The 56,980-nt window shown below is 70.9% G+C and carries 48 protein-coding genes, 4 tRNA genes and 3 pseudogenes (2 of these 55 running past the window's edge); 37 read left to right on the top strand and 18 right to left on the bottom strand.

What is annotated here, in order from left to right; all coding sequences use genetic code 11:
- On the bottom strand, nucleotides 1-365 hold the 5' portion of the coding sequence (locus PV419_RS12820; protein WP_319688082.1) for a sensor histidine kinase. The gene continues 976 nt to the left of window position 1, outside the view; 365 of the gene's 1,341 nt are visible here — the first part of the coding sequence; the start codon lies at nucleotides 363-365; its stop codon lies off the left edge, out of view.
- Nucleotides 366-654: 289 nt separating this feature from the next.
- Complete coding sequence (locus tag PV419_RS12815; protein WP_319688081.1) at nucleotides 655-1,821, bottom strand: sensor histidine kinase; 1,167 nt, start codon at nucleotides 1,819-1,821, stop codon at nucleotides 655-657.
- Nucleotides 1,822-2,021: 200 nt separating this feature from the next.
- Here PV419_RS12815 and PV419_RS12810 point away from each other — a divergent pair, with 200 nt between their 5' ends.
- From PV419_RS12810 to PV419_RS12755, 12 genes are all read left to right on the top strand, one after another.
- Nucleotides 2,022-2,435 (top strand): NADH-quinone oxidoreductase subunit A, encoded by a 414-nt coding sequence (locus tag PV419_RS12810; RefSeq protein ID WP_319688080.1) that lies wholly within the window; start codon nucleotides 2,022-2,024, stop codon nucleotides 2,433-2,435.
- The gene (locus PV419_RS12805; RefSeq protein WP_319688079.1) at nucleotides 2,426-3,100 is read left to right on the top strand and encodes an NADH-quinone oxidoreductase subunit B family protein; all 675 of its coding nucleotides are present in this window, start codon (nucleotides 2,426-2,428) and stop codon (nucleotides 3,098-3,100) included. The genes PV419_RS12810 and PV419_RS12805 overlap by 10 nt, the downstream gene beginning before the upstream one ends.
- Nucleotides 3,097-4,635: an NADH-quinone oxidoreductase subunit C gene (locus tag PV419_RS12800; RefSeq protein WP_319688078.1), complete on the top strand. Its 1,539-nt coding sequence runs from the start codon at nucleotides 3,097-3,099 to the stop codon at nucleotides 4,633-4,635. Before PV419_RS12805 ends, PV419_RS12800 begins: the two co-directional genes overlap by 4 nt.
- Nucleotides 4,632-5,591, top strand: a complete 960-nt coding sequence (locus tag PV419_RS12795) for a complex I subunit 1 family protein (protein WP_319688077.1) — start codon at nucleotides 4,632-4,634, stop codon at nucleotides 5,589-5,591. Before PV419_RS12800 ends, PV419_RS12795 begins: the two co-directional genes overlap by 4 nt.
- The gene (locus tag PV419_RS12790) at nucleotides 5,591-6,205 is read left to right on the top strand and encodes an NADH-quinone oxidoreductase subunit I (RefSeq protein WP_319688076.1); all 615 of its coding nucleotides are present in this window, start codon (nucleotides 5,591-5,593) and stop codon (nucleotides 6,203-6,205) included. Before PV419_RS12795 ends, PV419_RS12790 begins: the two co-directional genes overlap by 1 nt.
- Complete coding sequence (locus PV419_RS12785) at nucleotides 6,202-6,858, top strand: NADH-quinone oxidoreductase subunit J (RefSeq protein ID WP_319688075.1); 657 nt, start codon at nucleotides 6,202-6,204, stop codon at nucleotides 6,856-6,858. The genes PV419_RS12790 and PV419_RS12785 overlap by 4 nt, the downstream gene beginning before the upstream one ends.
- The gene (gene nuoK / locus PV419_RS12780) at nucleotides 6,858-7,256 is read left to right on the top strand and encodes an NADH-quinone oxidoreductase subunit NuoK (protein WP_319688074.1); all 399 of its coding nucleotides are present in this window, start codon (nucleotides 6,858-6,860) and stop codon (nucleotides 7,254-7,256) included. Before PV419_RS12785 ends, nuoK begins: the two co-directional genes overlap by 1 nt.
- Nucleotides 7,253-9,268, top strand: coding sequence for an NADH-quinone oxidoreductase subunit L (locus tag PV419_RS12775; protein ID WP_319688073.1), 2,016 nt, complete (start codon nucleotides 7,253-7,255; stop codon nucleotides 9,266-9,268). Before nuoK ends, PV419_RS12775 begins: the two co-directional genes overlap by 4 nt.
- Before the next feature lie 3 nt (nucleotides 9,269-9,271).
- A complete protein-coding gene (locus PV419_RS12770; RefSeq protein ID WP_319688072.1) occupies nucleotides 9,272-10,930 on the top strand; it encodes an NADH-quinone oxidoreductase subunit M in 1,659 nt (552 codons plus the stop codon).
- Nucleotides 10,930-12,519, top strand: coding sequence for an NADH-quinone oxidoreductase subunit N (locus PV419_RS12765; RefSeq protein WP_319688071.1), 1,590 nt, complete (start codon nucleotides 10,930-10,932; stop codon nucleotides 12,517-12,519). Before PV419_RS12770 ends, PV419_RS12765 begins: the two co-directional genes overlap by 1 nt.
- Nucleotides 12,520-12,679: 160 nt before the next feature.
- Nucleotides 12,680-13,543: a zinc metalloprotease HtpX gene (gene htpX / locus PV419_RS12760; protein WP_319688070.1), complete on the top strand. Its 864-nt coding sequence runs from the start codon at nucleotides 12,680-12,682 to the stop codon at nucleotides 13,541-13,543.
- On the top strand, nucleotides 13,540-13,938 hold the full coding sequence (locus PV419_RS12755; protein WP_319688069.1) for a YccF domain-containing protein: 399 nt from the start codon (nucleotides 13,540-13,542) through the stop codon (nucleotides 13,936-13,938). Before htpX ends, PV419_RS12755 begins: the two co-directional genes overlap by 4 nt.
- Before the next feature lie 127 nt (nucleotides 13,939-14,065).
- Here PV419_RS12755 and PV419_RS12750 read toward each other — a convergent pair whose 3' ends face one another.
- Nucleotides 14,066-14,554 carry a YajQ family cyclic di-GMP-binding protein gene (locus PV419_RS12750; protein WP_319688068.1) on the bottom strand — a complete coding sequence of 163 codons (489 nt, stop codon included), beginning with the start codon at nucleotides 14,552-14,554 and terminating at the stop codon, nucleotides 14,066-14,068.
- Nucleotides 14,555-14,745: 191 nt separating this feature from the next.
- Between PV419_RS12750 and PV419_RS12745 the strand changes: the two genes are divergently transcribed.
- Together PV419_RS12745 and PV419_RS12740 are read left to right on the top strand one after the other, a co-directional pair.
- A tRNA-Tyr gene (locus PV419_RS12745) sits at nucleotides 14,746-14,827 on the top strand.
- 125 nt (nucleotides 14,828-14,952) lie between these two features.
- The gene (locus PV419_RS12740) at nucleotides 14,953-15,567 is read left to right on the top strand and encodes a UTRA domain-containing protein (protein WP_319688067.1); all 615 of its coding nucleotides are present in this window, start codon (nucleotides 14,953-14,955) and stop codon (nucleotides 15,565-15,567) included.
- 26 nt (nucleotides 15,568-15,593) lie between these two features.
- On the opposite strand, the gene PV419_RS12735 is transcribed toward PV419_RS12740, so the two are convergent.
- Nucleotides 15,594-18,407, bottom strand: coding sequence for an AfsR/SARP family transcriptional regulator (locus PV419_RS12735; protein WP_319688066.1), 2,814 nt, complete (start codon nucleotides 18,405-18,407; stop codon nucleotides 15,594-15,596).
- 338 nt (nucleotides 18,408-18,745) lie between these two features.
- On the opposite strand from PV419_RS12735, the gene PV419_RS12730 reads away from it, so the two are divergent.
- Nucleotides 18,746-21,862 carry a type 2 lanthipeptide synthetase LanM family protein gene (locus tag PV419_RS12730; protein WP_319688065.1) on the top strand — a complete coding sequence of 1,039 codons (3,117 nt, stop codon included), beginning with the start codon at nucleotides 18,746-18,748 and terminating at the stop codon, nucleotides 21,860-21,862.
- A gap of 137 nt (nucleotides 21,863-21,999) precedes the next feature.
- Here PV419_RS12730 and PV419_RS12725 read toward each other — a convergent pair.
- The 3 genes and pseudogenes from PV419_RS12725 to PV419_RS12715 form a co-directional block, all read right to left on the bottom strand.
- Nucleotides 22,000-22,530: pseudogene (locus tag PV419_RS12725) on the bottom strand (IS5/IS1182 family transposase); the annotation flags it as partial.
- A 79-nt stretch (nucleotides 22,531-22,609) separates the two neighbouring features.
- A complete protein-coding gene (locus PV419_RS12720) occupies nucleotides 22,610-23,491 on the bottom strand; it encodes a TIGR03620 family F420-dependent LLM class oxidoreductase (protein WP_319688064.1) in 882 nt (293 codons plus the stop codon).
- Nucleotides 23,488-24,414, bottom strand: a complete 927-nt coding sequence (locus PV419_RS12715) for an NmrA/HSCARG family protein (protein ID WP_319688063.1) — start codon at nucleotides 24,412-24,414, stop codon at nucleotides 23,488-23,490. The genes PV419_RS12720 and PV419_RS12715 overlap by 4 nt, the downstream gene beginning before the upstream one ends.
- 162 nt (nucleotides 24,415-24,576) lie before the next feature.
- On the opposite strand from PV419_RS12715, the gene PV419_RS12710 reads away from it, so the two are divergent.
- From PV419_RS12710 to PV419_RS53250, 3 genes and pseudogenes are all read left to right on the top strand, one after another.
- Nucleotides 24,577-25,122, top strand: a complete 546-nt coding sequence (locus PV419_RS12710; RefSeq protein ID WP_319688062.1) for a helix-turn-helix domain-containing protein — start codon at nucleotides 24,577-24,579, stop codon at nucleotides 25,120-25,122.
- Nucleotides 25,123-25,283: 161 nt separating this feature from the next.
- A complete protein-coding gene (locus PV419_RS12705) occupies nucleotides 25,284-25,802 on the top strand; it encodes a metallophosphoesterase (protein ID WP_319688061.1) in 519 nt (172 codons plus the stop codon).
- A 161-nt stretch (nucleotides 25,803-25,963) separates the two neighbouring features.
- Nucleotides 25,964-26,143: pseudogene (locus PV419_RS53250) on the top strand (ISKra4 family transposase); the annotation flags it as partial.
- Here the strand turns inward: PV419_RS53250 and PV419_RS12700 are convergent.
- Nucleotides 26,140-26,709 carry a hypothetical protein gene (locus PV419_RS12700; RefSeq protein ID WP_319688194.1) on the bottom strand — a complete coding sequence of 190 codons (570 nt, stop codon included), beginning with the start codon at nucleotides 26,707-26,709 and terminating at the stop codon, nucleotides 26,140-26,142. The pseudogene PV419_RS53250 and the gene PV419_RS12700 sit on opposite strands and share 4 nt — an antisense overlap.
- 412 nt (nucleotides 26,710-27,121) lie before the next feature.
- On the opposite strand from PV419_RS12700, the pseudogene PV419_RS12695 reads away from it, so the two are divergent.
- Together PV419_RS12695 and PV419_RS12690 are read left to right on the top strand one after the other, a co-directional pair.
- Nucleotides 27,122-27,886: pseudogene (locus PV419_RS12695) on the top strand (cytochrome P450); the annotation flags it as partial.
- Nucleotides 27,887-28,213: 327 nt separating this feature from the next.
- Nucleotides 28,214-28,693 carry a DUF3574 domain-containing protein gene (locus PV419_RS12690; protein WP_319688182.1) on the top strand — a complete coding sequence of 160 codons (480 nt, stop codon included), beginning with the start codon at nucleotides 28,214-28,216 and terminating at the stop codon, nucleotides 28,691-28,693.
- 31 nt (nucleotides 28,694-28,724) lie between these two features.
- Here PV419_RS12690 and PV419_RS12685 read toward each other — a convergent pair whose 3' ends face one another.
- Entirely contained in the window at nucleotides 28,725-29,384 is a 660-nt protein-coding gene (locus PV419_RS12685) for an NAD(P)H-binding protein (RefSeq protein WP_319688060.1), read from the bottom strand.
- Between the two features lie 105 nt (nucleotides 29,385-29,489).
- On the opposite strand from PV419_RS12685, the gene PV419_RS12680 reads away from it, so the two are divergent.
- Nucleotides 29,490-30,677, top strand: a complete 1,188-nt coding sequence (locus tag PV419_RS12680) for a hypothetical protein (RefSeq protein ID WP_319688059.1) — start codon at nucleotides 29,490-29,492, stop codon at nucleotides 30,675-30,677.
- 51 nt (nucleotides 30,678-30,728) lie between these two features.
- Here PV419_RS12680 and PV419_RS12675 read toward each other — a convergent pair whose 3' ends face one another.
- On the bottom strand, nucleotides 30,729-32,027 hold the full coding sequence (locus PV419_RS12675; RefSeq protein WP_319688058.1) for an amidohydrolase family protein: 1,299 nt from the start codon (nucleotides 32,025-32,027) through the stop codon (nucleotides 30,729-30,731).
- Nucleotides 32,028-32,247: 220 nt separating this feature from the next.
- Here PV419_RS12675 and PV419_RS12670 point away from each other — a divergent pair.
- From PV419_RS12670 to PV419_RS12645, 6 genes are all read left to right on the top strand, one after another.
- Nucleotides 32,248-32,320: transfer RNA gene (locus PV419_RS12670), tRNA-Thr, on the top strand.
- 55 nt (nucleotides 32,321-32,375) lie between these two features.
- Nucleotides 32,376-32,448, top strand: a tRNA-Met gene (locus PV419_RS12665).
- A gap of 83 nt (nucleotides 32,449-32,531) precedes the next feature.
- Entirely contained in the window at nucleotides 32,532-32,696 is a 165-nt protein-coding gene (gene rpmG, locus PV419_RS12660) for a 50S ribosomal protein L33 (protein ID WP_065962933.1), read from the top strand.
- Nucleotides 32,697-32,806: 110 nt separating this feature from the next.
- Complete coding sequence (locus PV419_RS12655) at nucleotides 32,807-33,313, top strand: MaoC family dehydratase N-terminal domain-containing protein (RefSeq protein ID WP_319688057.1); 507 nt, start codon at nucleotides 32,807-32,809, stop codon at nucleotides 33,311-33,313.
- On the top strand, nucleotides 33,310-33,744 hold the full coding sequence (locus PV419_RS12650; RefSeq protein ID WP_319688056.1) for a MaoC family dehydratase: 435 nt from the start codon (nucleotides 33,310-33,312) through the stop codon (nucleotides 33,742-33,744). The genes PV419_RS12655 and PV419_RS12650 overlap by 4 nt, the downstream gene beginning before the upstream one ends.
- An 85-nt stretch (nucleotides 33,745-33,829) precedes the next feature.
- Nucleotides 33,830-34,885, top strand: coding sequence for a UDP-N-acetylmuramate dehydrogenase (locus PV419_RS12645; protein WP_319688055.1), 1,056 nt, complete (start codon nucleotides 33,830-33,832; stop codon nucleotides 34,883-34,885).
- Nucleotides 34,886-34,902: 17 nt separating this feature from the next.
- Here the strand turns inward: PV419_RS12645 and PV419_RS12640 are convergent, their stop codons facing one another.
- Entirely contained in the window at nucleotides 34,903-35,922 is a 1,020-nt protein-coding gene (locus PV419_RS12640; protein WP_319688054.1) for an adenosine deaminase, read from the bottom strand.
- A 180-nt stretch (nucleotides 35,923-36,102) separates the two neighbouring features.
- Nucleotides 36,103-37,341: a pyridoxal phosphate-dependent aminotransferase gene (locus PV419_RS12635; RefSeq protein WP_319688053.1), complete on the bottom strand. Its 1,239-nt coding sequence runs from the start codon at nucleotides 37,339-37,341 to the stop codon at nucleotides 36,103-36,105.
- A gap of 241 nt (nucleotides 37,342-37,582) precedes the next feature.
- On the opposite strand from PV419_RS12635, the gene PV419_RS12630 reads away from it, so the two are divergent.
- From PV419_RS12630 to PV419_RS12585, 10 genes are all read left to right on the top strand, one after another.
- Nucleotides 37,583-37,655 (top strand) — tRNA-Trp (locus PV419_RS12630).
- Between the two features lie 20 nt (nucleotides 37,656-37,675).
- Nucleotides 37,676-38,050 carry a preprotein translocase subunit SecE gene (secE, locus tag PV419_RS12625; RefSeq protein WP_319688052.1) on the top strand — a complete coding sequence of 125 codons (375 nt, stop codon included), beginning with the start codon at nucleotides 37,676-37,678 and terminating at the stop codon, nucleotides 38,048-38,050.
- A gap of 76 nt (nucleotides 38,051-38,126) precedes the next feature.
- Complete coding sequence (gene nusG, locus PV419_RS12620) at nucleotides 38,127-38,975, top strand: transcription termination/antitermination protein NusG (protein ID WP_319688051.1); 849 nt, start codon at nucleotides 38,127-38,129, stop codon at nucleotides 38,973-38,975.
- 160 nt (nucleotides 38,976-39,135) lie between these two features.
- Nucleotides 39,136-39,570: a 50S ribosomal protein L11 gene (gene rplK / locus PV419_RS12615; protein ID WP_030412999.1), complete on the top strand. Its 435-nt coding sequence runs from the start codon at nucleotides 39,136-39,138 to the stop codon at nucleotides 39,568-39,570.
- Between the two features lie 76 nt (nucleotides 39,571-39,646).
- Nucleotides 39,647-40,363, top strand: coding sequence for a 50S ribosomal protein L1 (gene rplA, locus PV419_RS12610; protein WP_319688050.1), 717 nt, complete (start codon nucleotides 39,647-39,649; stop codon nucleotides 40,361-40,363).
- Nucleotides 40,364-40,585: 222 nt separating this feature from the next.
- On the top strand, nucleotides 40,586-41,434 hold the full coding sequence (locus PV419_RS12605) for a hypothetical protein (RefSeq protein WP_319688049.1): 849 nt from the start codon (nucleotides 40,586-40,588) through the stop codon (nucleotides 41,432-41,434).
- Nucleotides 41,435-41,720: 286 nt separating this feature from the next.
- Nucleotides 41,721-42,278, top strand: coding sequence for a 50S ribosomal protein L10 (gene rplJ, locus PV419_RS12600; RefSeq protein ID WP_319688048.1), 558 nt, complete (start codon nucleotides 41,721-41,723; stop codon nucleotides 42,276-42,278).
- 78 nt (nucleotides 42,279-42,356) lie between these two features.
- Nucleotides 42,357-42,743, top strand: a complete 387-nt coding sequence (gene rplL, locus PV419_RS12595; RefSeq protein WP_319688047.1) for a 50S ribosomal protein L7/L12 — start codon at nucleotides 42,357-42,359, stop codon at nucleotides 42,741-42,743.
- Between the two features lie 587 nt (nucleotides 42,744-43,330).
- The gene (gene rpoB / locus PV419_RS12590; RefSeq protein WP_319688046.1) at nucleotides 43,331-46,813 is read left to right on the top strand and encodes a DNA-directed RNA polymerase subunit beta; all 3,483 of its coding nucleotides are present in this window, start codon (nucleotides 43,331-43,333) and stop codon (nucleotides 46,811-46,813) included.
- 101 nt (nucleotides 46,814-46,914) lie between these two features.
- Complete coding sequence (locus tag PV419_RS12585; protein ID WP_319688045.1) at nucleotides 46,915-50,829, top strand: DNA-directed RNA polymerase subunit beta'; 3,915 nt, start codon at nucleotides 46,915-46,917, stop codon at nucleotides 50,827-50,829.
- A 68-nt stretch (nucleotides 50,830-50,897) separates the two neighbouring features.
- Here PV419_RS12585 and PV419_RS12580 read toward each other — a convergent pair whose 3' ends face one another.
- The 6 genes from PV419_RS12580 to PV419_RS12555 form a co-directional block, all read right to left on the bottom strand.
- Nucleotides 50,898-52,043: a M48 family metalloprotease gene (locus PV419_RS12580; RefSeq protein WP_319688044.1), complete on the bottom strand. Its 1,146-nt coding sequence runs from the start codon at nucleotides 52,041-52,043 to the stop codon at nucleotides 50,898-50,900.
- A gap of 24 nt (nucleotides 52,044-52,067) precedes the next feature.
- Nucleotides 52,068-52,589, bottom strand: coding sequence for a Pycsar system effector family protein (locus PV419_RS12575; RefSeq protein WP_319688043.1), 522 nt, complete (start codon nucleotides 52,587-52,589; stop codon nucleotides 52,068-52,070).
- The gene (locus tag PV419_RS12570) at nucleotides 52,586-53,785 is read right to left on the bottom strand and encodes a PE-PGRS family protein (protein WP_319688042.1); all 1,200 of its coding nucleotides are present in this window, start codon (nucleotides 53,783-53,785) and stop codon (nucleotides 52,586-52,588) included. The genes PV419_RS12575 and PV419_RS12570 overlap by 4 nt, the downstream gene beginning before the upstream one ends.
- 31 nt (nucleotides 53,786-53,816) lie before the next feature.
- A complete protein-coding gene (locus PV419_RS12565; protein ID WP_319688041.1) occupies nucleotides 53,817-55,937 on the bottom strand; it encodes a hypothetical protein in 2,121 nt (706 codons plus the stop codon).
- A complete protein-coding gene (locus PV419_RS12560) occupies nucleotides 55,934-56,764 on the bottom strand; it encodes a hypothetical protein (protein WP_319688040.1) in 831 nt (276 codons plus the stop codon). Before PV419_RS12560 ends, PV419_RS12565 begins: the two co-directional genes overlap by 4 nt.
- 169 nt (nucleotides 56,765-56,933) lie before the next feature.
- Nucleotides 56,934-56,980, bottom strand: the final stretch of a protein-coding gene (locus tag PV419_RS12555; protein ID WP_319688039.1) for a Crp/Fnr family transcriptional regulator. Its footprint extends 670 nt past the window's final position; the window shows 47 of its 717 coding nt (coding positions 671-717); its start codon lies beyond the right edge, outside the window; the stop codon is at nucleotides 56,934-56,936.

Raw genomic sequence — 56,980 nt, 5'->3', positions numbered from 1 at the left:
GCGCCCACCCACGCGAACGGACCGAACTTGCGCGAGCCGCGGGTCACCGCCCGCACCGGCTCGGGATCGGCGACCTCCAGGCGCAGCAGCGCGCGCGCCCTGGCCCGCTCCACGGCCCCGAGCGCCCGGCAGCCCGCCAGGGCGACACCGAGCACCGGTATGCCGAGGAAGGTGACCAGGAGCCCGACGCCGAGCGCGAGCATCGTGATCGCGTAGCAGAAGGCGAGCAAGGCCATCGGGAGGCTGAGCATCAGATACAGGAACTCGCGCCAGACACGGGCCTTGAAGGGCGCACGCAGCGCCGCGGGCACCAGGGAGCCGCGGGGCTCGGCCCCCGGCCCGTACGGTTCGTATGCGGTGGCCATCTTTCGTCCGTCCTCCGAAGGGTGGGGCGTGGTGCCCGGTGCTGCGTTGCGTACATCCAGGCTCCCGGAGCGCGCCCGGCCGGGCCATGGAGCAAGTAGGCGTCTTGACCGTGGGGCTAGCCCTACCGTCGGGGTAGCCCTGGGCATAACACCGGACGCGCACCCGCGCCTGACACCGGACGCGCGGCGCGCTTGAACACCGGGCCCGCGGCGCCTGGCACCCCGGTCTGGCGACGCCTGACACCCCGGCCCCGCGCGGCTACCGCGCGGCCCGGCAGGCCCGCGCGGCTCAGCGGTCGCGCCACGGCAGCTCGGCGATCACCGCCGTCGGGCCGCCCACCGGCGAATCCACCGTGAACAGGCCGTCGACCGACCCGAGTCGCTCCGCGAGCCCGGCCAGACCGCTGCCCCCGTCCGCGCTCGCGCCGCCGCGCCCGTCGTCCCGCACCTGGATCAGCAGCCGCCCGTCCGCCCGCCGCACCTCAATGGCGGCCGTCCGGGCGCCGCTGTGCTTGCTGATGTTCTGCAGCAGCTCGGAGACGGTGAAATACGCGATGCCCTCGATGGCGGGCGCGGGCCGCTGCGGCAGGTCCACGGAGACCACCACCGGCACCGTGCAGCGCGCCGCGACCGACGACAGCGCCGCGTCCAGGCCCCGGTCGGTCAGCACCGCCGGGTGGATGCCCCGGGCGAGGTCGCGCAGCTCCTGGAGGGCCAGCTTCACCTCGCCGTGCGCCTCGTCGACCATCGCGGCCGCCGCCCCCGGGTCCTCCAGCACCTTCTCCTTCGCCAGGCCCAGGCCCATGGCGAGGGCGACCAGCCGGGCCTGCGCCCCGTCGTGCAGATCGCGCTCGATGCGCCGCAGATCCGCCGCCGCCGTGTCGACCACCATGCCCCGGTCCGACTCCAGCTCCGCGATCCGCCGCTCCAGCTCGTCGGAGGGGGACAGCAACCCGCGCACCATCGCCCGGTCGGCGTTCGTCAGGCCCCGGGCGATCCAGGGCAGCACGGGCCAGGCGAGGAAGAGGGCGAGCAGGGTGACGCAGAAGGTGGCCACCGCCCAGGGCAGCCGCATGAAGGAGTACAGCGTGGTCCGCCAGCCCACCGGGTCCCGCAGCCGCGCCCACAGCCAGGAGAAGAAGCCGCCGTCCGCGCGGTGCCGCAGCCGGCTCGGCTCGTCGACGCGCACCCTGAGCAGCGCACGGGCGCGACGCCGCTCCAACGCGCCGTACAGCCGGCTGCCGCGCAGCCCCAGGGCCAGCACCGGCAGCCCCACCACGGTGATCGCCAGCCCCAGGCCCATGACGAGCCACACCAGGGAGTAGACGAAGCCGAGGATGCCCACGGGCAGATTGGCGAGGAGGTGGGCGATCTCCTTCCAGGTCTGCGGAGGAAAGCCGAAGGCGGGCGGCCGGGGCAGCCGCTCGTCGCCCTCGTCGGTTGAACTCGAGGTCATACGGCCAAGGTTGCCGGGCCTGCCCCCGCCTCGCCATGGGGTATGTCGCCGTGCCCGGGTAGGGGAAACCCCACCGCATGCCGGACGGGCGGCTCACCTGGACGGCGGCAGGGCCTACACTCCCGTGCGTACGTAGCGTCGAAGAACACACGACATCAACATCGACGAACATCAGGCGGGACAGGGAGCGAGGGGCGGACGTGCCGGAGGCGACGACCGTGCGCACCACAGCCGTGCCGCTCGCGGCCGACTACTTCCAGGGCTACTCGGTGGTCGGCCTGCTCGCGGTCGTCGGGGTGCTCTTCGTCGCCGTGGCCTTCGGGGCCGGGCGGCTGCTGCGGCCCGTGGTGCCCACCCCGGAGAAGCTGCTGACGTACGAGTGCGGTGTCGACCCCGTCGGCGAGGGCTGGGCCCACACCCAGGTCCGCTACTACGTCTACGCTTTCTTGTATGTGATTTTCGCGGTGGACTCGATCTTCCTCTTCCCCTGGGCGACGGTGTTCGCCGCACCGGGCTATGGCGGAACGACGCTGGTGGAGATGTTCATCTTCCTCGGTTTCCTCGCCGTGGGCCTGCTGTATGCCTGGAAGAAGGGCGTCCTGGAATGGACGTGACACCTGTGGATCTCCCGGAGCCGCGCCGCCTCGGGGCGCTCGCCAGGCTGGCGCCCGAGCCGATGAAGGTGGTCCTGAACTGGGGCCGCCGCTACAGCCTGTGGGTCTTCAACTTCGGGCTGGCCTGCTGCGCCATCGAATTCATCGCGGCGTCGATGGCCCGCCACGACTTCATCAGGCTCGGCGTGATCCCCTTCGCGCCCGGGCCGCGCCAGGCCGACCTCATGGTGGTGTCCGGCACGGTGACGGACAAGATGGCGCCCGCGGTGAAGCGGCTGTACGAGCAGATGCCCGAGCCGAAGTACGTCATCTCCTTCGGGGCCTGCTCGAACTGCGGCGGCCCGTACTGGGACTCGTACGCGGTCACCAAGGGCGTCGACCAGATCATCCCCGTCGATGTGTATGTGCCGGGCTGCCCGCCCCGCCCGGAGGCGCTGCTGCAGGGGATCCTGAAGCTTCAGGAGAAGATCGCGCGCGAGTCGCTGGGCGAGCGGTACGGGCGCGACAGCGATGCCCGGGGTGACGGCGGCGGTGTCCTGGACAGCGACGGCGCTCGGGGCGGCGACGGCGGGGCTTCTCGGCCGTCCGCCGCGGCGCTGCGCAGCGGCCTGGTCGCGCCGCCCACCCCGTCCTCCGCCCCGGCCACGGAGGAGGGCACGCCGTGACCGCGCCCGACGACCGGAACCAGCCCGTCGAGGCGGTCGCCGTGCCCGCGCCGCCGACGGTCGGCTGGCTGCCGCGGTCGGCCACCGAGCTGTTCGGAGAAGGCGCGACGGCGGAGGAGGCGTACGGGCTGCTCACCGTCGACGTCCCCGCCGACGCGTGGATCCCCGCGCTGGAGACCGCCCGCGACGCGCTGGGCTGCACCTACTTCGACTGGCTGAGCGCGGTCGACGAGCCCGGCGAGGGCTTCCGCGTGGCCGCGCATGTCGTCGCCCTCGGCCCGGCGGCCGCCCCTGCCGCTCCCGCGGTGCGCGGGCTGCTCGTACGCACCACCGTGACGCACGACGCGCCCGCCCTGCCGACCGCGACCGGCGTCTACGCGGGCGCGGCCTGGCATGAGCGCGAGACCCACGAGATGTTCGGCATCGACTTCGCGGGCCACCCCCACCTCGCGCCGCTGCTGCTCCCGGACGGTTTTGAGGGGCACCCGCTGCGCAAGGACTTCGTGCTGGCGGCACGGGTCGTCAAGGCCTGGCCGGGCGCGAAGGAGCCGGGGGAGTCCGAGGCCGCCCACGCGCCCAGACGGCGGCAGATGCTGCCGCCCGGCGTCCCCGACCCCAACGAATGGGGCCCCCTCAAGGGCCAGCTCCCCCCTGCCCCCGCCCGCCCGGCGCGTGCGACCCGCACGGCGGGCGCGGCAGGCGCTTCGGGCGCCGGGCCCGCCGGGGGCGAACGCCCGCCCCGCCGAGCCCGCAGCGCCTCCGCGGGCTCGGCCGGCCAGCGCGCCACGACGGGCGCCGAGGCGTCGGCGGGTGAGGGTTCGGCGAGCCGGCGGGGTACGGACGCAGCGGAGGGCGAGGCTGCTCGCCCCGCGCGACGGTCGCGCAGTGCGGGTGAGGGTTCGGCGAGCCTGCGGGGTACGGACGCAGCGGAGGGCGAGGCTGCCCGCCCCGCGCGACGGTCGCGCAGTGCGGGCGAGGGCTCCGCGAGCCAGCGCGCCGCGACGGGCGGTCAGGCCCAGGCGCGCCCGGACCGCCCCGCCGCCCGCCCGCGCTCGGCCGACGCCCCCTGGCACCACCCACGCCCGGCGCGGGAGGACGAGCCGACGGCCCCCGGAACGCAGTCATCGGAGTCCGCGTCCGGTGCTGCTGCTGCTGCTGCTGCTGCGGGCGAGGCCGAGGCCGACACCGAGTCGCGGCGGGACGCGGGGGAGCGGCGGGAGCCGTCCCAGACCGTCGCGGGCGAGGGCGTCCAGGCCTCGGGTGTCGTGGAGTCGTCGCCGCGCAGTGAGGCGGCGGGCCGGGAGGCCGGAGACCCCGGGCGCCACGAGGGGCCCCAAGGGCCCGCGCAGCCTGCGGCGTCCGAGGACGCCGGCGGCCCTGACACACCCGACGCGCCTGCCGAGTCCGACGCGCCCGACGCGCCAGCCGAGCCCGACACACCGGCTGAGGCAGCCGCGCCCGCCGAGCCCCACAAGCCCCGCACACCCCACGCACCCCACCCAAACACCGACGACCCGGCGGGAGGCACCGCGTGAACGACGTCCTCGACGTCGCGCTGCGACTGCTCGCGCTGCTGCTCGCCTTCCTCGTGCTGCCTCTGGTCGTAGGACAGGCCGAGCACAAGGTCATGGCCCATATGCAGGGTCGGCTCGGGCCGATGTACGCGGGTGGGTTCCATGGGTGGGCACAGCTGGTCGCGGACGGTGTGAAGTTCGCGCAGAAGGAAGACGTCGTACCGGCGGGGGCCGACCGGCGGATCTTTCAGCTCGCGCCCGCCGTCGCGCTGTTGCCGTATCTGCTCGTCCTGGTCGCGATCCCGGTCGGGCCCGGTGCCGTCGGCCGGTTCATCGACGCCGGCATCTTCTTCGTGCTCGCCGTGATGGGCGTCGGCGTGCTGGGCTCGCTCATGGCGGGCTGGGCGTCGGCCAACAAGTTCTCCCTCCTCGGAGGCCTGCGTACGGCCGCGCAGCTGATGGCGTATGAGCTGCCGATGCTGCTCGCCGCCGCCTCCGTGGCGATGGCCGCCGGTACCGTTTCGCTGCCCGGCATCCTCGACGCGTTCGAGTGGTGGTGGGTGCCGTGGCAGATCGTCGGCGGGCTGGTGTTCTTCACGGCCGGGCTCGCCGAGCTGCAGCGTCCGCCCTTTGACGCGCCGATCGCCGACTCCGAGATCATCTTCGGCGCGTACACCGAGTACACCGGGCTGCGCTTCGCGCTGTTCCTGCTGGCCGAGTACGCGGGCATCGTCGTTCTCTGCGGGCTGACCACCGTGCTGTTCCTGGGTGGCTGGCACGGTCCGTTCGCCCATGACCTGGGCTGGGTGTGGACGCTGCTGAAGACGGCCGTGCTCGCCTTCGTGGTGATCTGGCTGCGGGTGAGCTATCCGCGGCTGCGCGAGGACCAGCTGCAGAAGCTCGCCTGGACCGGCCTCATCCCGCTCGCTCTGGTCCAGATCGCCCTCACCGGCGTCGTCAAGGTGGTGATCTCCTGATGGGCATCCCCGGTTCCGGCCTGGCCAAGGGCCTGGCCGTCACCCTGCGCACGATGACCCGGAAGGCGCACACCGCGCAGTACCCGGACGTGCAGCCCGAGCTGCCGCCCCGGACGCGCGGCGTCATCGGCCTGTTCGAGGAGAACTGCACGGTCTGCATGCTCTGCGCGCGGGAGTGCCCGGACTGGTGCATCTACATCGACTCCCACAAGGAGACGGTGCCGCCGGCCGCGCCCGGCGGGCGCGAGCGCAGCCGCAATGTGCTGGATCGGTTCGCCATCGACTTCGCCCTGTGCATGTACTGCGGTATCTGCATCGAGGTGTGTCCTTTCGACGCGCTGTTCTGGTCGCCGGAGTTCGAGTACGCGGAGGAGGACATCCGCGACCTCACTCATGAGCGCGACAAGCTTCGCGAGTGGATGTGGACGGTGCCCGCGCCGCCCGCGCTCGACCCGGGCGCCGAGGAGCCGAAGGAGATCGCCGCCGCTCGCAAGGCGGCCGACAAGATCGCCGCGGCCGAGGCGGCACAGGCGGCACAGGTCGCGCAGGCCGAGGACGCGGCGGGGGCCGATGGCCCCACCGGCTCCTCCGGCCGGGACGGAGCGGCGTCGTGAGTGCCGCGGCGCAGCTCGCGGCCGCCGGTCACGGTTTTCTGTCACCCACCGGTGTGGAGATCAGCTTCCTTCTGGTCGCGGTGGTGACCCTGGGCGGGGCCGTCGTCACCGTCACCACCAAGCAGCTGGTGCACGCCGCGCTGTGGCTGGTGGTCACGCTCGGCGGGCTCGCGGTCGAGTTCCTCCTCCTCACGGCGGAGTTCATCGCCTGGGTGCAGGTGCTGATCTATGTGGGGTCCGTCGTCGTCCTCATCCTGTTCGGGCTGATGCTGACCAAGGCGCCCATCGGGCGGTCGCCGGACGCCGATTCGGGCAACCGCCCGGCCGCCCTCGCGGTGGCCGTGGCCGCCGCGGCCGCCCTGGTGTGGGTGGTCGTGGACGCCTTCCGGGCCACCTGGATCGACGTCGGCGCGGAGGTGCAGGGGTCCACCAAGGTCACCGGCACCAGTCTCTTCCGGCACTGGGTACTGCCGTTCGAGGCGCTGTCGGTGCTGCTGCTCGCCGCGCTCGTCGGCGCGATCGTGCTGTCCCGGCTGCGCTCCTCGCAGCGCACCCCGGGCACCAACGGGTCCTCCCGCGCCCACGGCCCCCGAGCCGACAGCGCCCGCGCCGCCGCTTCCGCCGCCTCCGACGCCGCCGAAAAGGAGGGCTGATGCACCTCGCCTACCCCGCCGTGCTCGCCGTCCTCCTCTTCTGCACCGGTCTGTACGGCGTCCTCGCCCGCCGCAACGCGATCCTGGTGCTGATGTCCGTCGAGCTGATGCTCGGCGCCGTCAACCTCAACCTCGTCGCCTTCGACGTCTGGCTCCGCGACACCCTGCACGCCGGCCAGGCCCTCACGCTCTTCGTCATCGCCATCGCCGCCGCCGAGATCGGCATGGGGCTGGCCATCGTCCTCCTCGTCTACCGCGACCGCGGCACCGCCGACATCGACAAGCTCCGGGGCCTCGCCGAGCCCCCGCCCACCGAAGACAGCGTGACAGCCGCCACTGACAACGGCACCGACACCAGTGCCGACCAGGGAATCCCCGCCCGGAGGCAGACCGCGTGACGACCACGAACGCCGCCGTCCTCGTCCCCCTCCTCCCCTTCCTCGGCGCCCTCGCCGGACTGCTGCTGGGCCGCCGCGCCCCCGGTTTCGTACGCCCCCTCGCCGTGCTGCCCACCGTCGCCGCGGCCGCCCTCGCCGTCCTCGTCGCCGTACGGCAGGGCGGGGAAGCGGGCGGCGGCAAGGGCACGGTGGACGCCGCGACCCGGCTCACCGGCACCGGCTCGCTCCCCATCGACCTCGCGCTGCACATCGACGGTTTCGCCGCCCTGGTCGCGGTCCTCGTCGGCGTCGTCGCGTGCTGTGTGCAGATCTACTCGACGGGCTATCTGCGCGACGACCCGCGCTACCCCTCCTACGCCGCGCTCGTCTCCCTCTTCACCGCCGCGATGCTGCTGGTCGTCTACTCGGACGACCTGATCGTGCTGCTCGTCGGCTGGGAGATCATGGGCATCTGCTCGTACTTCCTGGTCGGCCACTACTGGGAGACCGCGGCCGCGCGCTCCGCCTCCCTCAAGGCGTTCCTGGTCACCAAGCTCGGCGATGTGCCGTTCCTCTTCGGGATCTTCGCGCTCGGCGCCGACGCCGGTACGTTCCGCATCAGCCACATCTACACCCGGCTGACCTCCGCCACCTCGGACTTCCAGCTCGACCACCCCACCCTGATCGCGCTGCTGCTGCTGGCCGGGGTGGCGGGCAAGTCGGCGCAGTTCCCGCTGCACACCTGGCTGCCCGACGCGATGGCCGGCCCCACTCCGGTCTCCGCGTTGATCCACGCCGCCACCATGGTCGCCGCCGGCGTCTACTTCATCGCCCGGCTGCTGCCCGTCTTCGCGTCCTCCGCCGCCGCCCTCGCCGTGCTCGCGGTCATGGCGGCGGTCACCATGGTCGGCTCGGCGCTCGCGGCTCTGGCCCAGGACGACATCAAACGCGTACTCGCCTACTCGACCATCGGTCAGCTCGGCTACATGACCGGCGCGCTCGCCGTCGACGACCGCGGCGCCGCCGTCTTCCACCTGCTGGCCCACGGCGCGTTCAAGGCCCTTCTCTTCCTCGGCGCGGGCGTGATCATCCACGCGGCCGGGACGAACTCGCTGTCCGCGATGTCGCGCATGAGCGGCCTCGCGGGGCGCATCCCCGACGCCTACTGGACGATGACGGTCGCGCTGCTCGCGCTGGCCGCCCTCCCGCCGTTCGCGGGCTTCTTCTCCAAGGAGGCCGTCCTCGGCGCGGCCGAGCACGCGGCCACCGGGCACGCCCCGGCCGTCCCGGCGTCCGTCGGCTGGACCGTCCTGGTCGCCGGGCTGCTCACCGCCCTCCTCACCGCCGGCTACGCGGCCCGCCTGTGGCTGCTCGCCTTCCGCGGCAAGGGCACAAAAGCCCCCGACCACGGCCGCCAGCCCGTCGTCATGAACGCCGTCCTGTGGGTGCTCTTCGTCCCCGCCGCCGCGCTCGGCCTCGCCTTCGGCGCCCTCCCGGACTGGTTCGACGGCGAGTCCCTCGCCCCGACCCTCACCACCTCCGTGCTGGGCACCGGGCTGGCCCTCGTCGGCATCCTCGTCACGTACGGGGCCTGGCGGCACACCACGGCGCCGGCCGCCCGCACCCCGATCGGCGCCGTGGCCGCCCACCCGGACGCCGAACCCGCGCTCTCCGAGGCCGAGGCCATCGCCACGCACGAGCTCGCGTACGGCGACATCGCCGCGGCCCACGATCCCGCGGACCCCGGCCGGCTGCTCCTCGGCCCGCTCCACCGCCACGCGGCGGCGGGCTTCCACCTCGACGCCCTGTACGCCGCGCTGTTCGTACGCCCGGTGCGCGCCGCCGCCCGGCTCGTCGGCTTCCTCGACCGGGAGGTCGTGGAGACCTATGTGCGCGGCGCGGGCGGCGCACCCGGTCTGCTCGGCGCGGCCGTACGGCGCGCCCAGACCGGCAATGTGCAGACCTACCTCGGCGCGCTGATCGCGGGCTCGCTCGTCCTGGCCGTCGCCGTCCTCGTCGTAGCGGGAGCCTGACCCGTGAACCACACCGTCCTGCAGTCGCTCCTCGCGGCCCTGATCGTCATCCCTCTCCTCGGCTCGGCCGCCGCGCTCCTCCCCGCCCCGCCCGGGCTGCGCGGCCGCGGCCCGGACCAGGCCGTGCTGCGGCACGGCGTCACGGTCACCGGGGTCGTCCTGGCCGTCGCCGTCGCGCTCGCCGCGGGTTTCGACCACGACCGCCCGGCCGCCATGCAGGCGCAGACCGACATCAGCTGGATCCCGGCCCTGGACATCCGGATCCACCTCGGCGTGGACGGCGTCTCGCTCCCCCTCCTCGTGCTGACCGCGCTGCTGACCTTCCTGTGCGCCCTCTACAGCTACTTCAACATGCCCGCCGGGCCCTCCCCGAAGGCCTTCGTCGCGCTGCTGCTGCTCCTGGAGTCCGGCACCCTGGCCAGCTTCGCCGTCCTCGACCTGATGCTGTTCTTCCTGGCGTTCGAGACGGTGCTCATCCCGATGTACTTCCTCATCAACCGATGGGGCGGCGCCGGGCGCGAGCGCGCCGCCTGGAGGTTCATCCTCTACACGCTTCTCGGCTCCGTCGTCATGCTGCTCGGCCTCCTCCTCGTCGGGCTCAAGGGCGGCACCTTCGACATGGTGGCACTCGCCTCCGACAACGGCGGGAAGCTCAGCCACACCACCCAGCTGATCGCGGTCATCGCCATCGGCGTCGGCCTCGCCGTCAAGGCCCCCATGTGGCCCCTGCACAGCTGGCTCCCGGACGCCCACACCGCCGCGCCCACCGTCGGCTCCGTCCTCCTCGCGGGCGTGCTGCTCAAGATGGGCACGTACGGGCTGGTGCGCATCGTGCTGCCCATCGCGCCCGAGGGGGCCCACACCTTCGCGCCCTACCTCGCCGCCCTCGCCGCCGTCGGCATCGTCTACGGCTCCCTCGCCTGCCTCGCCCTGGCCCGCTCCGGGGCCAAGGGCGACCTCAAGAGGCTGATCGCGTACTCCTCCGTCGGCCATATGGGCTTCGTGCTGCTCGGCATCGCCACGCTCACCCCCACCGGGCTCAACGGGGCGCTGTTCGCCAACATCGCGCACGGCCTGATCACCGGCCTGCTCTTCTTCCTCGTCGGCGCCCTCAAGGACCGCTGCGGCACCACCGACCTGGACCAGCTCTCCGGCACCGGCGGAGCGGCCCTGTACGGCCGGGCGCCGCGCCTGGGCGGCCTCCTCGCCTTCGCCGCCGTCGCCTCCCTGGGGCTGCCGGGGCTCGCCGGGTTCTGGGGCGAGATGCTCGCCATGTTCGGCGCGTTCCAGCCCGCCGACGGGCTCAGCCGCCCCGCCTTCCTCACCTTTATGGCGCTCGCGGGCCTGGGCACCCTGCTGACCGCCGCGTACCTGCTCGTCGTCGTACGCCGCGTCTGCATGGGCGAGCACCCGGAGGCGGAGATGGGCGGAACGCTCACCGGGGCACCCGCGGGCGGGACCACAGGCGGGCCCGCGGAGGCCGCGGGGCCCGCCGGGGCGACCCTCGGGCCGCTCCGCCCCGCCCTGGCGGACGTACGCGGCTACGAATTCGCCGCCTGGACCCCGCTGGTCGCCCTCACCGTCCTCGGCGGACTGTGGCCCGCGGTCCTCCTCGGCCTCACCGACCCGGCCGTGCAGCAACTCCTCGCGGGAGGCCACTGATGACCGCGCTCGCCGGAGGCTACGTCCAGTCCGTCGACTGGCTCGCGATCGCCCCGCCCACCATCGCCGCCGCGGCCGCCCTGGCCGTCCTGGTCGCCGACCTCTTCCTCGCCGAGCGGAACAAACGCCTCCTGGGCTGGCTCGCGACCGGAGGCCTCGCCCTGGCCGCGCTCTTCCTGCTGCCGCTCCGCGCCGGGGACCGCCGCACCTTCTGCCTGACCTCCGACCCAGGCGTGTGCAGCTATACGGCCGACGAATTCGCCGTCGTCATCCAGTTCCTGGTGCTCGGCGGAGCCCTTCTGACGGCCCTGCTGTCCATGAGCATGGTTCACGACCGCGGACCCGAGGGCCCCGAGGACGCTGGAGGCCCAGGCGCGGGCAGCAAACTTCCCGCCGGCGAATTCTGGTTCCTGCTGCTGTCCTCCGCCTCGGGCGCGGCCCTCCTGCCCGCTTCCCGCGACCTTGCCACCCTCGTCGTCGCCCTGGAGGTCGCCTCTCTGCCGGCCTTCGCACTCGTAGGGCTGCGCCGCGGCGACCGCCTCTCCTCCGAGGCCGCCCTGAAGTTCTTCCTCTCCTCGGTCACCGCGACCGCGGTCATGCTGATGGGCGTCAGCTTCGTCTACGCCGCCACCGGCAGCCTCCACCTGTCCCGGATCGCCGCCGCCCTCGGCCACGTCGACCCGCGGCTGGACACGCTCGCCCAGGCCGGCGTCGTGCTCACCCTGGTGGGCTTCGCCTTCAAGACCGCCGCCGTGCCGTTCCACTTCTGGGTCCCCGACACCTACGTCGGCGCCCCGCTCCCGGTGGCCGCGTACCTCTCCGTCATCGGCAAGACGGTCGGCTTCTCCGGCCTCATCCTGGTCGCCGTCCTCGCCTTCCCCGCGTACGCCGACGTGTGGGGCCCGGCCGTCGCGCTGCTGGCCGCGCTCACCATGACTGCCGGCAACGTCGCCGCGCTGCGCCAGCGCCCCGAGCGCGCGCACAGCGCCGTACGCCTGCTGGCCTGGTCCTCCGTCGGCCAGGCGGGCTATCTGCTGGTCCCCGTCGCGGCGGCCGGTTACGCCGACTCCTCCGGCGACGCGGCGCACGCCGTCGGCTCCACGGTCGCGTACGCCCTCATGTACGCCGCCGTGAACCTCGGCGCCTTCGCGGTCGCCGCCCTGGTGTCGCGCACGCACCCCACGGGCCGCCTCAGCGACTACCGCGGCCTGTACGCCTCCCGCCCCCTGACCGCCCTCGCGCTCGGCTTCTTCCTGCTCTGCCTGGCCGGGCTGCCGCCCGGCGTCATCGGCCTGTTCGCCAAGGTCACCGTCTTCTCGGCGGCCGTGGACGCGGGGCTGGGCTGGCTCGCCGTCGTCATGGCCGTGAACGTCGTGATCGCGCTTTACTACTACCTCCAGTGGACGGCCGTCCTCTTCCGCGCGCCCGCGCCCGCCGCGGAGCCGGCGGCCCCGGAGACGGGGCCCGCGGCCACCCGCGCGGTCCCCGCCTCGCTCACCGCGGTCATCGGCCTTGCCGCCGTCCTCGGCATCGCCCTCTCCGGAGCCCCGCAGCTCGTCCTGCGCTTCGCCTCCGGCGCCCTGCTGTGACCTCTTCCTGAGGTCTCATTCCGGCGGCCCACCGGCCCGCCACGTGTGCACTAGGGAACCAGCGACCTCCGTATGGCGTTGACCAATGCGGAAGGGTCCACTGGAAGGTGGAGACACCGCGAAAAAGGGTTCTCTTGCGGCATCTTTTGGAGGGCGCACCGTGCATCGTCGGCACAACGGGCTCAAAACCGCCGTACTGCTCGGGGGACTGTCCGCCCTCATCATCGTCGTCGGCAGCCTCTTCGGCCGTACCGGCCTGATCGTGGCGGTCCTGGTGGCGCTGGGCACCAACGCGTACGCGTACTGGAACAGCGACAAGCTCGCCCTGCGCGCCATGCGCGCGCGGCCCGTGAGCGAGTTCGAGGCCCCCCAGCTCTACCGCATGGTCCGCGAGCTCTCCACCGCCGCACGCCAGCCCATGCCGCGCCTCTACATCTCCCCGACCGAGGCGCCCAACGCCTTCGCGACCGGCCGCAACCCGCGCAACGCGGCCGTCTGCTGCACCGAAGGCATCCTGCGCCTCCTGGACGAGCGTGAGCTGCGCGCCGTCCTCGGCCATGAGCTCAGCCACGTCTACAACCGCGACATCCTCATCTCGTCCGTCGCCGGCGCGCTCGCCAGCGTCGTGATGTTCCTGGTCAACTTCGCCTGGCTGATCCCGATCGGCCGGTCCGACGACGACGAGGGCCCTGGCTTCCTCGGCATGTTGCTGATCATGATCCTCGGCCCGCTCGCGGCCACCGTCATCCAGCTCGCCGTCAGCCGCTCCCGCGAGTACGAGGCCGACGCCTCCGGCGCCCAGCTCACCGGAGACCCCCTCGCCCTCGCCAACGCCCTCCGCAAGCTCGAGGCGGGCACCCAGCAGCTCCCACTGCCGCCTGAGCCCCGCCTGGAGACCGCGAGCCACATGATGATCGCCAACCCCTTCCGCGCCGGCGAGGGCATGGCCAAGCTCTTCTCCACCCACCCGCCCATGGCGGAGCGCATCGCCCGCCTCGAACAGATGGCAGGTCGCCAGCCATGAAGACGATCTTTAACCTCATCTGGCTGATCCTCTCCGGTTTCTGGCTGGCCTGTGCCTACCTGATCGCCGGGCTGCTCCTCTTCGTCACCATCATCGGCATACCCTTCGCCATCGCCTCCTGGCGCATCGCGGGCTTCGCCCTCTGGCCCTTCGGCCGCACCGCCGTCCCCCGCCGCGACGCCGGCGCGCCCTCCTGCGTCGGCAATGTGCTGTGGCTCGTCCTCGCGGGCTGGTGGCTGGCGCTCGGCCACATCATCACCGGCGCCATCCTGTGCCTCACGATCATCGGCATCCCGCTGGGCCTGGCCAACTTCAAGCTGATCCCGATATCCCTGACCCCCCTGGGTCACGAGATCGTCTCCTCGGACCGCCCCTTCGCGAGCGGGCGCTGGTAGCCGCTCCGGCGGAAGCGGACGGAAGCCGGCGGAAGACACACGCCAAGGGCGGGCAGCCCGGAAACAGGCTGCCCGCCCATACAAGGGAGAGCCGGAGAGGGCTCTGCCCGGACGGCAGTGGTGACGCTCACCGGTAGTTGATGAACTGCACCGCGAAGTCGAGGTCCTTGCCCTTGAGCAGCGCGATGACGGCCTGCAGGTCGTCCCGGCTCTTGGACGACACCCGCAGCTCGTCGCCCTGCACCTGCGCCTTCACGCCCTTCGGGCCCTCATCACGGATGATCTTGGCGACCTTCTTGGCGTTCTCCTGGGAGATCCCCTCCTGCAGCGAGGCGAAGATCTTGTACTCCTTACCGGAGGCCTGCGGCTCGCCCGCGTCCAGCGCCTTCAGCGAGATCCCGCGCTTGATCAGCTTGGACTCGAAGACGTCGAGGATCGCCTTGACCCGCTCCTCGGAGTTCGCGCGCATCTCGATCCGCTCGCCCGACCACGCGATCGAGGCGTCGACATTCTTGAAGTCGTAGCGCTGGGAGATCTCGCGGCTCGCCTGGTTGAGAGCGTTGTCGACCTCCTGCCGCTCGACCTTCGAGACGATGTCGAAACTGGAGTCGGCCATCTTGAGTTGGCTCCTCGTACATAGATCTGTCAGGGGCACGGCCCGCCGGACCGCACGGGCCAGCCTAGCCATCCCAGCCATGATCGAGACGGGATCAACCCAGTGGCGGAGCACCCCCTGTCATCGGGTATTGTTTACGTCGTCGCCAGGGGGTTCCCGACAGCGGGAGCAGAGCCCCTGGTCACATCCCAGGCGGTGTGCCCGAGTGGCCAATGGGAGCGGACTGTAAATCCGTCGGCTTAGCCTACCCAGGTTCGAATCCTGGCGCCGCCACGCTGGGAAAACGGCCCCTGAGCTGCGGAAACGCAGCCGGGGGTCGTTGTCGTTCAAGGAATCCTCACATTCGCTCAAGGACCTATCCTGAGACCGTCCGGCCAATCGAGGGCGGTGAGCACCGCATGGGGACCTTCGTCCGCAAGCCCCGCCGGCGGGTGGAGCTGAACCGGGTGGAGCGGAACAACGACCGGCACCAGTGGGAGAAGGACCGGGTGCGCCAGGCGCGGGGCGAGCGCCTGAAGACCGGCTCCACGGAACACGACACCGGGCTGGAGGTCAGCGACCTCGTCTTCCGCGCCGAGTACCGCGAGGCGAAGGCCGACGCGGATCGTGCGGCGGTGTTCGGCGTGCCGGTCGGCACGCGGCTGCTGGAACGGACCTACCGCACGAACTGCCGCGAGGGCTTCCCCTTCGCGCTCGTGCGCTCGTATCTCGTCCACGAGGTGGCGGCGGCCAACCCGGACCTGCTCGACGAGGCGAACGAACCGTGGCCCGGCGGCACGCAGAGCCAGCTCCACGCGATCGGCATCGAGCTGGACCGGGTGGAGGAGCGGATCACGGCTCGCCCGCCGACCGTGGAGGAGGCCGGAGAACTCGGGCTGGAGAAGGGCGTCTCGGTGATCCTCCTCCGGAAGATCTCCGTCGACATCAACGGCCGGGTCGTGGAGTTCTCCGACGTCACCCTGTCCGGGGACCGCACCGAGCTTGTCTTCACCACGCCCCTGAAGCGGTGGTGACCGAGCCAGGTCGGTTACTCGCCCGGTCACTCGCCCGGACAGGCCCCGAGCGCGTCGAGGGCACCGAGCTTCTCCCGGAGTTCGTCCGAGGCCAAGTGGTCGATCTCGTCGGCGATCTTCAGGGCGTGCTGCCATACGGATCGGGCCGCGTCGGGTGCGTCGCGGGCGGCGTGGCTGTCGCCGAGGTGGCCGAGGATCTCGACCTCTCCGCACCGGTCGCCGAATTCGCGCACGAGGTCGAGGGCGCGCTGGTAACAGGTGACGGCGTCGGTGTGGCTGCCGAGGTGGTGGTGGGCGTAGCCGAGGCTGTCCCATGCTCCGGCCTCGGCGTGCCGGTTTCCGGACTTCTGGTTGAGCTCGACGGCTTCGGTGCAGTAGTCGAGGGTGCGCTGGTATTCGCCGAGCATGGCGTGGAGCCAGCCGGCGTTGTTCAGCGACTTGGCCTGTCCGGTCGGGTGGTTTGTCCGCCGGTAGAGCGCGAGGGCCTGTTCGTTGTGGACGAGGGCGTCGCGCAGGCGGTCCTGCTCCACGAACACCCAGCTCAGTCCCCGGTAGGCGTGTGCTTGGCCGAGGGGTTCGGCTGAGCGGCGGTAGAGGTCGAGGGCGTGCTGGAAGTGGGTGTGGCCGTCGTCGAGACGTCTGATCTGGGTGTAGACCGCGCCGAGGCCGCGATGGGCGCCGGCCTGCCAGGACGCGTTGCCGAGGCGCTGGGCGGCGAGCAGCGCGATGTGCTGGGTGTCGGCCCAGTCGCGCCAGTGGCCGCGGTAGTCGAAGAACGGCTCGAGGGCCTGGGCGAGCATCCAGACGTGGGAGTCGAAGCCGAAGGCGCGGGCCAGGTCCAGGGCGCCGAGCAGGAACGGGTGCTCGGCGGTGAACCAGGTCAGGGCGCTTTCCTCGTCGGTGAACTCCTGGGGTGACACGCCTGGCCGGGGGTCGGGCAGGGGGATCCGGTCCCGGTGCGGGTCGAGGAGTTCGGCGGCGGCGCCGGCGGTGTGGAGGCAGAAGTCCAGGAGGCGGCGTCGGGCGGACTGGCGGTGGGCGGTGGGGAGGGTCTCGGCCTGTTCGGCGGCGTAGAGGCGGACGAGGTCGTGCACGCGGTGGCGGTGGGGGGAGTGCTGCTGGAGCAGGTGTGCGGCCTGCAGGGTGCGCAGGTGTGCGCGGGCCCGGGGTGTGGGGAGACCGGTGAGGCTCGCGACGGCGGAGACGCTGATGTCCGGCCCGGGGGCGAGGCCGAGGAGGCTCAGGGTTTCGGCCGCGTCGGCTCCGAGGGCGCGGTAGGAAGAGGAGAACACCGCCCGCAGGTCGGCGGCGACATCGCCGGTGTCCAGGGCGTCGAGTCTGGTGGCGGCCTCCTCGACCTCCTCGGCGAGGGCCGAGAGGGGGAGGTCCGGGTGGGCGGCGGCGCGGGCGGCCAGGATGCCGACGGCCAGCGGAAGTCCTCCGCAGTGGTTCAGGAGTGTGTGGACGGCCGCGGGTTCGGCCGTCACTCGGTGGTCGCCGAGGTGGCGGGTGAGGAGGGCGCGTGCCTCGGCCTCGGAGAGTACGTCGAGACCGAGGGCGCGGACTCCGTGGGTGGCGGCGAGTCCGGTGAGGCGGTGGCGGCTGGTGATCAGCACGGTGCAGGTGGGGCTGCCGGGCAGCAGGGGCCGGACCTGGTCGCTGTCGCGGGCGTTGTCGAGCAGGATGAGCAGGCGTTTGCCCGCGACCAGGCTCCGGTACAGCCCGGCCTGCCCCTCCACGTCCGAAGGTATGGCCGCCGGGTCGGCGCCAAGGGCGTCGAGGAGGCCGCGTATGGCCGCCGCCACCGGGACGGGCTCGGCGGAGGGGTCGAAGCCCCGCAAGTTGACGTAGAGCTGTCCGTCGGGGAAGTCCGGCAGGTGGTGGTGGGCCCAGTGCAGGGCCAGCCAGGTCTTGCCGATGCCGCCGGGACCGGTGATCGCCGCCATGGTCACGGGGCCGTCGGGCCCGGCGCGTCCGTCCAGGAAGCGGGCGAGTTGGTCCAGTTCCTGGGTGCGGCCGGTGAACCTGGCCGGGGGAGCCGGGAGGTGGGCGGGTACGGGGCGGCGGGCCGGCCGGGTCGGCGCGGGGGCGGGCGGGGCGAGCTCCGGGGCCGAGGTGAGGACCCGCTGGTGCAGCAGCCTCAGGCGCGGCCCGGGGTCGACGCCCAGCTCCTCGGCCAGCCTGCGCCGGAAGCCGTCGTAGTGGGTCAGCGCCTCCGCGGCTCGCCCGCCGCGGTACAGCGCCAGCATGATGTGGCCGGCCAGGCGCTCGTTGAGCGGCTGCTCCTCGACGAGGCCCAACAGCTCGGTCAGCAGCTCTTGGTGGCGGCCGAGCAGGAGTTGGGTGTCGCCGCGGTCCAGCAGGGCGGCAAGCCGCTCCTGCCGTAATCCCTCACGTACGGAACCGATCCACGGGGTGTCACAGGACGCGCAGAAGTCCCCCCGCCACGCCCCCAGGGCCTGATCGAAGAGAGGCGCGGCGACCGATGCCTCGTCGGCGGCGCGGGCCTGCTCGACCAGCGCGCGGAAGCGGTGCAGGTCCACGGCGTCGGGGTCGACCAGCAGCGTGTAGCCGCCCGAGCGCCGGGCGATCCGGCACTCCTCCTCGGCCACGGCCAACGCGCCCCGCAGCCGGGACAGATAGCTGTAGAGCGTCCCCTTGGCGCGCTGGGGGGCTTGTTCGCCCCAGATCCGGTGGACGAGCTGCTCCGCCGACACGGTGCGCTGAGCCTCCACCAACAGCACGGCCAGCACGGAGCGCTGCTGCGCATGGCCCAGGTCCAAGGCTTTTCCGTCGACGTACCCCCCGACGTCGCCGAGCACGCGGAACTCAACCGCCATGACCCGCTCCCCCCGTTGTCAGGTTTCCACCCTGCCAAAACCGGCTTCGAGCAGCCAGTTCAAGTTCAGGCCAAGGTTCCGCCAACAGCGCCGCGGAACTCTGCGGAATGTCACTCCGAAAAGCCCGGGCCATCAAGGAAAGGACAAAAGGAGATCCGATGAACACCGTAAAAGCTTGGAAGGACCGGAATACCGGGAGGCGCTCACCGCGCCCCCCGCCCACCCCTGACCATGCCTGATGCGCCATCAGCCGCAACGTCTGCCGGCGCTGATCCCCCACATCCGCCTTCCCCCGTGCCGCCCGCGATCACGGGGGAGGGCTGTTCGAAAGGCATGCCATGTCCTTCAGCGAGCTTCCCTGGCACAACGCCGCGTATCTGCACGAGAGGCCACCGTCGCCGGTGAAAGGCGACCCGAGTCGCTGGAGCGACACGCTCGGCCCGGGCGAGGCGCTGGCGTCGGCCGTCCACGCGCTCGGCCTCACCCACGACGACTTCCTCAACCGCCTCGGCCCGCAGTGCCGGCAGGACTGGCCGACGCCGACCCCGGACTGGGTACGGGCCGTCGACCGCCGGGCGGCTCTGGGTGAGGCGGAGGCGGACTCGTCGTCGCGGGTGTATCCGTATCTCGTCCGCGCCGACGAGATGGCGCTCATCCGCCCGGTCGCCGCCCTGGTCCGCGGCAGCCAGCGCGAACTCGGCGCCCGGGCCGCGGAGAGCACGGCGGGGTCGCGGCTGGCGACCCTCCCCGGCCTGCTGGCCCGGGCGTGGCCCAGCGAGGACATCGCCCGGATCACGGGGCGCACCATGGTGCGCGAGCTCAACGTGGCCCGGATCGAGGGGCGGCTGCGCGGGGACACGCCGCGGGAGCGGTACGCCGACTACCTCCGTCTGCTCGGCGATCCCGCGACGCGGCGGGCGCTGTGGGCCGAATACCCGGTACTGCTGCGCCACATCGGTGACCTGCTGACGGGCTGGGTGGACTCGCGCGCCGAGCTCGCGGAGCGTCTGGTGGCCGATCTGGCCGAGCTGGACACCTGGTGCGACGGCGGGCTCGGCGAGGTCACCGACGTGCGGTTCAGGGCGGGTGGCACCCACCGGCGCGGCCGCGGCGTCGCCATCGTCTCGTTCACCGGCGCCACCGTCGTCTACAAGCCGCGGCCGCTCGACGCCGATCTGGCCTGGGGGGAGGTCCTGGGCTGGTTCCACCGGCAGGCCCCGCCCCACGACCTGATCGCCCAGGCCACCCTGGCCCGCGACGGCTACGGCTGGTCCGGCTTCGTGGAGGCCCTGCCGTGCCGGACGCCCGAGGAGGTGCGGCACTTTTCCTGGCGCACCGGGGCGCTGCTCGCCCTGCACCACGTCCTGTGCGGCGTGGACGTGCACCACGAGAACCTGGTCGCCCACGGCGCGTACCCCGTGGTGATCGATATGGAGGCGCTGTTCCACGGCGCCCTGCCCGCCCCCGCCACCCGGCTGTTGACCGCTCCGGCCGACGGCCTCATGGCGGAGGGCGTGCTGTCCGTCGGCCTGCTCCCCTCGAAGCTCGTGGTCCGCGACCAGGGGAACGCGCGAGAGGACACGGCCGGCCGGCCGCGCCTGGACGGGGAGCCGGCCGATCCCCGCGAGCACGCGGCCGACCTGGAGGCGGGCTTCGCGTGGACGTACCGGGCGATCGGGAACGACCGGGCGGGCTGGGCCGCTCTGCTGGACCGGTTCGCCGATGTGGAGCTGCGTCATGTCCCGCGCGCCATCGCGTACTACTCCTCCCTGCTGGAGGACAGCCGGCACCCCGACTTCCTCCGCGACGCGCTCGACCGCGACCGGCTCCTCGCCCGCCTGGCGCTCGGCGCGGACGGCGGCCGGCCCTGGGAGCGGCTGGTGCCGTCGGAGCTGCGCGACCTGCGCCGGGGAGACGTGCCGTTCTTTTCGTCGACGCCCGGCTCGCGGGACCTCGTGGACGGCGACGGCGTACGGATCCCCGGCTTTCTGGAGGAGGCTCCCATCGAGGTGGCCCGCCGACGGCTCGCCGAGTTCGGCGAGGAGGATCTGGCCGTCCAGACGACGCTGATCAGGCGGGCCTTCGAAGCGCTGCGGCCCGCCACGGCCACCCGCCAGCGGGCTGTCCGGCTGCCCCTGCCCGACCGCGCGCCGGCGCCCGACGATGTGCTGGAGGAGGCGCTGCGGCTGGCCCACGGCCTGTGCGACACGGCGATCAGGCGACAGGACCGGCTCGGCTGGATCGGGCTCAACTTCCTCGACGATTCCAGCCGGCAGGTCGGGCCGCCCACGCCCGACCTGTACACGGGGATGCCGGGCGTGGGGCTGTTCCTGTCGGTCGCCGCCGCGCTGAGCGACGATCCGCGCCTCGGGGAGTACGCCGAGCTGACCGCCGCGTCGCTGGCCGGGCAGGCACTGGCCGTGGCCCACCGGCTCGCGTCCATGCCTCAGGCGCTGCTGAGGGAGGCGCTGGAGCAACACGCGGACGCGGGCGCCTTCGGCGTCACCGGCAGCCTGATCTACTACCTCGCCCACGTCGGCGCACGCCACCGGAGGGCCGATGTCCTCGACGCGGCCGAGCACAGCCTGGAGACGCTCAGCAAGCACATCGCGCTGGACAGCACGTACGACGTGATCGGCGGGAGCGCCGGCGCCATCCTGTCGGCGCTGGCCCTGCACGCGGCACGCCCCGGCTCCGCCGCGCTCCAGGTGGCCGAGCGGGCGGCGGCGCGGCTGCTCCAGGCCGCCGCGCCGATGGGCGACGGGCTCGGCTGGCCGACCAGGCCCGGTCCGCGGCCGCCGACCGGAATATCGCGGGGGGCGGGCGGTATCGCGTACGCGCTCGCGCGGCTGCACGCCGTACGGCCGCGGCCCGAGTACGCGCGGACGATCGCCGGGGCGCTGCGCTACGAACGGTCCGCTCTCGATACGGCGGTGGGCAACTGGCCCGGCCACCGGGCCGAGGAGCACGGCGGCAGCGGCGGACACCTGCCGGCCTGGTGCCACGGGGCCCCGGGAATCGGGATGAGCCGCCTCGGCATCCTGCGCGCCTCGGCGATGAGCGAGGCGGGTACGGCGGATACGGCGGCGGATACGGCGGAGTTGGCCGAGGAGGATCTGCGGATCGCCGAGCGCACCACCCGCGCCCATCTGTTCGGCCCCGACGGGGACGCGCTGTTCTCGATGGGGAACAACGGCCTGTGCCACGGCGACCTGGGCAACCTGGAGTTCCTCCAGCTCGCCGCCCAGCGGCGCGGTGACGAGGCCGGGACGGCGAGCGTGCGGCGGGCCGTCGGCGCCCTGCTCCGGCTGGGCCGCGAGGGCTGGCTGACCGGGCAGCTGAGCCCGGACTCCCTGCCCGGGCTGATGTACGGGCGGGCCGGCATCGGGTACAACCTGCTGCGGCTGACCTTCCCCGACCAGGTGCCGTCCGTGCTCCTGCTGGAGGGGCCGTGATGCGTGGCGCGGGCGTCCCTCGCCGGTGGAGCACCGGCTTCTGACGCTAAGGGTGACCGAGGTTAGGCGTCACCTCAGGCGACGTGCAGTTGGGCGGCGCGGCCACCGGTAGAGCTTTCTTGCATGTCGAATTGCGTGGGCAGGTTCCCGACCTGCTGCTTGGCGGCTTCGATGGTCGGTTCGAGCAGGACCGAGTCGTGCCGGTTGGCGCCGGCTGAGGCGAGACCGAGCGGTATCACGCCGCCGTCGACCAGGGTGGAACGCTTCAGCCCTTGCTCGGCCCGGTCGACTGGTGACGGCCCTGACTTGTCGCCCTTGCATGGGGCCTTGGTGTGACAGCCGTCGACGGACAGCTCGGACAGCTCCAGGCCGATCATCTTGTCGTACGCGGTCAGCGCGATGCGGTGCAGTTCGTGTGCCAGTCCCAGGTGGCTCCACTCTCTGAGCCTGCTGCGGATGGTCCAGTCCGAGCAGTCGGCGGTGGCGACTCGTTCGTATCCGGAGCCGTGTACCAGTGCTTCGACAACCAGTCCGAACACCATCCTGTCCGGAACGCGGCGGCGGTGGCAGCCCAGCGGATGCGTGGGGGCGAACTCGGGTCGCTCGGGCAGGAGAGCCGAGAACTGTTCCCGGAGAGGCTCAAAGAGAGATGACGGCACGGAGGGCAAGGCATCTCCTCGGCTTGCTCGGCGAACAGGGCGGCGAGAACAGCAGAGCCGCGCCTGTTCGCCACGTTCCCGGGCCGGGTCAGGGCAGCAGGTGTGCGGCGAGTTGCTTCCACTGCTGTGCGGGCAGGGTGTGGGGCGTGGTGGTGAGGAGGTGGAGGCTGACGTGGTCGGCCCCGGCGTCAAGGTGCTCGTGAACGCGGCGGACGATGTCCTCGGCGGTGCCGTGGGCCACGAGCGCGTCGACGAGCCGGTCGTTGAGCGAGTCCACGTTCTCGTACCCCAGGTCTGGGAGCAGGGTGCGGCGGTTGGGCAGGGCGGCTGCTGCCGTGGTGCGAGCCAGCGCCATGGTGTGCGAGCGGTCCGGGCCGAGCACGCACAGCTGGGTGACGGCCAGGAGCCCGGTGGGTCCGAGCACTGCTCTGGAGTTGCGGGTGTGTTCGACCGGCATGCCCAACGGGTTTGCGCCCCAGGCTCGTTCGGCGGCGAGTGCGAGCATGCCGGGGTCCAGGGCCGTGAGCACGCGGTGGGGCGAGGGGCCCGTGGCCGGCGGCCCGAACGGGGCGGTGTCCAGCGCGTCGAGGTAGGCGCGCATGGTGGGCAGTGGGGGGCCGAAGCGGTGGCCGCGGATATCTTCGGCGAGGCTGGGGTGGCTGTCCCACAGGCCGAGCAGGAAGCGTCCGGGGAATGCCTCCTCAAGGGTGCGCTGCGCGGCGGCGGTGGTCACCGGGTCGCGTGCGTAGATGTCCGTGCTGCCGGCCGCCACCACGATCCGGCGGGTCTGCGACAGCAGGATCCCGGCCTGCGCCATCGCTTCCCGCCCCGCCGTCTCGGGGAACCACAAGGTGCCGAAGCCGAGCTCCTCGATCGTGGTCACGGCCTCGCGGACACCGGCAGCCGGGCAGTCGTCGAGTTCGCCGGCCCAGATGCCGATACGCCCAAGGTGGGGCCTCTGACCGCTCACGCGTCCTGTCCCTCAGCATCCTGAGCGTTCAGGAATGCCGTGATCTGGGCTGCACCGGTTCGCTCCAGCCAGGTGCGGAAGTCCATCGCGGCGGGGTGCATCCGTCGCGTGGCGGGGATGTCGGCGCGGTAACCGCGTTCGTTCAGCCACTCGTGGGCGAACGCGAACTGCTCGTTTACGGCGCGGATCGTTTCTATCGGAATCCGGGCGTACGGAAGCGGGCGCCCGATTGCCGTCCCGATGTGCGCGGCGATCTGGACCGGGGTCAGTTCGTCGCAGGCCAAGGCCATAGCTCGCCCGATCCACTCCTGGGGCCGGGAAAAGGCCAACGCGGTGACAAAACCGACATCGTCCACGGCCATGATCTGCAGCGGAACGTCGGGGGCGATACCTGAGACCAGGTTGCCGCCTTGCAGGGCGTATTTACCGGTGTAGTTCTCCATGAAGGACACCGGCCGCAGAATCGTGGCGGGCAGGCCGAGCTTCGCGAGGTGCTGCTCGACCTGCCACTTGCTGATCAGGTTCTGGGGCAACGCCTCACGGCCGTGGCGGTCCGCGCCGGCGACCGAGCTGAAGACAAGGTGCCTGATGCCGGCGGTTTCGGCGGCTTCGGCGATGTTCATTCCCCAGCGGACCTCGTCCTCGGCGGAGAAGTCCGCCGCCGTACCGGGGGAGCCCACCGTGGGCTGGACGCTGAACAGCCCGTAGGCGCCTTCGGCAGCGTCGATGAGAGAGGAGACGTCCTCCATCTCCGCGCGTACGAGCTGCGCGCCGGCGCTGGCCAGGGCCTTGGCCGGCGCGCCGTCCGGATTGCGCGTGAGGGCGCGCACCTGCCAGCCACCGTCGAGCAGATGCCTGGTCACTGCCCGGCCCTGCAGGCCGGTCGCGCCCGTCACGACGATGGTCTTGTCCGTCGGTTCCACTGTCTCTCCTGGATGTCGCACACGCCGGGGAGGGCCACACCCATAACTGGGGTGGCCCTCCGGTTAATGCTCGATACGATATGGGGGACCACCCCGGTTAGCAAGCCGTCAGGAGCTCCCGTGTCCCAAGACGCCACCGTGCCGTCCTCGCCCAGGCGTCCCATGCGCGCCGACGCGCGGCGCAACTATGAACGGATCCTGGCCGCCGCCGGGGCCGCCATTGCCCAGCACGGCGTTGAAGCCTCCTTGGAGGAGATCGCGCGCCATGCCGGGGTCGGCTCAGCCACACTGCACCGGCACTTCCCCTCCCGGCAGGCGCTGTTGGAGGCCGTCTTCAAAGACCGGGTGGAGACCCTCTGCGCCAAGGCGCGCGACCTCGCGACCGAGCCTGACCGGGAAGCCGCGCTCGTCACCTGGCTTCACGCCGTCGGGGCACACGCCGTAACCAACAAGGGCCTGGGGGCAGCTCTGATGCCTGGTGCCGGCGATCCGACGCTTGGGGACACCTGCCACACGCTCATCGTGAACGCCGGCAGCGAACTACTCGCGCGCGCTCACCAAGCGCACGCCGTACGCCCCGAGGTCACCATCACCCAGCTGCTCAAACTCGTCGGAGCCATCGCCCTGGCCACCGAACACGACAGTGACGGCGCGGCCGAAACCGACCGCCTACTGACACTCGTTATCGACGGGGTGCGCCAGCACTGATGGCGCAGAGGAGATCGTCCGACATGACAGGCGAGGACAAGTAGAGCATGGGGGCGGTCCTCTGCAGTGACGGTCGGGATCAAGATGTGGGGCTGTAGTTCCGCTGGTTCGTCCTGGGCAGCAACAGCAGTTGGTGGGACAGGCCCTGGCCCGCTGCGGTGGTGGTCACCGGTGATGTTGCGGATGACGGCTCTCGGGAGGCGTACACGCGGGCGGGCGAGCTCCTGTCCGACTATGCCGGTCGACGCGGGGCGGAGGTTTTCTACACGACGGGTAACCACGACGAGCGCACCGCGTTCGGCGAGGTACTCGGCAGCGGCCACCGGCAGCCCGAGGCTGTTTATCAGGGGGCGGCGGGTGAGCGGGCAGCGGTCAGCACGGTGGGTGGATGGCGGTTGATCACGCTGGACACGCTCGTTCCGGGCAAGGGCTACGGCCGTTTGGACAACGGCCAGCTCGACTGGCTGCGTGAACTGCTGGCCATGCCCGCGCCTTTGGGAACCGTGCTGGCGTTTCACCATCCGCCGGTCGCCCTGGATGTCGATGTCCAGCGGGCCCTGGGCCTGCAGAATCACGCGGACCTGGCCGAGACGATCCGCGGGAGTGACGTCCAGCTCATTTTGGACACCGCACGGGCCGCTGATCCATACGCTTCACGCCCGGGATCCGCGCATGGGTGAGACGGCCTACGAGGCCGACGAGGCGGAGATGCACGACGTCATCAAGAGGCTCGGTCCTTCGCAACTGGCCTGAATTAGGGGCTGATGCGGGAAGACACTGATTGGCGAGGGGTCGGTGCCGTGGTGCTTCTACCGTGGCGGGGTGGAGGTGGGCGCCATGGTGTCGTTACCTCATTGCCGACCGCCTCGACATCACCGGCGCCCGATGGGGACTCGATGGCGCCGAAGCCGTCCTCCAGTTCCGTGCGCTGATCACGAACGGAGACTTCGAGGACTACTGGACCTTCCACGCGGCCCGCGAGCATCAACGCCTCTACCCCAACCCTGACCAGCAGAACTACGGCGCGGTCGGCTGCTGCTGCTGTTGTTGTTGGGGGTCCGGCTGGGGCGGCGGCTGCTGCTGCGGCGGGGACTGCTGCGGGTTCGGCTGGCTCTGGTCAGGTGTGGGCTGCTGCTGGGCCGGGTCGGACGGCGGGGGCGGAGGCGGGGGCGGGTTCGGCTGGGTCTGGTCAGGTGTGGGCTGCTGCTGGGCCGGGTCGGACGGGGGCGGCGGAGGCGGGGGCGGGTTCGGCTGCGTCTGGTCCGGCGTGGGCTGCTGGGTGTCCTGCGGCTGTTGGGACGGGGGCTGCTCAGGTGTCGGCTGGTCCGACTGATCCGTGGGGTCCTGCTGCTGCGCGGGCTGGTCCGCCGAGGGGGGAGCGGTTGACTCGGGCGAGGCGTCCGTCGCGGGCGGATCGGTCGAATCCGCGGGGGGATCGGATGAGGGATCGGATTCGGGTGTGGCCGACTCGGAGGAGGAATGGGATTTTTTGGGGGTGGTCGACTTGGGTGGGGAATTGGCGCTCGAGGCGTAGAAGATCGCGAAAACGATCAGGGCGGCCGCCGCGAAGCCGGTGCCGACGATCATTGCGAAACGACGCGAAAAACGCCATGAGTGCATACTCATATCTCCATCCTTCCGTCGCTTCCACTGTGCGCTCGCCATGGACCGCACACCTCCCCCGGCGGCGGGGGAATGTCCCCCTACCTTTGGGGGGCCTGCCGCGGTAATGCGCCCGTCCCAAGAACGCCGCGTATATTGCGCGATTTCTCATCGGGCGCGCCGGGATAACCGGTATTCGTGCCGCCCCCACCACGACCGGTTTTCCGGACCACCGGTGAAACCGTGCTGAAACCGCGGCGAAGGCCGCCGCCCGCAAGCTCCGCGGCATGACCCCACGACACGCCACCGCTGCCTCCCCCGTCCATCTCCCCCCGAGCTCGTCGAGGACCCGGTCGGCGCGTACGCGGACTTCCGTGCGCGGGACCAGCTCCCCCAGGTGGGGCTTCCGGGGCTGACGACCCCGCCCGGCTCGTCACCCGCTACGCCGACGTCAAGGCGGCCCTGGCCGAGCCGCGGCTCATCCGGGACCATTCCAAGGTGCCCGGCGGGGCCGGGGGAGGGGGATCCGCAGGCCGAGCTGGTGGAGGCCGCGTTCGAGGGATTTCCGACCGAGTACACGCAGTACGTCACCGGTCATCTGGCGCTGTTCGACGGCGAGGAGCACGCCCGGCGCCGCGCCCCGCTCACCCGGGCGTTCACCGCCCGGCGCATCGCGGCGCTGCGGTCGTTCGTGGAGCGGGCCGCCGAGGAGCTGCTCCGGGGGCCGGCCGAGAAGGGTGAGGCGGATCTGCTGGGCGAGTTCGCGTATCCGACCACCGTCGTCATCTGTGAGCTGATCGCGCGGCGGCGCGCCGAACCCGCCGAGGACCTGATCTCCGCGTTGATCGAGGGCGGCCGCGACACCGATGGCGGCGGCGAGCCTTTCACCGAGGACGAGCTGGTCTCGGTGGTCTTCCTGCTCATCAGCACCGGCATCACTCCGCCCGCCCTCTTCCTCGCCCACGCGGTCCTCGCCCTCTTCGATCACCCCGACCAGCTGGCCGGGCTCCGCGCCGAGCCCGGCCAGCTGGGGCGTGCCGTGCCCGAGCTGCTCCGCTACGTCACGCTCGTGAGGATCGGCGCCCCGATGTACGCCACCGAGGACTTCGAGTTCGCCGGGACCGCGCTGAAGAAGGGCGAGACGGTGACCGTGGCCCTGCTGGCCGCCGACCACGACCCGCGCGAGTACGGGGAGGCGCCCGAACGACTCGACATCACCCGGGAGTCCGGCCGCGGCGACGGCCATCCCGCCTTCGGCCACGGCGCCCACCTACTGCCTGGGCGCGGCCCTCGGCCGCCTCGTCGCCTCGGTGGTCTTCGACCAGGTGCTCATCCGGCGGCCGGGCGCCGCGCTCGCGGTCGGCCGGGACGAACTGGAATTCGGTCACTGGCCGGCGGACGGGTTCCACCTGCTGCGGCTGCCCGTACGGCTCTGAGGCGCCGGGAGGCGGTCTGTCGCGGGGGCGGCGAGCGGCGGGATCATCGGGGGATGTCGACCTTGAAGCCGCGTGTGCGGCTCGCCGCCGTCGGGGTGGCCTTCGCTCTCGCCGCGGCCACGCCCGTCGCCGCGTACGCCGCGCTCGACGACGAGCCCGCGTCCGCCGCCTCCTCGGGCCCCGCCTCCGCCGTCAGCCGGGGCAAGCCGTATGTCGAGACCCGGTTGTTCTTCGGGACGCAGCGGCCCGACGGCGGGCCGCCCGTGACCGACAAGCAGTTCATGGCCTTCGTCGACGAGGAGGTCACGCCGAGCTTTCCGTCGGGGCTGACGATCCAGGACGGACGGGGGCAGTGGCGGGACCAGAACGGGACGATCGAGCGGGAGCGGTCGTACGAGCTGATCCTGCTGTACCCGGTGTCCGAGGCGCGGGCGCACGACCCGCGGATCGAGCGGATCCGGGACGCCTACGAGCGGCGGTACGCACAGGAGTCCGTGGCCCGGGCGGACGAGGCCACCCGGGTGGACTTCTGAAGAGCACCCAAGGACACCGCGGCCGGAGCGCCTACGCGACCAGCGCCCGTACCGCCTCGGCCATCGGCGTCGGGCCGTTCACCAGCTCCAGCGTGCGGTGGGCCGTACGGGGCTCGTCGAGGAGGGCGAGCAGGGCGGCGGCCACGTCGTCGCGGGTGACCGAGCCGTAGTCGACGTGGTCGGCCAGGGTGATCTGGCCGGTGCCCGGGTCGTCCGTCAGGCGGCCCGGGCGCAGGATGGTCCAGTCGAGGGCCAGGCGGGCCCGTACGGCCGTGTCCGCCTCGGTCTTGGCGCGCAGGTAGGCGGCGAAGACCGGGTCGGTGTCCGGGGGGATCTCGCGGTCGGTGCCCATGGAGGAGACGACCAGGAACCGCCGTACGCCGGCCCGCTCGGCCGCGTCCGCGAAAAGCACCGTGGCGGCGTGGTCGACCGTCTCCTTGCGGGCGGCGTCCCTGCCGGGGCCCGCGCCGGCCGCGAAGACGGCGGCGTCGGCGGCCTCCAGGTGCTGGGCGAGGTCGTCCACCGACGCCTGCTCCAGGTCGCATACGACCGGTTCGGCCCCGGACGCCAGCAGGTCGCCCGCCTGCTCGGGGCGGCGGATGATGCCCGCGACCTCGTCCCCGCGCCGGGCGAGCAGCCGCTCCAGCCGCAGCGCGATCTGACCGTGTCCTCCAGCGATGACAATACGCATGATCCCGACCGTACGCCGTGCAACCCTCCTCGGCACTCGCGAGTCTGACCGGGAGATCAGGCGACGTTGTCTGTTCAGCCGACTGGAGGAGTCCCGATCACCGCCATGACCACCATGCGTAAGTCCCTGGTCGCCGTCGGCTGTACGACCGCCCTGGTCACCGGTGTCGCCGCGTGCGGCGCCATCGAGAACATCTCGGCCGGGAAGAAGCTGGAGAACGCGGCCGACAAGCTCGGCGAGCGCCGGTCCCTGTCGGTGGAGCTGGACCTCGACGCGACGCCCGAGCAGCTCATCGCCCTCTCCAAGAGCGACAGCGCGGCGGAGCCCATGACGCGCGAGGAGGCCGAGGCGCTGGCCGGGATGAAGGTCAGTGTGGCCGTCCAGGCCAAGAAGCCGCTGGCCGAGGCCGACGACAAGGACCTCCTCGGCACCCGGGTGAAGCTCAGCGGGCCCGACGGCGATCTTCTCGAGTACCGGGTCATGGGCGAGACGGCGTACATACGGGTGGACATGCGGGCGTTCGGGGAGCTGTCCGGCGAGCCCGTGCCGTCCGCCGACGAGCTGCCCGAGGACGCGCCCGGCGGCAAGGTGCTGCGCAAGCTCTTCGACGGCGGGTGGATCAAGGTCGACACCGCCGAGATGGAGAAGGCCCGCGACGAGTTCGGCGCCGAGGGCGGGAAGAAGGCGTCCGGCGGGTCCGAGATCTCCCCCGAGACCAGCAAGAAGATCACCAAGTCGCTCAAGAAGCTCTTCGCCCGTGAGGTCACCGTCAAGGACGAGGGTCGCCGTGACGGGGCGGACCACGTGGTGGCCACCGGGCCCGTCAAGACCCTGCTGACCGGTGTCTTCAACGAGCTGCGGCCGTTCACCGACGAGATCCCGGGCGGCGAGGACCTGCCGACCGCCAAGGACTTCAAGGATGTGCCGAACAAGAAGATCGCGGTCGACTTCGCCATCAAGAACGGCGCGCTCGCCGGGGCCCGCGCGGATCTCGCTCCGCTCGCCGAGGGGCTGAAGAAGGGTGAGAAGCTGCCGCTGAAGTTGACGTTCGGCGAGGCCGGGAAGATCGCGGCTCCGTCCGGCGCCACCGAGCTGGACATCACGGAGCTGATGGAGGCGGCCGCCGGGATGATGCTGGGCGACATCGATGAGGCCGGGGGCGACGCCGCCGCCGACGCGATCTCCGGGGACCACTTCACCGTGGACGATTCGGGGGAGATCTCGGACGGCGATCTCGACGGCCTCACCATCGACGTCGACGGCCTGGACAAGGCGGACGTGAAGGACTTCTGAGCCGACTCGGCCTGGCCGGCCAGGTCAGGCAGGCCAGGCAGGTCAGGCAGGTCAGTCGGCTCGCTCCGGCGGCTGCGGGCGGCCGCTGTGGTCCGGCCGTGCCTGCCGCGGCAGGTCCAGCGCCGCCGCCGCGGCCGCCGAGGCGCAGTACTCCCGCACCGCGCTCGTACGCGCCACCACGCGCCCCTGGTGGACCACCACCCGGCTGTACGCGAGCGAGAGCACGCCCGGCAGGCCGTCCCCGCGCACCGCGAGCAGCTCCGCCGGGAACCCGGCCTCCACGCGCACCTCGGGCAGCCCGAGCGCGGCCCGGGCGCGCCCGCAGACCGCCTCGTACGCCTCCTCGGGCTCCGCCTCGCCCCGCGAGGCCAGGAGGAAGGAGGCCTCCAGCGGGTCGCCCCGCCCGACCGGGTTGGCGGCGTCGCGCAGCGCCCCGCTGCCCGCGGCCACCCGGACCCCGGCCGAGCGCAGCAGCCGCACCGGCGCGCAGCTCGGCGCGTACGCCCCTCGCGCGCGCCGGTCCTCCAGCCCGGCGCAGTCGCCCTGGGGCAGGCAGACGACCGTGACGCCGGCCGCCGCGAGCCGGTCCGCCACCCGCGCCACCACGTCGCGCGGCAGCCGCGCCAGCCCTCCGCAGGGGCCGATCGTGACGCCCGGCCGCAACCCGCCGGCCATCGCCGCGAGCCGGGCGAGCCGCGCCGGGTCGTCGCCGTCCGTGTGCAGGTCCACGGCGCAGCCGTGGCGGGCCGCGATGTCGAGGACGGCCTCCACATGGCCGGTGGGGTCGGGGTCGAGGTCGGGGCAGCCGCCGATGACCCCGGCGCCCATCTTCACGGCGTCCCGCAGCATCGCCAGGCCGTCCGCCCCGGCCGCGCCGGTCAGCACCCGGGGCACGGCCACGGAGGACAGGTCGGTGAGCCCGCGCAGCGCCTCCCGGGCGCGCAGGACGGCCTCCAGGGACCGCAACCCGTGCACCCCGCCGATGGGCACATGCGTGCGCAGCGCGGTCGCTCCGTGGCCGAGGTGCAGCAGGGCGGCCTCGGTGGTGCGGCGCTGGACCTCCTCGGGCGCGTACGAGACGGGCCCGACGGTGTCGGCGGTGAGGGCGGTGTCGCAGTGGGCGTGCGGCTCGGCGGGGGCGGGGAGCAGCAGATAGCCGTCGAGGTCGATCCGGGTGCCGGGGACCAGGCTGCCCGCCGTGCCGACCGCCTCGATGCGCCCGCCGCAGACCCGTACGTCCACGGTGCGGCCGTCGGCGAGCCGGACGCCGCCGAGCACCAGTGCGGGGGCGACCTCGGGCGCCGCGCCGTCGTGGGTGGGCGGCTGCTGCTGCGGATGGCTGTCGGGCATCGCGCTCCTGGATGTCCTGTGGATGGATGTCCTGTGGATGTCCTGGGTTCAAGATCGCTCAGCGTGATCCGAGCCCGAGCCTAGGGCGCGCCGCGGGCGGCTTCCGGGAGGAGCCGAATAGTCGTACCGGTGTGGTGCCTGAGCAGACCCTGGGCGGACGGTCGGCGCCCCGATACGGATTTCACCTTCGGCGCCCGAGCGTGTAATGTCTTCATCGCTCGCCCCAATAGCTCAGTCGGCAGAGCGTCTCCATGGTAAGGAGAAGGTCTACGGTTCGATTCCGTATTGGGGCTCTGATGTGTGAGGTCTCCCGCTCGGCTCACGCCGGGTGGGTGCCAATCGCATCGCAGCGGTGTAGCTCAGTCGGTAGAGCAAGCGGCTCATAATCGCTGTGTCACCGGTTCAAGTCCGGTCACCGCTACTCACCGTAGCCGATTGCGGGGTCGGTCCTTCGATCGGCTACTATTTCTGCGTTCATCTATCCGTTCGTCAAGGAGCACTCACGTGGCTGCCACCGACGTCCGCCCGAAGATCACGCTGGCCTGCGTGGAGTGCAAGGAGCGGAACTACATCACCAAGAAGAATCGGCGTAACGACCCGGATCGTCTTGAGCTGAAGAAGCACTGCCCGCGTTGCAACGCGCACACCGCGCACCGCGAGACGCGATAAAGCGACGATCACATAGTTCGTATTCAAGGTCGCCCCCACCTGCGGGGGCGGCCTTGTTGCGTTCCACAACAACATCCTGAGCAACATCAACCGCAGGAGGTGCCGAGTCGATGGCGCTCGACCAGTCGTTCGTCGGGCGGTCCTACCCGCCCACCGCGCCCTACGAGGTCGGCCGGGAGAAGATCCGCGAATTCGCCGAGGCGATCGGCGACGCCAATCCGGTGTACTTCGATCCGGAGGCGGCCAAGGCATTCGACCACCCCGATGTGATCGCCCCGCCGACCTTCGTTTTCGCGCTCACCTTCAAGGCCGCCGGGCGACAGGTGATCGAGGACCCGCAGCTGGGCCTGGACTACAGCCGGGTGGTGCACGGCGACCAGAGGTTCGTCTACACCCGCCCGGTGCGCGCGGGCGACCGCCTCACGGTCACCTCGACGATCGACTCGATCAAGTCGCTGGCCGGCAATGACGTCCTGTCCGTCCGCGGCGAGGTGCACGACGAGGCCGGGGAGCACGTGGTGACCGCCCACACGACCCTCGTGGCCCGCGCCGCCGAGGCCCAGGGCGCCCCCGCGGCGGCCCGGGACGACGCCCAGGCAGCAAAGGAAGACACATGACAGCCAAGATCTCGTACGACGACGTCGAGGTCGGCACCGAGCTGCCCGCCCGGGAATTCCCCGTGACCCGCGCCGACCTCGTCCAGTACGCGGGCGCGTCGGGGGACTTCAACCCGATCCACTGGAACGAGAAGTTCGCCAAGGAGGTCGGCCTCCCCGACGTCATCGCGCACGGCATGTTCACCATGGCCGAGGCGGGCCGCGTGGTGACCGACTGGGCCGGGGACCCGGCGGCCGTCGTGGAGTACGGGGTGCGCTTCACCAAGCCGGTCGTCGTGCCGAACGACGAGAAGGGCGCGGCCATCGAGGTGACCGCCAAGGTCGCCGCCAAGCTGGACGACGAGGCCCGTACGGTCCGCGTCGACATCGTGGCGACCAGCGCGGGGCAGAAGGTGCTGGGCCGCGCCCGCGCCGTCGTCCGCCTCGCCTGAGGCCCCCGAGACCCCTTGAGAGCACGAGAGGCGCCCCACGGGGCCAGGCCGGGCCGCGCCGGGGCGCCCCCGTACTCTTGAGCGCGTGCAGGAACTCCACGACGCGCCCCTGGCCCCCCTCACCACCTTCCGCCTCGGCGGCCCGGCGGGCCGGCTGCTCACGGCCACCACCGACGACGAGGTGATCGCGGCGGTCCGGGAGGCCGACACGGCCGGGACCCCGCTCCTGGTGATAGGCGGCGGCAGCAATCTGGTCATCGCCGACAAGGGCTTCGACGGCACCGCCCTGCGCATCGCGACCAGCGGCTTCGCCCTCGACGGCAGCCGGCTGGAGCTGGCCGCGGGCGAGAACTGGTCGGACGCCGTGGCCCGCACGGTCCGGGCCGGTCTCGCCGGGATCGAATGCCTGGCCGGAATCCCCGGCTCCGCGGGGGCGACCCCGATCCAGAACGTGGGCGCGTACGGCCAGGAGGTCTCGGCCACGATCACCGAGGTCGTCGCCTACGACCGGCGCGCCGAGGCCGTCGTGACCATGCCCAGCGCCGACTGCGGCTTCGCCTACCGCCACAGCCGCTTCAAGGCCGATCCGCAGCGCTATGTGGTGCTGCGGGTGCGCTTCGCGCTGGAGGACGCGGGCGGCCTGTCCGCGCCGGTCAAGTACGCGGAGACCGCCCGCAACCTCGGCGTGGGGGTGGGGGAGCGGGTGCCCGTCGCCACCGCCCGCGACACGGTCCTCGGGCTCCGCGCGGGCAAGGGGATGGTCCTCGACCCGCAGGACCACGACACCTGGTCCGCGGGCTCCTTCTTCACCAACCCGGTCCTGACCGAGGACGCCCACGCCGCCTTCCTGGCCCGCGTCGCCGAGCGCCTGGGCCCCGACGTCACCCCGCCCGCCTACCCGGCGGGGGAGGGGCGCATCAAGACCTCCGCCGCATGGCTGATCGACAAGGCGGGCTTCACCAAGGGCTACGGCACCGGCCCCGCCCGCATCTCCACCAAGCACACGCTCGCCCTGACCAACCGGGGCGACGCCACGACCGAGGACCTGCTCGCGCTCGCCCGCGAGGTCGTGGCCGGGGTCGAGGCCGCGTTCGGGGTCACGCTCGTGAACGAGCCGGTGACGGTCGGCGTCAGCCTCTGACGGCACGGACCCGGCGACTACCCGGCGGCCACCAGCCAGCCGTCGATGTCGGCGAGCAGCCGCTCGGCCACCTCCTTCGGGGCCGCCGAGCCGCGGACGGACTGCCGGGCCAGCTCGGCCAGCTCGGCGTCCGTGAAGCCGTGGTGCTCGCGCGCCAGCTCGTACTGGGCCGCCAGCCGCGACCCGAACAGCAACGGGTCGTCGGCGCCCAGCGCCATCGGTACCCCGGCGTCGTACAGCGTGCGCAGCGGCACGTCCTCCGGCTTCTCGTACACCCCCAGGGCCACGTTCGAGGACGGGCACACCTCGCAGGTCACGCCCCGCTCGGCGAGCCGGCTCAGCAGCCGGGGGTCCTCGGCGGCCCGCACGCCGTGGCCCACCCGCTGCGCGCCGAGGTCGTCCAGGCAGTCGCGGACGCTGCTCGGGCCCGACAGCTCGCCGCCGTGCGGCGCCGCCAGCAGGCCGCCGTCCCGGGCGATGGCGAAGGCCCGGTCGAAGTCCCGGGCCAGGCCGCGCCGCTCGTCGTTGGAGAGGCCGAAGCCGATGACGCCCCGGTCGGCGAAGCGGACCGCCAGCCGGGCCAGCGTGCGCGCCTCCAGGGGGTGCTTCATGCGGTTGGCGGCGACCAGCACGCGCATCCCGAGCCCGGTGTCCCGGGAGGCGGTCTCCACGGCGTCCAGGATGATCTCCAGCGCCGGGATCAGGCCGCCAAGACGCGGCGCGTACGAGGTGGGGTCGACCTGGATCTCCAGCCACCCGGCGCCGTCCCGTACGTCCTCCTCGGCGGTCTCGCGCACCAGCCGCTGGATGTCCTCGGGCTCGCGCAGGCAGGACCGCGCGATGTCGTACAGCCGCTGGAACCGGAACCAGCCGCGCTCGTCGGTGGCGCGCAGCTTGGGGGGCTCGCCGCTCCTGAGCGCTTCCGGGAGGTGGACGCCGTACTTGTCGGCGAGCTCGAGCAGCGTGGCGGGGCGCATCGAGCCGGTGAAGTGGAGGTGCAGATGCGCTTTGGGGAGCAGATGTACGTCACGTGCCATCTGGAGATCCTGCCCCAGCCCGGGGCGCGCCGGTACCGCTTTCGCCGAACGGGGGCTTGCCCGCACATGAATGCGGGCGTAAAGGGCCGCGGGCGCCTGTGACCGCGCCCATGGCCGCTGGTACGACCGCGGGCGCCCGGCCATCGCCGAGCGCCCGCGTCGATGGGGGAGGGCGCGAAATCAGTCGCGCGCCTCGCCCAGCAGCTTCTGCAGCCGGGAGACCCCCTCGACCAGGTCCTCGTCGCCGAGCGCGTACGAGAGCCGCAGGTAGCCCGGGGTGCCGAAGGCCTCGCCAGGGACGACCGCGACCTCGGCCTCCTCCAGGATCAGCTCGGCCAGCTCCACGGAGCTCTGCGGCCGCTTGCCGCGGATCTCCTTGCCGATCAGGGCCTTCACCGACGGGTAGGCGTAGAAGGCGCCCTCGGGCTCGGGGCACTCCACGCCGTCGATCTCGTTCAGCATCCGCACGATGGTGCGGCGGCGGCGGTCGAACGCCTCGCGCATCGCGGCCACGGCGTCCAGATCGCCCGCGACGGCGGCCACGGCGGCGGCCTGTGCGACATTGCTCACGTTGGACGTGGCGTGCGACTGCAGGTTGGTCGCGGCCTTGACGACGTCCTTCGGGCCGATGACCCAGCCCACCCGCCAGCCGGTCATGGCGTACGTCTTCGCCACGCCGTTGACCACGATGCACTTGTCCCGCAGCTCGGGCACCACCACCGGCAGCGAGTGGAATTCCGCGTCCCCGTACACCAGGTGCTCGTAGATCTCGTCGGTGAGCACCCACAGCCCGTGCTCGGCCGCCCAGCGCCCGATCGCCTCGACCTGCTCGCGCGAGTAGACGGCGCCGGTGGGGTTGGACGGGGAGACGAAGAGCACCACCTTGGTGCGCTCGGTGCGGGCGGCCTCGAGCTGCTCCACGGAGACCCGGTAGCCGGTGGTCTCGTCGGCGACGACGTCGACCGGGACGCCGCCCGCGAGCCGGATCGACTCGGGGTAGGTGGTCCAGTACGGGGCGGGGACGATGACCTCGTCGCCCGGGTCCAGGATCGCCGCGAACGCCTCGTAGATCGCCTGCTTGCCGCCGTTGGTCACCAGGACCTGCGCCGCCTCGACCTCGTAGCCGCTGTCGCGCAGCGTCTTCGCGGCGATCGCGGCCTTGAGCTCGGGCAGCCCGCCGGCCGGGGTGTAGCGGTGGTACTTCGGGTTGCGGCAGGCCTCCACGGCGGCCTCGACGATGTAGTCGGGCGTGGGGAAGTCGGGCTCGCCCGCGCCGAAGCCGATCACCGGACGCCCGGCGGCCTTGAGGGCCTTGGCCTTGGCGTCGACGGCGAGCGTGGCGGACTCGGAAATGGCTCCGATACGGGCGGAGACACGGCGCTCTGTCGGGGACTGTGCAGGAGGGGTAGCAGCGGTCATATGTGCATCGTCCCAGACCGCCGAATACCGCGGCACGCGGGTTTACGGCCTGGGGGTCGGCAGGGATCGGTGTCGCGACGCCCGGCACGGCCCCCAGGCCGTTCCGGGCGCCATGGGCGCTTCTCGTTCGACGCCCGGCCCTCAACCACGTACACTCATCCGTCGTTGGCCGCTCAACAGCCGTTTCGCCTCGCGTACTCCATGGAGCCGGGTGGATGCGGTAGGTTGGGTGGAGCCGCAAAGGGTCGTAGCTCAATTGGTAGAGCACTGGTCTCCAAAACCAGCGGTTGGGGGTTCAAGTCCCTCCGGCCCTGCTACACGCACGTTTATCAAGGTGCGTGCGCGTGTACTGAAATACATCGCTGTGCGGCCGAGCCGGACGCGGCACGGCCACGATCCGGATTCAGGTGAGGACGTAGTGACGGAAGCCCTTGGCTCCACCGCGACGCCTGAAAGCGGTCGTCCCGAAGACGAGGTGGCGGCCAAGAAGAGCCGCCGTGGTGGCAAGCGCGCCAAGAAGGGGCCCTTCGGCAGGCTCGCGCTCTTTTATCGCCAGATCGTTGCTGAGCTGCGCAAGGTCGTGTGGCCCACACGTGGCCAGCTGTCGACGTACACCACTGTGGTGATCGTCTTTGTGCTCATCATGATCGGCATCGTTACCGTGATTGACTATGGGTTCAACCAAGCCATCAAGTACGTCTTTGGCTGATCCCGAAGGGTGGCGCTGTCTCAAGTTGCCCCTTCGCACGTTCCACCCCTCTTGAAGCCAGGAAGAAGCAGCCACCGTGTCTGACCCGAACCTGAACGAGGCCGCCGAGGCCGTCGAGTCCGCCGAGGACGAGCTCGACATCATCGAGGCTGCCGATGAGGACCAGGCCGAGGCTGCGGAGGCTGAGGCGGGAGAGCCGGCCGAGAAGGATGCGGTCCGCGTCGAGGACGAGGCCGCTGTCCTGGGGGCCGGGGATGCTGCCGACGCCGACGCAGAAGAGGCCGAAGAGGCTGAAGAAGAGGTCGCGGTCGACCCGGTCGAGGCCCTGCGCGAGGAGCTGCGTACCCTCCCCGGCGAGTGGTACGTCATCCACACCTACGCGGGGTACGAGAACCGCGTGAAGACCAACCTCGAGCAGCGCGCAGTCTCGCTGAACGTCGAGGACTACATCTTCCAGGCCGAGGTGCCGCAGGAAGAGGTCGTCCAGATCAAGAACGGCGACCGCCGCACCGTGCGCCAGAACAAGCTCCCCGGCTATGTGCTGGTGCGCATGGACCTGACGAACGAGTCCTGGGGCGTGGTCCGCAACACCCCGGGCGTCACCGGCTTCGTGGGCAACGCGTACGACCCGTACCCGCTGACCCTGGACGAGATCGTCAAGATGCTCGCCCCGGAGGCCGAGGAGAAGGCCGCCAAGGCCGCCGCCGAGGAGGCGGGCCTGCCGGCGCCGAGCCGCAAGGTCGAGGTCCAGGTCCTGGACTTCGAGGTGGGCGACTCGGTCACGGTCACCGACGGCCCCTTCGCGACGCTGCAGGCGACGATCAACGAGATCAACGCCGACTCGAAGAAGGTCAAGGGCCTGGTGGAGATCTTCGGCCGGGAGACCCCGGTCGAGCTGAGCTTCGACCAGATCCAGAAGAACTGACCCTACGCAACCTTCCGATCAGGTCAGACGGGCTTCGCGGCCGGTCTGACCTGCTCGGTTTTAGGCCGCACAGGTATACCCGTTATCGTTGTGCGGTATGCCTCCATCCGGACGATCCGGTTCGGAGGCGAACCACCTCTCACTAAGACCCGGAGAGAGCATGCCTCCCAAGAAGAAGAAGGTCACGGGGCTGATCAAGCTCCAGATCCAGGCCGGCGCCGCGAACCCGGCCCCGCCGGTCGGCCCCGCGCTGGGTCAGCACGGCGTCAACATCATGGAGTTCTGCAAGGCCTACAACGCCGCGACCGAGTCGCAGCGTGGCATGGTCGTGCCGGTGGAGATCACGGTCTACGAGGACCGTTCCTTCACCTTCGTGACCAAGACTCCGCCGGCCGCCAAGCTGATCCTCAAGGCCGCGGGTGTGGAGAAGGGCTCCGGTGAGCCGCACAAGACCAAGGTCGCCAAGATCACCCGCGACCAGGTCCGCGACATCGCCACCACCAAGATGCCCGACCTGAACGCCAACGACCTGGACGCCGCCGAGAAGATCATCGCCGGCACCGCCCGCTCCATGGGCATCACGGTCGAGGGCTGACACTCCCGCAGCACCACCGTGGCAGGGCCAGGCGCGGCCCGGACCACGACTCCATACGAATCCATCAGGAGCAGCAGTGAAGCGCAGCAAGACTTTCCGCAGCGCGGACGCCAAGATCGACCGGGAGCGCGTGTACCCCCCGCTCGAGGCGGTCCGGCTCGCCAAGGAGACCACCACGAGCAAGTTCGACGCCACCGTTGAGGTCGCCATGCGCCTGGGTGTCGACCCGCGCAAGGCCGACCAGATGGTCCGCGGCACCGTGAACCTTCCGCACGGCACCGGTAAGACCGCCCGGGTCCTGGTCTTCGCGACCGGTGACCGTGCTGCGGCCGCGGAGGCCGCCGGCGCCGACATCGTCGGCTCCGACGAGCTCATCGACGAGGTTTCCAAGGGCCGGCTGGACTTCGACGCCGTCGTCGCCACCCCGGACCTCATGGGCAAGGTCGGCCGCCTGGGCCGGGTGCTCGGTCCGCGTGGTCTGATGCCGAACCCGAAGACCGGCACCGTCACCCCCGACGTGGCCAAGGCCGTCACCGACATCAAGGGCGGCAAGATCGAGTTCCGCGTCGACAAGCACTCGAACCTGCACTTCATCATCGGCAAGGTCTCCTTCGACGAGGCCAAGCTGGTGGAGAACTACGCCGCGGCGCTCGAGGAGATCAACCGTCTCAAGCCGTCCGCCGCCAAGGGCCGCTACATCAAGAAGGCGACCCTGACCACCACGATGGGTCCTGGCATCCCGCTGGACGCCAACCGCACCCGCAACCTGCTGGTCGAGGAAGAGGCCGTCTGAGCACGTCCAGACACGTGTTCTGAGAGTGCCCTGAGTGCCGTATGAGGCGGCGCTCAACGTCTGTGAGCCGGGTTTCCATGCCTCCCTGAGGAGGACGGGAACCCGGCTCATCGCGTTGGGCGTCCCCTCAGATACAGTCTCAGCAGTCGTAAAAGATAAATAAGAAGCAAAGACATAGGGGGACCTGTGCGCGGTACTCGTTTCGCTGCTCGATGTGCGGCGGTGCTCAGTGGTGTGGTCCTGGTCGCCGGTCTCACCGCCTGCGGGAGCGACAAGGCCGACAGCAACAAGGGCGGTGACAAGTCCGACAAGGCCGCCGAGTCGGTGGGCAGCCCGCTGGCCGCGCTGAAGCTCGCCTCGCAGCAGACGGACCAGCAGCACTCGGCCAAGGTCGAGGGCACCACGCAGATGGGTGCACAGAACTCGACCATGTCCGGCGCGATGGACTGGGCGAACGGCATGCGCGCCAACATGACCATCACGCAGAAGGGCGGATCGGTCCAGAACTCGCCGCTGGCGGGCAAGCCCATGGAGGCGCGCTACACGCCCGACGCGATGTTCATGAACCTGGGCTCCGAGTTCGCAGCGCAGGCCGGCGGCAAGCACTGGATGAAGTACGACTACGACACCCTGGCCAAGCAGGCCGGCGCCTCCGGTGAGTTCCTCAAGGACCAGATGCAGAACACCGACCCGGCGCGCTCGGTGCAGCTGCTGATCGCCACCGGCAAGGTCAAGAGCGTGGGCTCGGAGTCGGTCAAGGGCGTCAAGGCGACCCACTACACCGGCACCGTGCAGGTCTCGGAGCTGGCCAAGATGCAGTCCAAGGACCTCTCCGAGAGCGACCTCACGGCGCTGCAGAAGCAGCTGGAGACCTCCGGCATGGAGACCGAGACCATCGACCTGTGGATCGACGGTGACAACCTGCTGGTCAAGAAGCGGGAGCAGGCCGACAGCAACAACGGGAAGTACGACTCGACGGTCTACTACTCGGACTACGGCACCAAGGTCACGGTCGAGGAGCCGCCCGCCTCGGACACCATGAACTTCGAGGACGCCCTCAAGCAGCAGTAGCCGACCTGGCCCCAGAGCCGATTTGCCTGGCCACGGCCCGTTCGCGTAGTCTTCCACAGAAGCCAAAGACCGCTGGTCGCTGCTGTGCTCCCGCAAGGGGTGCGGCGGCGTAAGGATCCGCTAGCTGCGGACGACCTGCGCAGGTGATTGTGGATGGACTCCCGATCGGGCCGTGAGCCCGTTAGGTCGAGTTACGCCCCGAGCGCCTGCGCCGGGGCGTTTCGTTTTGTTCAGCCTCCTTTCCCGGCCGATGCGGTCCTCATCACCCGGAAGGAGGCCGAGGCTCATGGCGAGGCCTGACAAGGTCGCGGCCGTCGAGGAGATGACGGACAAGTTCCGTAACTCCAACGCTGCTGTTGTGACCGCGTACACCGGTCTCACCGTCGCGCAGCTCAAGGAGCTGCGCCGTTCGCTCGGTGAGAACGCTCAGTACCGTGTGGTGAAGAACACGCTGACCAAGATCGCGGCCAACGAGGCCGGGATCACCACGCTCGACGACCTGTTCGCGGGTTCGTCGGCCGTCGCCTTCGTGACCGGTGACCCGGTCGAGGCGGCGAAGGGTCTTCGTGACTTCGCCAAGGAGAACCCCGCGCTCGTCATCAAGGGCGGCGTCCTTGACGGCAAGTCGCTCTCCGCTGACGAGATCAAGAAGCTCGCGGACCTCGAGTCCCGCGAGGTGCTGCTCGCCAAGCTGGCGGGCGCCATGAAGGGCAAGCAGTCCCAGGCTGCGGCGCTCTTCCAGGCGCTCCCCTCGAAGTTCGTCCGCACCGCGGAGGCGCTTCGCGTCAAGAAGGAAGAGCAGGGCGGTGCCGGCGAGCCGGCTCCCGCCGAGGCCGCGGAGTAACTCTCCCGCTGCCCAGCGGGCCCGTGCCCGCCGACATGTACATCCGGCACCAGCCGATTTAGTGGAAGGACCGCCATCATGGCGAAGCTCAGCCAGGAAGACCTGCTCGCGCAGTTCGAGGAGATGACCCTCATCGAGCTCTCCGAGTTCGTGAAGCTCTTCGAGGAGAAGTTCGACGTCACCGCCGCGGCCCCGGCCGCCGTCGCCGTCGCCGCGGGTGTCCCGGGCGCCCCGGCCGAGGCCGCCGAGGAGCAGGACGAGTTCGACGTCATCCTCACCGGCGCCGGCGAGAAGAAGATCCAGGTCATCAAGGTCGTGCGTGAGCTGACCTCGCTGGGTCTGAAGGAGGCCAAGGACCTCGTCGACGGCACCCCGAAGCCGGTCCTGGAGAAGGTCAACAAGGAGCAGGCCGAGAAGGCCGCCGAGTCCCTCAAGGGCGCCGGCGCCTCCGTCGAGGTCAAGTGACCCGAGGGGTTCAGGGGCCCTGCGGACCCCGCTGACCCGCTCCGTTCCGTAAGGGCGATCACCCGTTGGGGTGGTCGCCCTTCGGCGCTCCCGCGACGGCTGCGTTGCCTTGTCGGTCCCTGAGGGTATGGTGATCTTCGTTGCCTGTCGCCACGCCCTGTGACGATCTCGCCGGAGTGGGGGGCCTTGACGAACGGCACGCAGCGCGCAATTCTCAGGACGCGACGTCACACCGATCCGAGTCCGAGGCATGGATCGGCGGCGAAGCGGGCAGTATCGATATGCGCTTGAGGCGCATGGGTGGCTGCAGGCGTTCGAAAACATAGAGAAGACAACGAGGGGGAGGGCCCCCTCACCGGAGGGAGAGATTGGCGCTGCCGGTCTCAGGAACTCGGAGCTGGACATCAGTGTGCCAAGTGGCTACACTGACCCTTTGCGCTGCCTGTTAGCTGCCTCCTGCCCGTCACCAGGGGCATGCCCACCTTAGAGCACGGCCGAGGGAATCTCTCTGACCAGGGATTTCCTCCATGGCTCGAGTTGGGACCGGCACGCGCGTAGTGAGTCCGAGCCCTCGGAAGGACCCCCTCTTGGCCGCCTCGCGCAACGCCTCGACTGCCAATACGAACAACGGCGCCAGCACCGCCCCGCTGCGCATCTCCTTTGCGAAGATCAAGGAGCCCCTCGAGGTTCCGAACCTCCTCGCGCTGCAGACCGAGAGCTTCGATTGGCTGCTCGGCAATGCCGCCTGGAAGGCTCGCGTCGAGGCTGCGCTGGACAGTGGCCAGGACGTCCCCACCAAGTCCGGCCTCGAGGAGATCTTCGAGGAGATCTCCCCGATCGAGGACTTCTCCGGGTCGATGTCGCTGGCCTTCCGCGACCATCGCTTCGAGCCTCCGAAGAACTCCATCGACGAGTGCAAGGAGCGCGACTTCACGTACGCGGCGCCGCTCTTCGTCACCGCCGAGTTCACCAACAACGAGACCGGCGAGATCAAGTCCCAGACGGTCTTCATGGGCGACTTCCCACTCATGACCGACAAGGGCACCTTCTGCATCAACGGCACCGAGCGTGTCGTCGTCTCGCAGCTGGTCCGCTCGCCGGGCGTCTACTTCGACTCCTCCATCGACAAGACGTCCGACAAGGACATCTTCTCCGTCAAGGTCATCCCGTCCCGGGGTGCCTGGCTGGAGATGGAGATCGACAAGCGCGACATGGTCGGTGTGCGCATCGACCGCAAGCGCAAGCAGTCCGTCACCGTCCTCCTGAAGGCGCTCGGCTGGACGACCGAGCAGATCCTGGAGGAGTTCGGCGAGTACGAGTCCATGCGCGCCACCCTGGAGAAGGACCACACCCAGGGCCAGGACGACGCGCTGCTCGACATCTACCGCAAGCTGCGCCCGGGCGAGCCCCCGACGCGTGAGGCCGCGCAGACGCTGCTGGAGAACCTCTACTTCAACCCGAAGCGCTACGACCTCGCGAAGGTCGGCCGCTACAAGGTCAACAAGAAGCTGGGTTCGGCCGCTCCGCTGGACGCGGGCGTCCTGACGGTCGAGGACGTCATCGCCTCGATCAAGTACCTGGTGAAGCTGCACGCCGGTGAGACCGAGACGGTCGCCGAGAACGGCCAGACGATCGTCGTCGAGACCGACGACATCGACCACTTCGGCAACCGCCGCATCCGTAACGTCGGCGAGCTGATCCAGAACCAGGTCCGCACGGGTCTGGCCCGTATGGAGCGCGTCGTCCGTGAGCGCATGACGACTCAGGACGTCGAGGCGATCACGCCGCAGACCCTGATCAACATCCGGCCGGTCGTCGCCTCCATCAAGGAGTTCTTCGGCACCAGCCAGCTGTCGCAGTTCATGGACCAGACGAACCCGCTGTCGGGTCTGACCCACAAGCGTCGTCTCAACGCCCTCGGCCCCGGTGGTCTCTCCCGTGAGCGGGCGGGCTTCGAGGTCCGAGACGTGCACCCGTCGCACTACGGCCGCATGTGCCCGATCGAGACGCCCGAAGGCCCGAACATCGGTCTGATCGGCTCGCTCGCCTCGTACGGCCGGGTCAACGCGTTCGGTTTCATCGAGACCCCGTACCGCAAGGTCGTCGACGGTGTCGTCACCGATGACGTCGACTACCTGACGGCCGACGAAGAGGACCGCTTCGTCATCGCGCAGGCCAACGCCCCGCTGACGAACGACCTGCACTTCGCCGAGAACCGCGTCCTGGTCCGCCGCCGTGGCGGCGAGGTCGACTACATCCCGGGCGACGACGTCGACTACATGGACGTCTCGCCGCGCCAGATGGTGTCGGTCGCGACCGCGATGATCCCGTTCCTCGAGCACGACGACGCCAACCGCGCGCTCATGGGATCGAACATGATGCGCCAGGCCGTGCCGCTGATCAAGGCGGAGTCCCCGCTGGTCGGCACCGGCATGGAGTACCGCTGCGCGGTCGACGCCGGCGACGTCATCAAGGCCGAGAAGGACGGTGTCGTCCAGGAGGTCTCCGCCGACTACGTGACGGTGGCCAACGACGACGGCACCTACACCACCTACCGCGTGGCCAAGTTCTCCCGCTCGAACCAGGGCACCTCCTTCAACCAGAAGGTGGTCGTGGACGAGGGCGCCCGGGTGATCGCCGGTCAGGTGCTGGCCGACGGCCCGTCCACCCAAGAGGGTGAGATGGCGCTCGGCAAGAACCTGCTCGTGGCGTTCATGCCGTGGGAGGGCCACAACTACGAGGACGCGATCATCCTCAGCCAGCGCCTGGTGCAGGACGACGTCCTCTCCTCGATCCACATCGAGGAGCACGAGGTCGACGCCCGTGACACCAAGCTCGGCCCCGAGGAGATCACCCGGGACATCCCGAACGTCTCCGAGGAGGTCCTGGCCGATCTCGACGAGCGCGGCATCATCCGCATCGGCGCCGAGGTCGTGGCCGGTGACATCCTGGTCGGCAAGGTCACCCCGAAGGGTGAGACCGAGCTGACCCCGGAGGAGCGGCTGCTGCGCGCGATCTTCGGTGAGAAGGCCCGTGAGGTCCGTGACACCTCGCTGAAGGTGCCGCACGGCGAGATCGGCAAGGTCATCGGCGTCCGCGTCTTCGACCGCGAAGAGGGCGACGAGCTGCCGCCGGGCGTGAACCAGCTGGTCCGCGTCTACGTGGCGCAGAAGCGCAAGATCACCGACGGTGACAAGCTCGCCGGCCGCCACGGCAACAAGGGCGTCATCTCCAAGATCCTGCCGGTCGAGGACATGCCGTTCCTGGAGGACGGCACCCCGGTCGACATCATCCTGAACCCGCTGGGTGTCCCGTCCCGAATGAACCCGGGACAGGTCCTGGAGATCCACCTCGGCTGGCTGGCCTCCCGCGGCTGGAAGGTCGAAGGCTCCGAGGAGTGGATGCAGCGGCTGAAGGCGATCGGCGCCGACGAGGTGGCCCCCGGCACCAACGTCGCGACCCCGGTCTTCGACGGCGCCCGCGAGGACGAGATCTCCGGTCTCTTCGAGTCGACGATCCCGAACCGTGACGGCGACCGTCTGGTCCAGTCGTCCGGTAAGGCCCGGCTGTTCGACGGCCGCTCCGGCGAGCCGTTCCCGGACCCGATCTCGATCGGCTACATGTACATCCTCAAGCTGCACCACCTGGTGGACGACAAGCTGCACGCCCGCTCCACCGGTCCGTACTCGATGATCACCCAGCAGCCGCTGGGTGGTAAGGCTCAGTTCGGTGGCCAGCGCTTCGGTGAGATGGAGGTGTGGGCGCTGGAGGCATACGGCGCCGCGTACGCCCTCCAGGAGCTGCTGACCATCAAGTCCGACGACGTCACCGGCCGCGTGAAGGTCTACGAGGCCATCGTCAAGGGCGAGAACATCCCCGAGCCCGGCATCCCTGAGTCCTTCAAGGTCCTCATCAAGGAGATGCAGTCCCTGTGCCTCAACGTGGAGGTGCTGTCGTCCGACGGCATGTCCATCGAGATGCGCGACACCGACGAGGACGTCTTCCGCGCTGCGGAGGAGCTCGGTATCGACCTGTCCCGGCGCGAGCCGAGCAGCGTCGAAGAGGTCTGACGGGTCTGGCTGGGGCGATCGTCCACCGCGACCGCCCCGGCCTCTCCCCGGACCCCCAGTCAGACCCGAAGACACGACCCTGAAAGAGGGATTGACGACAAGTGCTCGACGTCAACTTCTTCGACGAGCTGCGGATCGGCCTCGCCACCGCTGATGACATCCGTCAGTGGTCCCACGGTGAGGTCAAGAAGCCGGAAACCATCAACTACCGCACCCTCAAGCCCGAAAAGGACGGACTCTTCTGCGAGAAGATCTTCGGTCCGACCCGGGACTGGGAGTGCTACTGCGGGAAGTACAAGCGCGTCCGCTTCAAGGGCATCATCTGTGAGCGCTGTGGCGTCGAGGTCACCCGCGCCAAGGTGCGCCGTGAGCGGATGGGCCACATCGAGCTGGCCGCTCCCGTCACCCACATCTGGTACTTCAAGGGCGTGCCCAGCCGACTGGGTTACCTGCTCGACCTCGCCCCGAAGGACCTCGAGAAGGTCATCTACTTCGCCGCCTACATGATCACGTGGGTGGACGACGAGCGCCGCACGCGCGACCTGCCCTCGCTGGAGGCCCATGTCTCCGTCGAGCGCCAGCAGATCGAGCAGCGCCGCGACGCCGACCTGGAGGCCCGCGCCAAGAAGCTCGAGGCGGACCTCGCCGAGCTGGAGGCCGAGGGCGCCAAGGCCGATGTGCGCCGCAAGGTGCGCGAGGGCGCCGAGCGCGAGATGAAGCAGCTGCGCGACCGCGCCCAGCGCGAGATCGACCGTCTCGACGAGGTGTGGAACCGCTTCAAGAACCTCAAGGTCCAGGACCTGGAGGGTGATGAGCTGCTCTACCGTGAGCTGCGTGACCGCTTCGGCACGTACTTCATGGGCGGCATGGGCGCCGCTGCCCTGCAGAAGCGCCTGGAGTCCTTCGACCTCGACGAGGAGGCCGAGAAGCTCCGCGAGATCATCCGGACCGGCAAGGGTCAGAAGAAGACCCGTGCGCTCAAGCGCCTCAAGGTCGTCTCCGCCTTCCTGCAGACCCGCAACAGCCCCAACGGCATGGTGCTGGACTGCATCCCGGTGATCCCGCCGGACCTGCGTCCGATGGTGCAGCTGGACGGTGGCCGCTTCGCGACCTCCGACCTCAACGACCTGTACCGCCGTGTCATCAACCGCAACAACCGCCTCAAGCGTCTCCTTGACCTCGGTGCCCCCGAGATCATCGTGAACAACGAAAAGCGGATGCTGCAGGAGGCCGTCGACGCGCTGTTCGACAACGGCCGCCGCGGCCGCCCGGTCACCGGTCCCGGTAACCGCCCGCTGAAGTCCCTCAGCGACATGCTGAAGGGTAAGCAGGGTCGTTTCCGTCAGAACCTGCTCGGTAAGCGAGTCGACTACTCGGCCCGTTCGGTCATCGTCGTCGGCCCGCAGCTCAAGCTGCACCAGTGCGGTCTGCCCAAGGCCATGGCGCTGGAGCTCTTCAAGCCGTTCGTGATGAAGCGCCTGGTGGACCTGAACCACGCGCAGAACATCAAGTCGGCCAAGCGCATGGTCGAGCGCGGCCGCACGGTCGTGTACGACGTGCTCGAAGAGGTCATCGCCGAACACCCGGTGCTGCTGAACCGTGCGCCGACCCTGCACCGCCTCGGCATCCAGGCCTTCGAGCCGCAGCTGGTCGAGGGCAAGGCCATCCAGATCCACCCGCTCGTCTGCACCGCGTTCAACGCGGACTTCGACGGTGACCAGATGGCCGTGCACCTGCCGCTGTCCGCGGAGGCCCAGGCCGAGGCCCGCATCCTGATGCTGTCCTCGAACAACATCCTCAAGCCGGCCGACGGCCGCCCGGTGACCATGCCCACCCAGGACATGGTGCTCGGCCTCTTCTTCCTCACCACCGACGAGGAGGAGCGCGAGGTCATCGGCGAGGGCCGTTCCTTCGGCTCCACCGCCGAGGCGATCATGGCGTTCGACGCCCGCGAGCTCTCGCTCCAGGCGAAGATCGACATCCGCTTCCCGATCGGTACGGTTCCGCCGCGTGGCTGGACCCCGCCGGTCGCGGAGGCAGGGGACGACGGGCTTGGGGGCGGTGCCTGGACGCCGGGCGACAGCTTCCGGCTGCGCACCACCCTGGGCCGCGCGCTCTTCAACGAGCTGCTGCCCGAGGACTACCCGTTCGTCGACTACTCGGTGGGCAAGAAGCAGCTCTCCGAGATCGTCAACGACCTCGCCGAGCGCTACCCGAAGGTCATCGTCGCGGCGACCCTGGACAACCTGAAGGCGTCCGGTTTCCACTGGGCCACCCGCTCCGGTGTCACCGTCGCGATCTCCGACGTCGTCGTCCCCGAGGCCAAGAAGGCCATCATCGAGGGCTACGAGGCGCAGGACGAGAAGGTCCAGAAGCAGTACGAGCGTGGTCTGATCACCAAGGACGAGCGCACTCAGGAGCTCATCGCGATCTGGACCAAGGCGACCAACGAGGTCGCCGAGGCGATGAACGCGAACTTCCCGAAGACCAACCCGATCTTCATGATGGTCGACTCGGGCGCGCGCGGAAACATGATGCAGATGCGTCAGATCGCCGGTATGCGTGGTCTGGTGTCCAACGCGAAGAACGAGACCATCCCGCGGCCGATCAAGGCGTCGTTCCGTGAGGGTCTCTCCGTGCTGGAGTACTTCATCTCCACCCACGGTGCCCGTAAGGGTCTCGCGGACACCGCGCTGCGTACCGCCGACTCGGGTTACCTGACCCGTCGTCTGGTGGACGTCTCCCAGGACGTGATCATCCGTGAGGAGGACTGCGGCACCGAGCGCGGTCTGAAGCTCGCGATCGCGACCAAGGGCGCCGACGGTGTGCTGCGCAAGACGGAAGACGTCGAGACCAGCGTGTACGCGCGCATGCTCGCCGAGGACGTCGTTGTGGACGGCAAGGTCATCGCGCCGGCCAACGTCGACCTGGGCGATGTGCTCATCGACCAGCTCGTCCGGCACGGCGTCGAGACGGTCAAGACGCGTTCGGTGCTCACCTGCGAGTCCGCCGTCGGCACCTGCGCCTTCTGCTACGGCCGCTCGCTGGCGACCGGCAAGCTGGTGGACATCGGCGAGGCGGTCGGCATCATCGCCGCCCAGTCCATCGGTGAGCCCGGCACCCAGCTGACGATGCGTACCTTCCACACCGGTGGTGTGGCCGGTGACGACATCACCCAGGGTCTGCCGCGTGTCGTCGAGCTCTTCGAGGCCCGTACGCCCAAGGGTGTCGCCCCGATCTCGGAGGCGGCCGGCCGCGTCCGGATCGAGGAGACCGAGAAGACCAAGAAGCTCGTCGTCACTCCGGACGACGGCTCCGACGAGACGGCCTTCGGCGTCTCCAAGCGAGCCCGTCTGCTGGTGGACGAGGGCGATCACGTCGAGGTCGGCCAGCCGCTGACCCTGGGCGCCATCAACCCGCACGACGTGCTGCGCATCCTCGGCCAGCGCGCCGTCCAGGTGCACCTGGTCGGCGAGGTCCAGAAGGTCTACAACTCGCAGGGTGTGTCGATCCACGACAAGCACATCGAGATCATCATCCGGCAGATGCTGCGCCGGGTGACGATCATCGAGTCCGGCGACGCCGAGCTGCTGCCGGGCGAGCTGGTGGAGCGCTCGCGCTTCGAGTCCGAGAACCGTCGTGTGGTCCAGGAAGGCGGCCACCCGGCCTCCGGCCGTCCGCAGCTGATGGGTATCACCAAGGCCTCGCTGGCGACCGAGTCCTGGCTGTCGGCGGCGTCCTTCCAGGAGACGACCCGGGTGCTCACCGACGCGGCGATCAACGCCAAGTCGGACTCCCTGATCGGCCTCAAGGAGAACGTGATCATCGGTAAGCTCATCCCGGCCGGTACGGGCCTGTCCCGCTACCGCAACATCCGGGTCGAGCCGACCGAGGAGGCGAAGGCCGCGATGTACTCGGCCGTCGGTTACGACGACATCGACTACTCGCCCTTCGGCACGGGCTCCGGCCAGGCGGTCCCGCTGGAGGACTACGACTACGGTCCGTACAACCAGTAATCCCGTTCCAAACGGTCGCAGGGCGGTCCCCCTTCCGGGGTGGCCGCCCTGCGGCGTTTCCGCGTGGCTCAGCCGGGCGGCTGGAGGTAGGGCAGCAGGCGGTTCAGCCGGGCGTGGTAGTCGGGGTGGGAGTCGAGCAACCGGGCCAGTGCGCCCTTCCGCTCCACCGGCCGCCCGCTCGCCGCGGCGACCGCCGCGGCATGCTGCTGTGCGGCGTGCAGCCGGCCCAGGACCTCGGCCAGCATCGGCGCGAAGCCGAGCGCCGCCGCCTGCCGGTCGGCGTGGAACTCCGCGCGGCGGCCGACAGCGGCCAGCAGATACGGCACGACCAGCAGCAGGAGCGGCAGCCCGTACAGGGAGCCCACCGCCACGAACGCCGCGCAGCCGAGGACGAGTGCCACGATCGCGGGCCCGGCCCAGGAGAAGAGGCGGGACACCTGGAAGGCGACCCACGCCAGGATCAGCATCAGGTTCCAGGCGAGCCTTCCGGGGAGGGCGTACCAGTAGCCGAGCAGGCTGGACCAAGTGTGCCCGCCGACATGGTGGCCGAGCTCATGGGCGAGTACGGCGGCGAGCTGTCCCGAAGGCAACTGCTCGAGCGAGAAACGGGTCACGCCGACGATGTGGCCGGCGGCGGCGACGGCGTTCACCTCGTCGCTGTCCTCGACCCAGAGCTCATAGGTGTGCGCCTCGATACCGGCCCGTGCGATGACCTCCTGCCAGACCGGCGCGAGCCTGGCCAGCTCCTGAGGGGTGGGAGGGCGGAGCTTCAGCAGGAGCCGGGCGATGAGGCGCTCGGTGGGCCGGTGGAAGACGAGCGCGCCGCTGGCCAGCCAGGCCAGCACCAGGACGATGCCGAAGAGGCCGAGGAACGTGGCCACCAGACCGACGACCAACAAGCTGCACAGGAAGTTGGGCACATACAGCAGGAGACCGCCGACGGCGGCGTCGTCGGCGCCGCGCTGGTGCTCGGAGATGTGGACGCGGCGGCGCTCGAACCGCAGCTCATGGGGGTGCGGGGCAGGCTGGGGCGGGGCGGGTCGGGGCGGCGGTGGCGGCGGCAGCTCTTGCGGGCGCGCGGATTGCCGGGGGTACGCGGGGGGCTGCGGGTACTGGGGCGCTTGGGGGTACTGCGGTGGTGTCTGCGGGTATGGAGGCGGTGGCGCCTGCGGGGAGCGGGGTGTGGGGTACTGGGGCTCTGGGGGTTGGGACATGGCCTTCCTCTGTGCCGGGAGAGATCAGCCCGCGAGCAGCGACCCCGGAAGCAGCACCGCACCGCAGCCGAAGGCGATCAGCCCGGTGCGGATCCACTGGTGTTTCCGGGTGGCTATGCGGCTGGTTTCGATGAGTGCGGTCATCAGTCCGGAGACGGGGGCGCGTGCCGTGTCGGTGAGGGCGGTCGCCAGGTGGCCCTGCCGGGCGGCGCGCTGGATGTCGCCGAAGTAGGCGAGCGGCTGTCCCGGCGCCCAGGCGCCGTGGCCGTACCGCGGCAGCACGGCCATGACCAGGGCGAACAGGGCCAGCGCGAGGGCCAGCGTGCCCGTCCACCAGACGATGGCGCTCGGGGTGGACAGTTCGCTCGGGTTCCATTGGCTGTTGGCGAGCAGCCCGGTGAAGATCCCCGTCGTCATGCCGAGCACCGCGACCAGCACGGCGGCCTTGCCGTCGGCGTGGGCGATCTCGGCGCGTAGCTCGATGAGCAGACGCTGGGCGGTCCGCGCGCCGGCCGGATCGGGCGCGGGTGCGGGGTCGTCGGTCATGGCGAGTCCGCCTCCTCGGCGGGCGGTGCCGAGGCCGCGGGCGGAACCGGCGGGGGCGGCGGCACCGGCGGTACGGGTGGGGCAGGTGGGGCCACCGGTGGGTATGCGCCGGGCTGCGGTGCGTAGGGGCCTGCTTGCGGCGGCGCGTACGGGCCGGACTGCGGTGGCGCGCCCGAGGGCAGCTCGCCGCCCGCCTCGCCGGGCGGCGGGCCGTACGCCGGGGGCTCGGCCACCCCCGGCAGCCGCTGGTTGAGGATGTCGTTGACCACCTGCAACGCGAGCCGCCTCGGCTCCTCCTTCTGGTAGTCCTCGACGCCCTCGCCCTTGAGCAGCTCCGTGGCCACCCCCAGCTGGCTCTTGATCAGCGCCAGCTGGTCCGCCCGCATGCTCTCCATCACCAGCCGCGAGTCCTCCGGGTGTTCCGCCAGGTGGAGCGCCCAGGCGGCCACCCCGCCCTGCTGGAGGTGGTACTGGTAGAAGGCGATCTTCTGCGCGTTGATCTCCTGCGTCTGCTGGGCGCGGAGCAGCTCCAGCTGGTGCTGATGGTGCTGCCGTCGCAGCTCCAGTTCATGCTGCGGATCGAGCAGCTCGCCCGCGTAGCGGAGGCTGCGCAGCTCCTTGCGGTGGGCGATCGCCTCGTCGTCCAGCCGTAGCCGCGCCACGCAGGTGACCTGCAGCCCGATCCCCGTGGCGAACGCGCCGCCGTCGACGGCGAGTTGTACGGCCCGCTCGGCGGCGGCACTGTCCTCGATGGAGAAGCCGCGGCTGACCGGCCGGGCGAGCTGCTGGAACTCCCGGTCCAGCCGTGTCGGCACATCGCGTTCGCCGCCGGCCACGAAGCACGCGGGGTCGGCGACCCGCCAGGTGAGTTCGGCGGTGGCGCGGAAGTGGAAGGCGTCGTCGCTGCTGGGCAGTTCGAGCTCGAGCCGCACGGGGTGGCTGCCCATGTCCACCTCGTAGACCGCGGTGTGGCGCCTGGTCGCGGAGTCGGCGCGGCTGGGCCGGTGCGGCGGGATGTAGGTGTCGTACGAGCCCCTGGCGGTCACGAAGACCAGGGCGTGATCGATGGCGACGGCCGGCCTTCGGGCCGTGTACTCGAACCGTGAGATCGGCCGGACGGTCAGCACGGGGTCGATCAAATGGGTGTGGCGGTCGGCTTGTTGCCGCCATTCGGGCTGACGGCGAAGGTCCGCCATGGGGTCATCTCCTCGGTGGTCGAACGGTGGATCAGCGGGATGTGAGCGCGGAGAGCAGCCGGGCCGCGGCGCCCGGCGGCGGCCCGCCGTGTTCGCCCGGCATGGTGCGCAGCAGATGGCCGAGCCGGGCGAGTTCATCGGTGGTGACGGCCAGCTCCGGGAGGAGGGCGGCGACGGCCTCTTCCGTTGAGGGGTGCCGGTCGGCCTCGTACACCCAGGTACGCAGCCGGCCGAGCGCGTCCTTGGTGTGGACGCGGTCGTCGAGGGCGGCCCGCCACAAGGTGGCCAGGTCGCGGAGGGCGGCCTCGGCCCGGCCGCCGTCCTCCGTGAACCAGGCGAGCAGTCCGTCCTCGTCCGGCTCGCAGGCGGTCAGGAACGCGGAGAGGACGAGCGCGCGGACCGCGGAGGTTTCCTGCCGGAAGAACCGGACCAGCTCGGCGAGCATCGCCTCGCGGCTGCCGGCGGTCAGCAGCAGCGCGGCCGACTGGGTGAGATGGTGCCACTCGGCCTCGTTGCTCGCGTCCTCGCGGGCGCGGGCGGCCAGCGCCTCCAGGGCCTGACCCGCCTGGTCGGGGCGGAGCGGGGCGAGCAGCGCATAGGCCCGGATCGCCGTCCAGCGGCGGGCGGGGTGCGGATCGGAGCACCACTGGCTGAGGATGCGGGGGACCGCGGGAGCGCCCGACAGGTGGGCGAGGGTGAGGGCGTTGGCGGCGACCAGCCGTGGTGCGAAGGCGCGGGCTGTGGCCCAGCCGTCGATCAGCAGGGCCATGGCCGAGGGCAGGTCGGCGGCGGCGAGCAGGGCGGCGGTCGCGGCCGCCCGGGTCCGCACGACGGGGTGGCGGTCGCGGGCGAGCTCCTGGACCCAGCGGACCAGGGCGGGGCGCGCGGACGGATGGGCGGTCCACGTCTCGGCCAGGAGGAAGCGGGCCGTGTGGCTGTCCTGGAATCCCGTCACGAACTGGGGCACCGGACCCCACTCGGTGTTCTCGTGCTCCTCGCGGCCTCGGGCGTGGGCGTGCTGGAGACGGTCGTCGGCGGCCGGTCCGAAGACCGGGACCTCCGGGGTCACGGTGGGGTTCTGGACCTCCTGCAGCAGGGCGTAGAGCTGGTCGGCGAGCGCGGCGGCGAGCGGGTACGGGGCCTGGTCGAAGGCCGCGAGGGAGATCAGGAACGCCTTCTCGCGCAGGGGGAGCCCGGGATCCGCGAACCACTGGCGGACCCGCTTCTCGACGGTCCTGCGGCTGAAGGTGGCCAACTCCTCCAGGCCGGTCGCTTCCAGGCCGCGGTCGTACGAGGCGAGCTCCCGGGCGAAGGAGACGACGTCCGCCACCCGGTGGTCCTGGGCGAGGAAGCCGCGCACCGGTTCGAGGGTCATGAGCCGGTCGATGGCAGGGGCGTCCACGAGTTTGACCAGATGCGCGCGCAGAACGTCCTTTGCCGGGGGCGGCTTCCAGGGGACGGGGGTGACCCCGATCAAGGGGGCGTCGCGCTCCACGGTGATCACCAGATGGCCGCCCGTTTTCTCCAGCCGCTCCCGGACGGCCAGCAGATGGGTCCCGCGCAGGGGCTTGCCGCGACGGATGACCAGGTCGCACAGCACATGGCCGGGCGCATCGCCCAGCTGGTCGCGCAGCGCGGCGGGAGAGACCTCGGGGTCGAGCGCCCGGACGGTGGTGATACCCAGTCGGCGCAGCAGCATCAGGGCCGCCGCGTGCCGGCCGGTGGAGTGGGCACCGGCGAGGACGACATACCGGTCCGTGCGCATCCGGTCCAGGGCGGTGGTGAAGGCGCCGCTCTCCCGGAAGACCTCGTCGAGGGCTTCGATCTCGGCGGTGGGGATCTCGCCGGAGGCGTGCGCGGGCCCGGCCGCCCCATGGTGGTGGTGCTCGATCTTGCCGCCCATGACCACATCGCCGTGGACCTGCCCGCCGGACACGCCGTGCTGGCTGCCGCCGATCAGCGAGCCACCGAAGGCGGCGGACGCCTCGAACATGAACTCCGGGGCGTGGCCGTACAGTTCGCGCCGGGCCTCTCGTGCCTTCTGCGGCTGTTCCTCCGGTCCGGAGTCCTCCGCCTGCGGGGGCCGTCCCATCTCCCCGGGCCGCTCGGCGTCGTCGGGCGCTGCCGGGGGAGCGGAGTCGGGCACGCTCATCGGGAGCCGCCTCGGTCCATGCCGCCGAGGTGCACGTCACCGTGCACGGTCCCGCCCGAGACGCCGTGCTGATCGCCCGCGACGAGGCTGCCGCCGAAGGAAGGGGCGCCGCCGGTGAAGTGGAAGGCGGGGCCGGAGCCGTGCGGCGCCGTGGGCGGTGCGGGGGCCGGGGGCCGCCCCGCCTCAGGACCTCGGCCCTGGCCGGGGTTCCGGCCGTCACCCGGCAGCGCTTCCGGCAGCGCTTCGGGCGGCGCGTCCGGCAGCGGCCCGTGCAGCCATGCGCCCAGCGGCCCGTTCTTGCTGTCCAGGGTGACCGGGTGGAAGTCCTCCGGCGGGACACCGGCGTGGCCGTGCCGGACGATGCCCAGGTGTACGGAGTCGCTGACGCAGAGAGCGAAGTCGTTGTCCCGCTCGGCGAGCGCGGCGCGCAACAGCTTCGCGTCGAGCAGCCGGCAGGCGTGGTTGAGGTCGGAGCCGACCCAGCCGCCCTGACCGTCGATGGCCACGAAGCCGGTGGCCACGACCGCCCGCAGCCGGATCTGTGCGCTCTTGGCCGCCATCCGGTTGATGGCGCGCAGCTGGACCGGCGTCTCGTTGAGCAGGGCGCGCAGCAGTGCGGTGACGGACGCCCCCGACTCGATGAGTTCCATGACGGAGTCGCCGCGGTCGGCGCGCTGCCGCTGGGTCTCGTCGATGCCGGCGGCGTCCAGGGTGCGGTCAGCGACGTCGTACAGCATGCGTCGCAGATATGCCTGCTCCACGTCGTCGCGGTCGCTGTACCGCTCGATGTCGAAGAGCAAGATGGTGCGGCTGACGGGATCGGTCATGGTCGCCTCTCACTTGGGTGCCTGCGTGGCAGCGTGGCGTGCCGGGCGAGGCCGGTGTGAGGGCGGATGACGCAGTGGAAGTGTGACCGTGTGCACAGTTCCCGTGCACGGTCGGTTCGGATGCGCCGCGGGGGCGGTCGGTCGGGGAGGGCCGGGTCGGGAGAGGCGGTCAGGCGGACCGAGCGACCTGCCGCAGGATGTCGGGTCGGAGTATCA

The organism is Streptomyces sp. ME19-01-6 (assembly GCF_033793745.1).
GTDB lineage: Bacteria > Actinomycetota > Actinomycetes > Streptomycetales > Streptomycetaceae > Streptomyces.
The sequence above is the reverse complement of the archived record's forward strand: the minus strand, read 5'-3'. Positions and strand labels throughout refer to the sequence as shown.

Excerpts from the sequence above, each read along its gene's own strand:
- PV419_RS12680 (WP_319688059.1), top strand. The coding sequence starts at position 29,490 with ATGACCACCATGCGTAAGTCCCTGGTCGCCGTCGGCTGTACGACCGCC.
- PV419_RS12685 (WP_319688060.1), bottom strand. The coding sequence starts at position 29,384 with ATGCGTATTGTCATCGCTGGAGGACACGGTCAGATCGCGCTGCGGCTG.
- PV419_RS12580 (WP_319688044.1), bottom strand. The coding sequence starts at position 52,043 with ATGTCCCAACCCCCAGAGCCCCAGTACCCCACACCCCGCTCCCCGCAG.
- PV419_RS12690 (WP_319688182.1), top strand. The coding sequence starts at position 28,214 with ATGTCGACCTTGAAGCCGCGTGTGCGGCTCGCCGCCGTCGGGGTGGCC.
- PV419_RS12560 (WP_319688040.1), bottom strand. The coding sequence starts at position 56,764 with ATGACCGATCCCGTCAGCCGCACCATCTTGCTCTTCGACATCGAGCGG.
- PV419_RS12710 (WP_319688062.1), top strand. The coding sequence starts at position 24,577 with ATGCGCGCCGACGCGCGGCGCAACTATGAACGGATCCTGGCCGCCGCC.
- PV419_RS12805 (WP_319688079.1), top strand. The coding sequence starts at position 2,426 with ATGGACGTGACACCTGTGGATCTCCCGGAGCCGCGCCGCCTCGGGGCG.
- PV419_RS12730 (WP_319688065.1), top strand. The coding sequence starts at position 18,746 with ATGTCCTTCAGCGAGCTTCCCTGGCACAACGCCGCGTATCTGCACGAG.
- PV419_RS12640 (WP_319688054.1), bottom strand. The coding sequence starts at position 35,922 with ATGGCACGTGACGTACATCTGCTCCCCAAAGCGCATCTGCACCTCCAC.
- PV419_RS12815 (WP_319688081.1), bottom strand. The coding sequence starts at position 1,821 with ATGACCTCGAGTTCAACCGACGAGGGCGACGAGCGGCTGCCCCGGCCG.
- PV419_RS12570 (WP_319688042.1), bottom strand. The coding sequence starts at position 53,785 with ATGGCGGACCTTCGCCGTCAGCCCGAATGGCGGCAACAAGCCGACCGC.
- PV419_RS12790 (WP_319688076.1), top strand. The coding sequence starts at position 5,591 with ATGGGCATCCCCGGTTCCGGCCTGGCCAAGGGCCTGGCCGTCACCCTG.
- PV419_RS12650 (WP_319688056.1), top strand. The coding sequence starts at position 33,310 with ATGACAGCCAAGATCTCGTACGACGACGTCGAGGTCGGCACCGAGCTG.
- PV419_RS12635 (WP_319688053.1), bottom strand. The coding sequence starts at position 37,341 with ATGACCGCTGCTACCCCTCCTGCACAGTCCCCGACAGAGCGCCGTGTC.
- PV419_RS12755 (WP_319688069.1), top strand. The coding sequence starts at position 13,540 with ATGAAGACGATCTTTAACCTCATCTGGCTGATCCTCTCCGGTTTCTGG.
- PV419_RS12675 (WP_319688058.1), bottom strand. The coding sequence starts at position 32,027 with ATGCCCGACAGCCATCCGCAGCAGCAGCCGCCCACCCACGACGGCGCG.
- PV419_RS12740 (WP_319688067.1), top strand. The coding sequence starts at position 14,953 with ATGGGGACCTTCGTCCGCAAGCCCCGCCGGCGGGTGGAGCTGAACCGG.
- rplK (WP_030412999.1), top strand. The coding sequence starts at position 39,136 with ATGCCTCCCAAGAAGAAGAAGGTCACGGGGCTGATCAAGCTCCAGATC.
- PV419_RS12750 (WP_319688068.1), bottom strand. The coding sequence starts at position 14,554 with ATGGCCGACTCCAGTTTCGACATCGTCTCGAAGGTCGAGCGGCAGGAG.
- rplJ (WP_319688048.1), top strand. The coding sequence starts at position 41,721 with ATGGCGAGGCCTGACAAGGTCGCGGCCGTCGAGGAGATGACGGACAAG.
- PV419_RS12565 (WP_319688041.1), bottom strand. The coding sequence starts at position 55,937 with ATGAGCGTGCCCGACTCCGCTCCCCCGGCAGCGCCCGACGACGCCGAG.
- PV419_RS12655 (WP_319688057.1), top strand. The coding sequence starts at position 32,807 with ATGGCGCTCGACCAGTCGTTCGTCGGGCGGTCCTACCCGCCCACCGCG.
- PV419_RS12575 (WP_319688043.1), bottom strand. The coding sequence starts at position 52,589 with ATGACCGACGACCCCGCACCCGCGCCCGATCCGGCCGGCGCGCGGACC.
- PV419_RS12735 (WP_319688066.1), bottom strand. The coding sequence starts at position 18,407 with ATGGCGGTTGAGTTCCGCGTGCTCGGCGACGTCGGGGGGTACGTCGAC.
- PV419_RS12700 (WP_319688194.1), bottom strand. The coding sequence starts at position 26,709 with ATGATCGTCGGCACCGGCTTCGCGGCGGCCGCCCTGATCGTTTTCGCG.
- nuoK (WP_319688074.1), top strand. The coding sequence starts at position 6,858 with ATGCACCTCGCCTACCCCGCCGTGCTCGCCGTCCTCCTCTTCTGCACC.
- PV419_RS12765 (WP_319688071.1), top strand. The coding sequence starts at position 10,930 with ATGACCGCGCTCGCCGGAGGCTACGTCCAGTCCGTCGACTGGCTCGCG.
- rplL (WP_319688047.1), top strand. The coding sequence starts at position 42,357 with ATGGCGAAGCTCAGCCAGGAAGACCTGCTCGCGCAGTTCGAGGAGATG.